Source organism: Streptomyces sp. NPDC087428 (assembly GCF_044744085.1).
Classification (GTDB): domain Bacteria; phylum Actinomycetota; class Actinomycetes; order Streptomycetales; family Streptomycetaceae; genus Streptomyces.
This window is the reverse complement of sequence record NZ_JBIUXR010000003.1, coordinates 342,418-398,703: the sequence shown is the minus strand read 5'-3', so window position 1 is coordinate 398,703 and position 56,286 is coordinate 342,418. Positions and strand designations below refer to the sequence as shown.

Below are 56,286 nucleotides of genomic sequence, written 5' to 3'. Positions count from 1 at the left end.
CACATCCTGCCCAACGCCATGGCCCCGGTGATCGTGGTCGCCACCATCTCCCTCGGTGTCTACATCTCCGCCGAGGCGACCCTGTCCTACCTGGGTCTGGGTCTCGCCGACCCGACGATCTCGTGGGGCATGGACATCTCCGGTGGCTCCGCCCAGATCCGCGTCGCACAGCACATCCTGCTGTACCCGTCGATCATGCTCAGCATCACCGTTCTGGCGTTCATCATGCTCGGCGAAGCCGTCCGTAACGCCCTCGATCCCAAGTCGCGATAAGGAGGGCGAACGTGACCACCATCGACAAGACAGCCGAAGTCCCGTCCCCGCGCCCGGGAGACGACCACGTCGGCCCCCTGCTCGAAGTCCGTGACCTGCACGTGGAGTTCCACACCCGTGACGGTGTGGCCAAGGCGGTCAACGGAGTCAACTACACCGTGAACGCCGGTGAGACCCTCGCCGTCCTCGGTGAGTCCGGCTCCGGCAAGTCCGTGACGGCCCAGGCCGTCATGGGCATCCTCGACATGCCGCCGGGCAGGATCCCGCAGGGCGAGATCCTCTTCCGCGGCCAGGACATGCTGAAGATGTCCTACGAGGAGCGCCGGAAGATCCGCGGCCAGAAGATCGCGATGATCTTCCAGGACGCGCTCTCCTCGCTGAACCCGGTCCTCAGCGTCGGCTACCAGCTCGGCGAGATGTACCGGGTCCACCAGGGCCTGTCCAAGAAGGAAGCCAAGGCCAAGGCCATCGAGCTGATGGACCAGGTCAAGATCCCGGCCGCCGCGGCCCGCGTCTCGGACTACCCGCACCAGTTCTCCGGCGGTATGCGCCAGCGCATCATGATCGCCATGGCGCTGGCCCTGGAACCGGACCTGATCATCGCGGACGAGCCGACCACCGCGCTCGACGTGACGGTCCAGGCCCAGGTCATGGACCTGCTCGCGGAGCTCCAGCGCGAGTACAACATGGGCCTGATCCTGATCACCCACGACCTCGGCGTCGTCGCCGACGTCGCGGACAAGATCGCCGTGATGTACGCGGGCCGGATCGTCGAGACCGCCCCGGTCCACGAGATCTACAAGCGTCCGGCACACCCCTACACCAAGGGGCTGCTGGAATCGATCCCGCGCCTTGACCAGAAGGGCCAGGAGCTCTTCGCGATCAAGGGCCTGCCGCCCAACCTGCTCCACGTGCCCGCGGGCTGCGCCTTCAACCCGCGCTGCACGAAGGCGCAGGACATCTGCCGTACGGACATCCCGGCTCTGAGCCCGGTGACCGAGCAGGACGGCGCCGAGCTGGTCGGACGCGGCAGCGCCTGCCACTTCTGGAAGGAGACGATCCATGGCTGACATCAAGAAGGAGCCCGTGGACGCCACCCCGAACGTCACCGAAGTGGAGACGGTCGACGCGGGCACAGAGGCGGAGGCCGTAGCCGCCATCGACGCCCCCGTGTCCCAGGGGGAGCCGATCCTCCAGGTCCGCAACCTGGTCAAGCACTTCCCGCTGACCCAGGGCATCCTGTTCAAGAAGCAGGTCGGGGCCGTCAAGGCCGTCGACGGCATCTCGTTCGATCTCTACGCGGGCGAGACGCTCGGCATCGTGGGCGAGTCCGGCTGTGGCAAGTCCACCGTCGCCAAGCTCCTGATGACGCTGGAGCAGGCCACCGCGGGCGAGGTCTTCTACAAGGGCCAGGACATCACCAAGCTGTCCGGCCGGGCCCTGAAGGCCGTGCGCCGGAACATCCAGATGGTGTTCCAGGACCCGTACACCTCCCTCAACCCGCGGATGACGGTGGGTGACATCATCGGGGAGCCGTACGAGATCCACCCCGAGGTGGCCCCGAAGGGCGACCGCCGGCGCAAGGTGCAGGAGCTCCTGGACGTCGTCGGTCTCAACCCGGAGTACATCAACCGCTATCCGCACCAGTTCTCCGGCGGACAGCGCCAGCGCATCGGCATCGCCCGCGGCCTCGCGCTCAACCCCGAGATCATCATCTGCGACGAGCCGGTCTCCGCGCTCGACGTGTCGGTGCAGGCTCAGGTCATCAACCTGATGGAGAAGCTCCAGGACGAGTTCAACCTCTCCTACCTCTTCATCGCGCACGACCTGTCGATCGTCCGGCACATCTCCGACCGGGTCGGCGTCATGTACCTCGGCAAGATGGCCGAGATCGGTACGGACACGCAGATCTACGACCACCCGACGCACCCCTACACCCAGGCGCTGCTGTCGGCGGTCCCGGTCCCGGACCCGGAGGCCCGCGAGGGCCGCGAGCGGATCATCCTCTCCGGGGACGTCCCGTCGCCGGCCAACCCGCCGTCGGGCTGCCGCTTCCGCACCCGCTGCTGGAAGGCCGAGGCCAAGTGCTCCGAGGAGATGCCGCTGCTGGCCATCCCCGAGCGCTTCAAGACCTCGACGACGCCGGCCGCGCACGAGTCGGCCTGCCACTTCGCCGAGGAGAAGGACGTCGTTCACGCGGCCTGACGGCCTCGTCGGCGACCGTGGCGGGCACGTCATCCGTCGCGGGCAAGCAGGACACTTCGGACCCCTCGGGAGCCCTTCTGGGAACCCGGGGGGTCTCGTTCGTCCCGGTTCGCACGGTCCTCCGTCGCCCCGGCGGGCGGACCGTCACCCTCCGCTGTTCATGACGGTCCGCCTCCTGCGGGTCTGGCTACGCGTACTGGAGCACGAAAGCGCCCGGAACCGATCGGTTCCGGGCGCTTTTCCCGTGTACCCGGGAACCGGGCACGCAGGTGGCTCGGGTCAATGGGCCGACGTGCTCGGTTCCCGGGGGGCCGCAACGAGGGGAGTCAGCCTCGGGCCTCGGGGTCTTCGAGGGTCTTCTTGTCGAGCCGCGGCGCCTCGGACGCCGTACGAGCGCCGGGGACGGTCGAGGCGGTGCCCGGCTCCTCGGGGTAGTGGCAGGCCGTCAGATGCCCGTCCCGGCTGCCGCTGACCCGCACCAGCGGCGGCGTCTCGCTCGCGCACGTGTCCGTCGCCTTCCAGCAGCGGGTGCGGAAGCGGCAGCCCGACGGCGGATTGACCGGGGACGGCACGTCGCCGGTGAGCAGGATGCGCTCGCGGGCCGGGACGTCGTCGGCGGTGGCCTCGGGGACGGCGGAGAGCAGCGCCCTGGTGTACGGGTGGCGCGGGTTGCCGTACAGGTCGTCGCGGTCGGCGATCTCCACGATCCGGCCCAGGTACATGACGGCGACGCGCTGCGAGAAGTGGCGCACGATCGCCAGGTCGTGGGCGATGAACAGGAACGCGATGCCCAGTTCCTTCTGCAGCTTCTGCAGCAGGTTCACCACCTGGGCCTGGATCGACACGTCCAGCGCCGAGACGGGCTCGTCGGCCACGATCAGCTTCGGTTCCAGGGCCAGCGCGCGGGCCACCCCGATGCGCTGGCGCTGACCGCCGGAGAACTCGTGCGGGAAGCGGTTGTAGTGCTCCGGGTTGAGGCCGACGATCTCCAGGAGCTCCCGGACCCGGTTCTCCCGGCCGCCGGCCGGATTGACGTCGTTGATCTCCATCGGCGCCGTGATGATCTTGCCGACCGTCTGGCGCGGGTTCAGCGACGCGTACGGGTCCTGGAAGATCATCTGGATCTCGGAGCGGATCGGCGCCAGCTCCCTGCGCGAGGCGTGGCTGATGTCCTGCCCGCGGTAGGAGATCCGGCCGGCGGTCGGCTCCAGGAGCCGGGTGATCAGCCGGCCCGTCGTCGACTTGCCGCAGCCGGACTCGCCGACCAGGCCGAGGCTCTCGCCCTCGGCCACCGTGAAGTCCAGCCCGTCCACGGCCTGGACCGCGCCGACCGTCCGCCGGATCGGGAAGCCGCCCTTGATCGGGAAGTGCTTGGTCAGCCCGGAGACGTCAAGGAGGGGATCGGTGCTGCTCATGGTGGGGAAGTCCCGTCTCGTGTGCGTCAGTTGGGCCGGGTACCGGCGAAGTCGGCGAAGTGCTCGGTGCGCTGCTCCGGCGTCAGGTGGCAGGCCGCCCCGCGCCCTGCGGACAGCTCCAGCGGAGGCTGTTCGGTCGCGCAGCGGTTGCCGCCGACCCGCTCGGTGAACGCGCACCGCGGGTGGAAGCAGCAGCCGGTCGGCGGGTTGAGGAGGCTCGGCGGTGACCCGGGGATCGGCGACAGCGGTACGTCGACCGGTCCGTCGAGGGTCGGCATCGATCCCAGCAGGCCCCAGGTGTAGGGGTGCTGGGGCGCGCGCAGTACTTCCTTCTTCGTACCGCGCTCCACACACCGGCCGCCGTACATCACCAGTACGTCATCCGCGATGTCCGCGATGACGCCGAGGTCGTGGGTGATGAAGATGATCGAGGTGCCGGTCTCCTGCTGGAGTTCCTTGAGCAGGTCCATGATCTGCGCCTGCACGGTGACGTCCAGCGCCGTCGTCGGCTCGTCCGCCACCAGCAGGGCGGGGTCGCAGACCAGCGCCATGGCGATCATCGCGCGCTGGCGCATACCGCCGGAGAACTGGTGCGGGTAGTCGTCGACGCGCAGGTTCGGCTGCGGGATGCCCACCTTGGTGAGCATCTCCACGGACCGGGCCCGCGCCTCGCGCTTGGAGGCCCCGGTGTGCTTGCGGTACGTCTCACCGATCTGCTTGCCGATCGTGTGGTACGGCGAGAGCGAGGCCAGCGCGTCCTGGAAGATCATGGACATCTTGTTGCCGCGCAGCCGCTCCAGCTCCCGCTCGGAGGCGGCCAGCAGGTCCTGCCCGTCGAGCAGGATCTCGCCCTCGATCTCGGTGTGGTCGGGGTGGTGCAGACCGAGGATCGAGAGGTTGGTGACGGACTTGCCGGAACCGGACTCACCGACGATGCCGAGCGTCTTGCCGTGCTCGACGTCGAAGGACAGCCCGTCGACGGCCTTGACCATGCCGTCTTCGGTGGAGAAGTGCACGCGCAGATCGCGTACGGAGAGGAAGGGGGTGCTCACTGGATCTCTCCCTAGGCGAGGCGGACGCGTGGGTCGATGAGTGCGTAGACGGCGTCCACGACGATGTTGAGGAGCACGATCGCGACCGCGGCCACCATCATCACGCCGAGGAGCGTGGGGAGGTCGTTGGTGGACACCGCCTTGACCGAGAGTGCCCCGATGCCCTGGAGGCTGAAGGTCTTCTCGGTGATGATCGCGCCGCCGAGGAGCACACCGAGGTCGAGACCGAAGATGGTGACGATGGGCCCCATGGCCCCGCGCCAGGCGAATCTGAAGAACACCGTCCGCCGCGAGAGTCCCTTGGCACGAGCCGTCCGCACGTAGTCCTCGCTCATCGACTCCACCAGCTGGGAGCGGGCCATACGGGTGTAGTTGGCCGTGAAGATGACGGAGAGCACCAGCCAGGGCAGCAGGAGCCCCGAGAACCACGCGCCCGGGTTGTCGGTGAACGGCGTGTAGCTGGGGCGGTCCAGCAGGTGCCACTGGTCGGTGAGGAAGTACATGGCGAGCACACCGACGATGTAGATCTGCATCGAGGAGGCGATCAGCGAGGCGGAGGACGCGACCTTGTCGAGCGGCTTGCCCTGCTTGACGGCCGCGAGCATGCCGGCGCCGACACCGAAGATGACGAACACGAAGGCGCTGCCGACGGAGAGCGAGAGCGTGGTCGGGAAGCGGTCCACGATGGTGCCGAAGACCGGCTCGCGGTTGATGAAGGAGTACCCCAGGCAGGGCGCGGGACAGTTCCCGTACGACGTGTACTCGCGTCCTACGAAGATCCCTTGCAGCCAGTGCCAGTACTGCACCGGTATCGAATCGGCGATCCCCAGGTTGTGCCGCACCAGCGCGAGGGTCTCTGGCGTGCAGACCTTGCCGCAGGCGACCCGGGCGGGGTCACGGGGGGCGGCGTAGAAGAGGACGAAGACTAGGGCGCTGATGATCAGCAGAATGACCGCGGCGCCGACGACACGGCGGAGAAGAAAGCGCAGCATGGCAGTGGGTTTTCCTGACGGATGCCGAGGGGGAGGAGGGGAGGCGGGCGGCTCCCGGACCGAGAGCCGCCCGCCCCCCGGGGGCCGTTCGTCAGGCCTTGACGTACGTCTTGTAGATGATCGTCGCGGAGAACTGCGGGTCCATCATGGCGCCGCCGACCTTGGAGCCGTACAGGTAGAAACGGCGCTGGAAGGTCTCCGGGATGACCGGGACGACCTCGTCCATGATCCGCTTGTCCAGCGCCGTCCAGGCGGCACCGGCCGCCTTCTGGTCGGCGACGACGACGTTCTTCTTGATGGCCGCGTCGATCCAGTCGACCTTGACCTGGGAGACGTTGTTCTGGCCGTTGCCGATGTTGGCGCTGTCGAACAGCGGCTGGATCATCGTGTAGGCCGTCGGCCAGTCCGGGGACCAGCCGAACCACATGACGTCGAAGCTGTTGTCGACCTGCTGGATCTGGTCGTAGTACGAGGTCGAGTCGACGGGCTTGATGACCGGCTTGAAGCCCGCGGCCTTGAGCGCGTTCTCGACGACGACGGCCGTCTTGTCGTAGGTGGGGCTCTGCGGGTAGGTGTAGACGATCTTCTGGCCAAGCTTGCCGGCCTTCTTGAGGATCGCCTTGGCCGCCGCGGCGTCACCCTTGGGCGCCTTCAGCTTGCCGTAGAAGTCGAACTCCTTGCGGCCCAGGATGTCGGGGCTGAGGATCGTGGTCGCGTAGTCGCCCGCGGACGGTCCGCCGTAGATCTTGCGGATCTGCTCCAGCGGCCAGGCGGTGTTGAGCGCCTTGCGCACCTCGACGTCCGTGATGCGCTTGCAGTTGATCGCGTAGTAGTACGTGCCGGTGAGCAAGCCGTTGAAGGTCCGCTTCTTCAGCTCGGGGTCGGAGAGCACCTTCTGCATGCGCTCGGCCGGTACGGACTTGTAGATGGAGATCATCTGCTGGTCCTTGCCCTGGTCCGCGATGAAGCGGTCCGCGGACTCCAGCGAGGTGGGGCCGAACTCGAACTCGAAGGTGTCCGGGTAGGCGTTGCGGATCGGGTCCGTCGCCGGGTCCCAGTGCTTGTTGCGCGTCAGCGTCATCGACTTGTCGATGGTGCGGTGCTTGACGATGTACGGACCGCAGGAGGCGGGCTGCTTGTCGTACTTCTCCTTGGTGTCCAGCTTCACCGGCGTCGCCGAGTAGCAGCTCATGGCCAGGGTGAAGTTGAAGTCCGGACGCGGCTCGGCCAGCTTGAAGGTGATCGTCTTCTTGGCCTTGTCGAGGACGAGCGAGTCCAGGTGCTTGCCCTTGTACGGACCCTCGTAGCCCTTGCGCCAGTCGCCCTTGCCGGTGAGCGCCTGCTGCACGTAGGCGGCGCCCTCGGTGATGAACGGCGCCCAGGCCCGCTCGATGCCGTGGCGGACGTCCTCGACGGTCAGCTCGCTGCCGTCCTGCCACTTGAGCCCGTCCTTCAGCGTGAAGGTCCAGGTCTTGTTGTCGGCGGACGCCGTGCCGACGTCGGTGGCCAGGTCACCGACGAGGGTCATCCCGCCCTTCTCGTCGACCTTGTAGCCGGTGAGGCCGCGCGCGAACATCGCGGCGCCGCTGGAGTTGAACGCGAAGTAGATGCGCTGCGGGTCGAGGTGGGAGAAGTCGTCCTCGGAGATGCCGTAGATCGTCCCGCCCTTCTTGGCGCCGGCGATCTCGGCGGCGGGACCCTTCGAGTCCTCCGCGGTACCGATCTTGACGGTCGCGCCGGTGTACTCGGTCGCGCCGGTGTCCGGCGAGCCCTTGCCACCGCCGCCGCCCGAGTCGCCACTGCTGCACGCGGAGAGGACGAGCGAGCCGCCCGCCGCGACGGATGTGGCGATGACGAAGTTTCTGCGGGAGAGAGACATGGCAACCTGCCCTGGTCGGTGAAGAGGGAAGAGGGACGAACGATCCGGCGGAGCCCCGTCGCTCCGGTCCGGGTGCGGAACTTTCAGCGCTTGGTCTTCGGGTCGAGAGCGTCCCGGACCGAGTCGCCGAGGAGGTTGAACGCGAGGACGAAGACCACCATCGTCACCCCCGGGAAGAGCATGAAGGTGATGTCGTCCTGGTAGACGTCTGCGCCGCGTTGGAGCATCACGCCCCAGTCGGGGGTCTTCGCCGTCAGTCCGACCCCGAGGAACGCGAGTCCGGCCTCGGCGCTCACGAACATGGGAAGAGCGAGGGTCGCCTGAATGAGGATCGGCGTCCACAGGTTGGGCAGCAGTTCCTTGAAGATGATCCGGGCGGGGGAGGCCCCGGTCACCCTGGCCGCCTCGACGAACTCCCGTTCACGCAGGGCGAGTACCTCGCCGCGCAGGAGGCGGGCGATGGACGCCCAGCCGAAGGCCGTCATCACCAGGATGAGGCTCGTGATGGTGAGCCAGACGGGCGTGGCCTCCTCGGGGGAGACCAGGACCGAGATGAGTACCGGCCAGAACGCGATGAAGAACAGCGTCGACGGGAAGGCCAGCAGGATGTCGATGACCCGGCCGATGAAGTAGTCGGTCTTCCCGCCCAGGTAGCCGGCGGTCACGCCGATCACGATGCCGAGGACGGTCACCAGGAGCGTCGTCACGCCCGCGATGAACAGCGAGTTGCGGATGCCGTAGGTGAGGAAGGTGAAGAGGTCGCGGCCGAGCTGCGGCTCGATGCCGAACCAGAAGTCGCCGCTGATACCGCCGTTGGGCTTGATAGGAAAGCCGAAGTCGTTGAGCAGGCCGTCCTGGTTCTGCCCGTAGGTCGTGTACGGGTCCTTGCCGTAGACCTTGGAGATGAGTGGCGCGCAGATGGCCACCAGGAAGAAGAAGATGACCACATAGGCCGAAATGACCCCGGACCGGTCGCGTTTGAAGCGCCGCCAGGCCAACTTGCCCGGAGAGCGCCCGTCACCGCCCTTCAGTGCCGGGGGTTCCGGCGTCTTCTGCGGGTCCGCGTTGGCCAGCTCAAGAGGGGCTGCTGCGTTCGAGGTGGGAATCGTCATGGTGCTCCTGGCCCGGAGGGTCGAAGGACTCCGCAGGGCACACCTACGGGCTACCCGGACTTTTTCAACGCAATTCATGCAGGGTCAATGAATGTCGGACCGGCTTGAGGCGCTCTTTGGAAGCTTGACCTATACATGACCAACAGAAGGTCATGTCTTTACTGTCTGTTTACCTGTTCCGGAGCCGATTCCGTGGCGAATCGAGGAAAGTCCGGCAATGAGTCCGATATCCGGGCGGCCGTGTCTCGGAATTCGTGCATCCGGTCAGAGGGGTGCCGGGTTGATGCTCGTTCGTTGTGCCGCCGTTACCGCTCCGCTGCCTGTCAGGCCGCTCGGTCCTCTCTGTCGGCATGTCATGCGCGTGGCAAAAGCGTCCGGCCGCCGGCTCCTCCGCGTGCATCCGGGTGAAGCTCGATGTGCCCGGATGGCGGGGGTAAATGTGCGTAAGGTGCGGTATCCCGTGATATTTGACATCAAGTAAGACGGAGCACTATGAGGAGGCACTCCATGCGCGGAGCCACACAGGTCAAGTGGGCCGCATGCGCGATCGCCGTCGCTCTGACGGCGACCGCCTGCGGTGGAGGGGGCGACAGTGGCGGTGGCGGTGGCGGCGGCGCCAATGGGGTGGTGAGTTCTTCCTGGGGTGACCCGCAGAACCCGCTGGAGCCGGCCAACACCAACGAGGTGCAGGGCGGCAAGGTTCTCGACATGGTCTTCCGGGGGCTCAAGCGCTACAACCCCAAGACCGGTGCGGCCGAGGACATGCTGGCGGAGAAGATCGACACCTCCGACTCCAGGACCTTCGCGGTCACCGTGAAGGACGGGTGGACGTTCTCCAACGGCGAGAAGGTCACCGCCAAGTCCTTCGTGGACGCGTGGAACTACGGCGCGAGCCTCAAGAACAACCAGAAGAACGCCTACTTCTTCGGTCAGATCGACGGTTATGACAAGGTGCACCCGGATTCCGGAGCCCAGGCCGCCGGCACGATGTCGGGGCTGAAGGTCACCGGCGCGCGGACGTTCACCGTCAAGCTCAACCAGAAGTTCTCCCTGTGGCCCGACACGCTGGGCTACGCGGCGTTCGCCCCGTTGCCGCAGGCCTTCTTCAGTGATCACGCCGCCTGGCTGAAGAAGCCGGTCGGCAACGGCCCCTACACCATTCAGTCGTACACCCGGGGCTCGCAGATGTCCCTGCGCAAGTGGGACAAGTACCCCGGCGACGACAAGGCGCAGAACGGCGGCATCGACCTCAAGGTCTACACCGACAACAACACCGCCTACACCGACCTGGTGGCCGGCAACCTCGACCTGGTGGACGACGTCCCCGCCTCGCAGCTGAAGAACGTCAAGGCGGACCTCGGGGACCGCTACATCAACACCCCGGCCGGCATCATCCAGACCCTGGCCTTCCCCTTCTACGACAAGGCGTGGAACAAGGCGGACAGCGACAAGGTCCGCAAGGGGCTGTCCATGGCCATCAACCGCAAGCAGATCACCGAGACGATCTTCAACAAGACGCGGACCCCCGCCACGGACTGGACCTCGCCGGTGCTGGGCGCGGCGGGCGGCTACCAGGCGGGCTTCTGCGGCAGCCTGTGCGACTACAACCCCGCGGAGGCCAAGAAGCTCGTCGCGCAGGGCGGCGGCATCCCCGGCGGGCAGGTCAAGATCGGCTACAACGCCGACACGGGCAGCCACAAGGACTGGGTGGACGCGGTCTGCAACAGCATCAACAACGCGCTCGGCAACGACAAGGCCTGTGTGGGCAGTCCGACGGGCACGTTCGCCGACTTCCGGAACAAGATCACCCAGAAGAAGATGACGGGCCCGTTCCGTGCCGGATGGCAGATGGACTACCCGCTCATCCAGAACTTCCTCCAGCCGCTCTACTACACCAACGCCTCCTCCAACGACGGGAAGTGGTCGGACAAGAAGTTCGACAGCCTGGTCAACCAGGCCAACGCCGAGTCGGACAAGGCCAAGGCGGTCAAGACCTTCAAGGACGCGGAGGCGGTGGTCCGGGACAACATGGCGGCCATCCCCCTCTGGTACCAGAACGGCAGCGCCGGCTACTCCACGAAGGTCTCGAACGTCGCGCTGAACCCCTTCAGCGTGCCGGTCTACAGCGAGATCAAGGTCAAGTGACCCGGTAGCGACGGCGGCGGCCCGGCACCCCGTGAGGGCGCCGGGCCGCCGCGTGTACGGCCGCTCCCCGTCGCCCGTCACACGTTTGGCCCCTTCCGGCGGAGCGGTGTTCCCCGTGAGGGTGCACAGAAGATGCTATTCCGTACTAAATGGGATGTTATTTGGTTCACGTCGGGACAGTGAACGACCCGGCAATCGAGTCAACGGCCGCTCGGGGAGGCCGGTGGCAACAGGGAGGTGACTGCGCGATGCAGCCGTTCATCAGGTCCCGATCCGCCCCGGAGCGACCGCCGGCCGGAGTCCGCTGCCCGATCGACGTGCGGAGGGTGACATGGGGCGTTATGTGATCCGCCGTCTGCTCCAGATGATCCCGGTCTTCATCGGAGCCACGCTGCTGCTCTTCCTGATGGTGAACGTGATGGGGGACCCGATCGCGGGCCTCTGCGGCGACCGGCAGTGCGACCCGACGACGGCCGCCCAGCTGCAGAAGGAGTTCGGCCTCGACAAGCCCGTCTGGCAGCAGTACCTGACCTACATGGGCAATGTGTTCACCGGTGACTTCGGTACCGCCTTCAACGGGCAGAAGGTCACCGAGCTGATGGCGACCGCCTACCCGGTGACCCTGCGCCTGACCGTCGTCGCGATCCTCTTCGAGATCATCGTGGGCGTGACGCTCGGCGTCATCAGCGGACTCAGGCGGGGCCGGGTCGTCGACAACTCGGTCCTGGTGGCGACGCTCGTCGTCATCGCGATCCCCACCTTCGTCACGGGCTACGTACTCCAGTACCTGCTCGGCGTGAACTGGTCCGTCATCTCCCCGACGGTGTCCTCGGAAGCGCCGTTCGACGAACTCATCCTGCCCGGACTGGTGCTCGCCTCGGTCTCGCTGGCCTACGTCACCCGCCTCACCAGGACGTCGATCGCCGAGAACTCCCGCGCCGACTACGTGCGCACGGCGGTGGCGAAGGGGCTGCCCCGGCGCCGCGTCATCGTGCGCCACCTGCTGCGCAACTCGCTGATCCCCGTCGTCACCTTCATCGGTACGGACATCGGCGCGCTGATGGGCGGGGCGATCGTCACCGAGCGGATCTTCAACATCCATGGGGTCGGATACCAGATCTACCAGGGCATCCTGCGGCAGAACACCCAGACCGTGGTCGGCTTCGCCACCATCCTGGTGCTGGTCTTCCTCATCGCCAACCTGGTCGTCGACCTCCTGTACTCCGTACTCGACCCGAGGATCCGTTATGCCTGAACCTCAGCCCGAGCACCAGGACGCCATCGCCGGGACCGGTGCCGGCGGAGCGACGGACCTCGCCATGAGCGAGGGCACCACACTGGAGGGCGAGCCGGGCGGTCCGGACGGCGGCGGGCCCAGGGAACGGGCCGGCAGCCTGTGGGCCGACGCCTGGCGCGACCTGAGGCGCAACCCCGTCTTCATCATCTCCTCCCTGATCATCGTCTTCCTGGTCGTCATCGCGATCTGGCCCTCGCTCATCGCGTCCGGCAACCCGCTCAAGTGCGATCTGGCCAAGGCCCAGCAGGGCTCCCAGCCCGGCCACCCGATGGGCTTCAACGCGCAGGGCTGCGACGTCTACACCCGGGTCGTCTACGGCGCCAGGGCGTCCGTCACCGTCGGTGTCTGCGCCACCCTGGGCGTCGCGCTGCTCGGCGGCCTGCTCGGCGGGCTCGCGGGCTTCTTCGGCGGGGGCTGGGACGCCGTCCTCTCCCGCGTCACCGACATCTTCTTCGCCATTCCCGTGGTGCTCGGCGGCCTGGTCCTGCTGTCGGTGGTCACCAGCAACACCGTCTGGCCGGTCATCGGATTCATGGTGCTGCTCGGCTGGCCGCAGATCTCCAGGATCGCCCGCGGCGCGGTGATCACCGCCAAGCAGCACGACTACGTCCAGGCGGCGCGCGCCCTCGGCGCGTCCAACTCCCGCATGCTGCTGAGGCATGTCGCACCCAACGCCGTGGCACCCGTCATCGTGGTCGCCACCATCGCGCTGGGCACGTACATCGCGCTGGAGGCGACGCTCTCCTACCTCGGTGTCGGGCTGAAGCCGCCCACGGTCAGCTGGGGCATCGACATCTCGTCGGCCTCGCAGAACATCCGCAACGCCCCGCACATGCTCCTCTGGCCCGCCGGCGCGCTCGCGGTCACCGTGCTCGCGTTCATCATGCTCGGCGACGCGGTGCGCGACGCCCTCGACCCCAAGCTGCGCTGAGGAGTCCGCTGCCATGTTGCTCGAAGTGCGCGATCTGCACGTGGAGTTCCACACCCGGGACGGGGTCGCCAAGGCCGTCAACGGGGTCAACTACTCGGTGTCCGAGGGCGAGACGCTCGCCGTGCTCGGCGAGTCCGGCTCCGGCAAGTCCGTCACCGCACAGGCGATCATGGGCATCCTCGACATGCCGCCGGGAAAGATCAGCGGCGGCGAGATCCTCTTCAAGGACCGCGACCTGCTGAAGCTCAAGAAGGAGGAGCGCCGGAAGATCCGCGGCCAGGAGATGGCCATGATCTTCCAGGACGCGCTCTCCTCCCTCAACCCCGTACTGACGGTCGGCGAGCAGCTCGGCGAGATGTTCGTGGTGCACCGGGGGGCGTCCCGCAAGGAAGCGAAGGCCAAGGCCGTCGAGCTGATGGACCGGGTGCGCATCCCGGCCGCCAAGGAACGGGTCGGTAACTACCCGCACCAGTTCTCCGGCGGTATGCGCCAGCGCATCATGATCGCCATGGCGCTGGCCCTGGAGCCCTCGCTCATCATCGCGGACGAACCCACCACCGCCCTCGACGTCACCGTCCAGGCCCAGGTCATGGACCTGCTCGCGGAGCTCCAGCGCGAACTGAACATGGGCCTGATCCTGATCACCCACGACCTGGGCGTCGTCGCGGACGTCGCGGACAAGATCGCCGTGATGTACGCGGGCCGGATCGTCGAGACCTCGCCCGTCCACGACATCTACCAGGCGCCCGCGCACCCGTACACCCAGGGCCTGCTCCGCTCGATCCCGCGCCTGGACCAGAAGGGCCGGGAGCTGTACGCGATCAAGGGGCTGCCGCCCAACCTGCTCCACATCCCGCCCGGCTGCGCCTTCAACCCGCGCTGCCCGATGGCCCAGGACATCTGCCGCACCGACGTACCGCCGCTGTTCGACGTGGCCGAGAACCGTCAGAGCGCCTGCTACTTCTGGAAGGAGACGCTCGATGCACGCTGACCACTCGGGGCGCAGGGAAGCGCGCCAGGAGGCCGAGGTGGCACGCGCCCTGCTGGCCAAGTCACGGGAGACGAGCGCCCAGGCGGGCAGGGAACCCATCCTGGAGGTGCGCGACCTCGTCAAGCACTACCCGCTGACCCGGGGCATCGTGTTCAAGAAGCAGATCGGGGCCGTCAAGGCCGTCGACGGGGTCTCCTTCGACCTGGCGGCGGGCGAGACCCTCGGCATCGTGGGCGAGTCCGGCTGCGGGAAGTCGACCGTCGCCCGGCTGCTCGTGCACCTGGAGGAGCCGACGGCCGGGGCGATCCGGTACAAGGGCGAGGACATCACCAAGCTGTCGGGCCGCGCCCTGAAGGCCGTGCGCCGGAACATCCAGATGGTGTTCCAGGACCCGTACACCTCCCTCAACCCGCGGATGACGGTGGGTGACATCATCGGGGAGCCGTACGAGATCCACCCCGAGGTGGCCCCGAAGGGCGACCGCCGGCGCAAGGTGCAGGAGCTCCTGGACGTCGTCGGTCTCAACCCGGAGTACATCAACCGCTATCCGCACCAGTTCTCCGGCGGACAGCGCCAGCGCATCGGCATCGCCCGCGGCCTCGCGCTCAACCCCGAGATCATCGTCGCCGACGAACCGGTCTCCGCGCTCGACGTCTCCGTCCAGGCCCAGGTCGTCAACCTGCTGGACCGGCTCCAGTCGGAGTTCAACCTGAGCTACGTCTTCATCGCGCACGACCTGTCGATCGTCCGGCACATCTCCGACCGGGTCGGCGTCATGTACCTGGGCCGGTTCGCGGAGATCGGCACCGACGAGGAGATCTACGAGCACCCCACGCACCCCTACACCCAGGCGCTGCTCTCCGCCGTGCCGGTGCCGGACCCGATGGCCCGCGAGTACCGCGAGCGGATCATCCTCCACGGCGACGTGCCCTCGCCCGCCAACCCGCCCTCCGGCTGCCGTTTCCGCACCCGCTGCTGGAAGGCGCAGGAGCGGTGCGAGCTGGAGGTGCCGCTGCTGGCCGTCCCCGCGGTCTTCCGGCTGACGGACACCCCGGCCCGGCACGATTCGGCCTGCCACTTCGCGGAGGAGAAGAACCTGCTGCCGCCGGAGGGGGAGGGCGGCTCCGGCCCGGACGTGGAGAAGGTGGACAAGGAGGCCCGCAGGCCGCCGTCGTCGCCGCAGCCGGGCCAGGAGCACGGGCGGGCGCCGGAGAGCGGCGACGAGGGGCCACCGCCGCCCGCCGGGAGCAGCCGGGCCGACTGACCCGGCGAGCCGTTAACGCACGGGCAACTCGGCCGTCGCACGTCCGATATACGGACCCGTCAGCATGGACAACGTACGGCCGTGCGGGTGCCGTGGACCGGCCGGGGGCCGTCAAGTCCCCCGGCCGGTCGCCCGACAGGCCCCCGCGGTCGTGGCCCCCTTGTCGGGAGCCCGGGGGCGGTGGAGTATCGCTCGGGTGATACTCACGCGGGGAGCAAGGGTCACCGGCGCCGTCCTCTGCGGCGTGCTCGCGGTGATCGTCGCGAGCTGGCTCGTACGGGACATCAGGGCGGCCGGGTTCGACGAGCTGTGGCGGTACTGGGCCGGGTTCCGCGAAGCCCGCCCGCACGCGCTGCCCGCGACCACGGCCACGGATGTCGTCCTCCTCGTGGTGTACGCGGTCGCCACCGTCGCCGCGCTCCGCTCCTCGGTCGCCGCCGCTGTGCTCGTCGCCACCGGAGTGGTCACCCTGGCCGTACGGCTGCCCGGACTCTGGAACATCGGCGACCGCGCGATGGAGTCGTCGTTCCCGGACGAGCTGCGCACCCGGGCGCTGATCTGCGCCTTCGTGGGCCTCGCGGCGGGCCTCGCGCTGTTCATCACCGCCGGGGCCGGGCGCCGTCCGCCGGCCGACTCCTACGAGCGACTGCCCACCCGGCCGGGACCGGGCGCCTCGGTCACCGCGTTCCTGCTGCTGTGCGCGGCCGCCGCGGTGCTGATCGCCTGGGAGATCCGCCAGGTCGTGAAGTACCCGGAGATCTTCCCCGACTGGTACGTGGGCGGCGACCGGATCATGCACGGGCTGATCGATCCGCCGCCGGGCTGGGGAACGGCGCTGGCGGCCCTGCTCTGCCTCTACGCGGGCGCGAGCGCCCTCTTCCACGCCGTGCACGCGAGGCCGTTCGGTCTGGTGGCCGCCGCGCTGCTGCTGCCCGGCGGGGTGCTGGGCGTGGTCCAGACCGTGCGCTACGACCTGCTCGACGACTTCGGTTCGTTGCAGAGCGAGACCCAGCTCATGGTGGTCAGCTGGTTCTTCGAGGCGTTCGCCGCCGTGGTGGTCCTGCTCGCGCTGGCCCCCAGGGGCTTCGCCGACGTCCCCGGCCCGTACGGACCGGGACCGGGGTACGGGCCCGGCTACGGCGAGCCGGGACACGGGCAGCCGGAATACGGCGGTCCGGGGTACGGAACCCCCGGATACGGAACCCCCGGATACGGAACCCCCGGATACGGCCCCGGGGCGCGTCCCGGGCAGGACGCCGGCCCGTACCCGGGGCAGCAGCCGCCCGCCCCGGGCTACGGATACCCGCAGGGCGGCGGCGGCTTCGGACCGCCCCCGCCGCCCTCCCAGCCACCGCCGGGCTGGTAGGCGACCGGGTCAGGCGGTCGCTTCGGTGAGGTCGGTGCGCAGGGCGGTGACGTCCTGGGCCGCGCGGGCGGCGGGGAGGCCCGCGCCGTTCTCCTCGCAGACGCGGATCAGGTGCAGTTGCGCGCGTTGCAGTCTGTGCAGGGTGCGGGCGGCCTTGCGGCCGTGTGCCTTCTTCATGTGCTTGCGCAGGTGGCGGCGCTCGCGCAGTGAGGTGAGGCTGTCGCGTTCTTCGGGAGTCATGAGGTCGTCGTCGATGTAGTAGTCGGCGACGGTGCGGAGCTGGTTTCCCTCCTCGCGGCCCGCGAACCTCCACAGCAGGTAGCCGACGGCGAAGACCGGGATGCCCTTGATCAGGCAGAGGACGAGGACGCCGCCCACCCCGCCACCGCCGATGTTCTGGAGCCAGGGGGAGTTCCAGAAGAAGTGCAGGAACCAGGCCAGAGCGAAGGCGCCCACGGCTACGGCCGTGCGCTGGACCAGGGGCTTGTGCCGACGGGTGATGAAGTAGCCGATCCCGAACGCGGCGACGGAGGTGTACAGCGCATGGCTCCAGATACCGCTGAACACGCCCCGGACGAGGAACATCACACCGACCGGGACGACCTGGTTCGTGTAGGGGAACTGGATGGCGGAGTTGACCGAGTAGAGGAGGTCCTCGACGATCTGGAAGCCGAGACCGATCATCGCTCCGAGGACCACGACGGACAGGATCGTGCGGAACTGGGTCCGGGCGATCATGACGAGCACGATCACGCCGAGCAGTTTGAGGATCTCCTCGTTGGTCGGCCCTGCCAGCGCGGGTCCCCAGTCCTCCGTGAACTGCGGGCCGAACAGCTTGGCGGACAGTGACTGCACTGCGGAGTTGACGGGGATCGCCAGGTAGCAGGCCGCGAAGCCGCCCCAGGCGAAGGCCATGGCGAAACCCAGCGGAGGGTGTTGCTCGAACAAGTCGAGGGAGCGGAAGAACAACAGGAACGGCAGCGCGTACAGCGACCAGACCAGAGTGGCGAGCACCACCGCGGTAGGCACGACGCGGTAGCCCACGTAGAAGTTCGACACCATCGAGAACACGCCGTTGACGAGGAAGAACACGAACAGCCAGAACGCCGCGCGGCGTGGCTGGAAGAAGCCGTCCACACCGATCGGCGCCTGCGCGTCGACCAGGGAACCTGCCTTCAACCTCCGATGTGCTGTCAGTGGATTGTGCGATGCGCTCATTCCCCGGCCCCTGTTCTGACGCTGTCGACCATTGCCTGGAACTGGCTCGCCGCGGCGGGCAGAGTGCCCTGGGCGCTCTGCCCGCTGAGGGTTACCACGGTCTTCGTCCCGGGGTCGTAGGCGATCCAGAGGATGCCCTCGACTTTGGAGGCGAAATAGGAGAACTTCACACCGGTCAGTCCGTTGCCGGTGCGGAAGGACTGGTCGTTCCCGTAGAGGTGGGCCTTGCTTCCGGCCTGGAGAAGCTTCTTCTCCCTCGCCGTGTGCTCCTCCAGGGTTCCCATCCAGGTCGATGTCGAGACGCTGAACGCGCTCGATCCGCTCGTGACCGTCGAACGCTGCCCCGGGGTGATCTCCCCACGCTCCAGGGACCAGCCGCCGGCCGGGACGAAGGACACACTGTCCGACACCGAGATCGTCGTGCCGGGACGCACCTCCTCCTTGCCGGAGACATGCCCGTCCCAGATCAGCCAGAACCCGACATACAGGAACACGAAGAGCAGCACGAGGGCCGACCCTCCGAGCGTCCCGTACCGCTCACGCCGGGGTATCGCAGGTAGCGCGGGCGCCGCTGCTTGTTGAGATCTCTCCACGACAGTCCTCTCGAATACGTGACCGCATCATACGAAATCGGCCATGTCGCAAAATGATCCCACTCGCACCTGAAGGCCGGTCGTCCCGCAGACACTCGCCTCGCCTCGCCCCGACCGTGCCTCCGGGGCCCGGTGGGTCCTACGCCGGGCCCGCCAGTGACCGCTTCAGGAAGTCCACCTGGAGCAGCAGCAGGTTCTCCGCCACCTTCTCCTGCGGGGTCATGTGGGTCACCCCGCTCAGCGGCAGCACCTCGTGCGGCCGCCCCGCGGCGAGCAGCGCCGACGACAGCCGCAGCGTGTGCGCGACCACCACGTTGTCGTCCGCGAGACCGTGCACGATCAGCATCGGCCGCTCCTGCTCGGCGGCGTGCGACAGACCCTCGTCGGTGACCAGCGAGTTGTACGCGTACACCTCGGGCCGGGTCGCCGGGTCGCCCAGGTAGCGCTCCGTGTAATGGGTGTCGTAGAGCCGCTGGTCGGTCACCGGGGCGCCCACGACAGCCGCGTGGAACACGTCGGGCCGCCGCAGCACGGCCATGCCCGCCAGGAAGCCGCCGTACGACCAGCCGCGGATGGCCACCCTCCCCAGGTCCAGCGGGAACCGCTCGGCGAGCGCGTGCAGCGCCTCGACCTGGTCGTCGAGGGTGAGGGTCAGATCGTGCTTGACCGCCTTCTCCCAGCCGGGTGAACGGCCCGGGGTGCCCCGGCCGTCCGCGACGACCACGGCGAAACCCTGGTCCGCGAACCACTGCGAGGTGAGATGCGTGTTGTGGGTGGCGACCACCCGGCGGCCGTGCGGCCCGCCGTACGGATCCATCAGAACCGGAAGCGGACCATCCGATTCCTTGTAGTCGGTGGGGAGCAGCACGGCGCACGGAATCCGCCGTGCGCCCCCTTCGGTGAACCGGGCCCGCACGGACAGCACCGGCTGCTCCGCGTGGTTCGCGATCGTGGCGATCCGCTTCCCGTCCCGGAGCACCTGAGCGGTCGCTCCCGGCCGGTCCGGAGCGGTGGAGACCATCACCGTCACCCCGCCCGCCCGGACCGCGGAATGCACGCCCACGCCCTCCGAGACCCGCTCCACGCCCAGCTCGTTGACCCGGTAGACATGGCTCTCGCCGATCTCCGGCGCGGCCGCCCGCTCACCCGCCGTCGCCGTCACCAGGATGTCCGAGCCGCCGATGTCGAGCACCGACCGGATCTGCAACTGGGCCCCGGTCAGCAGCCGGTCGCCGGCCGCGAGGACCCGCGCCCCGCCCTCGTCCGCGATCCGTACGAGCCGCCCGTCCGGCGCCCACGCGGGCACCCCCGGGAACAGGTCCAGCCAGACCGGGTCCTCGTCGACGTGCACCGTCCGGGTCGTGCCGGTCTCCGGGTCCACCGCGAGATGGAGCTGACTCTGCTGGTCGCGGGCCTGAACGAGCAGCAGCGGCGCCCCGGCCGACGACCAGTGCACCGACGCCAGATACGGGAACCGGGCCCGGTCCCACACCACTTCGGTGCGCTCCCCGGCCAGGTCCACCACGAAGAGCCGCACCTCGGCGTTGGGTGTCCCGGCCGCCGGGTACGCGATCTCGGCGGGCTTGCGCTCCGGGTGCGCCGGGTCGGCGATCCACCACCGCCGCACCGGGCTGTCGTCGACCCGGGCGACGAGCAGCCGGTCCGATTCCGGCGACCACCAGAAGCCCCGCGAGCGCTGCATCTCCTCGGCCGCGATGAACTCCGCGAGGCCGTAGGACACCTGTGCGCCCTCCGGTTCCGCGAGTGCCCTGTCCTCCTCGCCGCCGGCCCCCACGACACGCAGCGCCCTCTTGGACACGTATGCGATGTGTCGTCCGTCCGGGGAGGGGCGCGGGTCGATCACCGGACCGGGAACGGGCAGCGCGCGGGCCGTGCCCGACCGCAGCTCGGCGACGTACACCTTCCCGGAGAGCGCGAACGCCGCCAACTCGGCAGCCGCGTCCACCGCGTAGCCCACGATGCCCGACGACCCCTCGCGACTCCGTTCGCGCCGGGCCCGCTCCTGCACCGACAGCCGCTCCGCCGAACCGCCCAGCAGCACCGCCGGATCGGCCACCACCCGCTCCCGGGGCGCTCCTTCGCCGTCCAGGTCCAGCACCCAGAGCCGGCCCGACCCGTCGGTGCCCGACCCCGAGCGCAGGAAGATCACCCGCTCACCATCGGGTGACACGGTGAACGCGCGGGGTGCTCCCAGGGTGAACCGCATCGTCCGGGCCGACTGGAGCGGAAAGGTGATCTCTGACGAAGTCATGTGCCGAACCTATCGGCCGTCCTTCCGCCCGTGCGCCCCTCGTGCTGCTGTGCCCCGACCAATGCCTTGCCACGGATAGTTATGATCCGTAGCGCTCGGTGGGTATGAACCTGCTGGCTCCATGCGTGCTGCCCGTCCCGACCCCACTGATGGAGGTGAACCGCCGTGGCACTCTCGATTTCGGCGGTGGTGCTGCTGGCGATCGTCGTCTTCCTGCTGATCCGGAAGTCCGGACTGAAGGGCGGACATGCGGTGGTCTGCATGCTGTTCGGTTTCTATCTCGCCAGCTCGTCCATCGCGCCCACCATCTCCGAGGTGACGACGAACGTGGCGGGCATGATCGGAGGGCTCAAATTCTGACGGCGCCAACCGTCCATGGTTCGCCGGTGCCCGCCGCGCGGGCGCCGTCGGTCATCGGGGCCGCCTGCTCGTAGGGTGGTCCCCATGACGGACCTTCCCGCCCGGCGTCTGCTCCTGGTGCACGCGCACCCCGACGACGAGTCGATCAACAACGGCGCCACCATGGCCAGATATGCGGCCGACGGCGCCCTGGTCACCCTGGTGACCTGCACGCTCGGCGAGGAGGGCGAGATCATCCCGCCCGAGCTCGCGCACCTCGCTGCCGACCGGGACGACTCCCTGGGGCCCTGGCGGCAGGGAGAACTCGCGGCGGCGATGGAGGCGCTCGGGGTCACCGACCACCGCTTCCTCGGCGGCCCCGGCCGGTTCCGCGACTCCGGAATGATGGGCGCCGAGCAGAACGACCGCCCCGGCGCCTTCTGGTCCGCCGACGTGGACGAGGCCGCCGGGTACCTCGTGGAGGTGATCCGCTCGGTCCGCCCCCAGGTGCTGGTCACGTACGACCCCGACGGGGGCTACGGGCACCCCGACCACATCCAGGCGCACCGGGTCGCCACGCGCGCCGCCGAACTGGCCGCGGACCCCGCGTACCGGGCCGGCTCCGGCGCCCCGCACACGATCGCCAAGATCTACTGGAACCGGGTGCCGCGCACCGTCGCGGAGGACACCTTCGCGCACCTGCGGGCCACCGCCCCCGACACCTTCCCCGGCATCGCCGCGATCGACGACGTACCCGGTGTGGTGAACGACACCCTGATCACCACCGAGATCGACGGCACCCGCCACGCGGAGGCCAAGGCCGCGGCGATGCGGGCGCACGCCACCCAGATCGCGCTGAGCGGCCCCTTCTTCGCCCTGTCGAACGATCTGGGCCAGCCCGTCCTCACCACCGAGTACTACGAGTTGGTGAGCGGCACCCCGGGCGCCGCGCCGGGGGCGCGGGAACACGATCTCTTCGCCGGTGTGACGGGAGCGGACCAGTGAGCAGCAGCAGGCAGCGGGCCGCACGGACCAACGCACCGCCGAGGGACATTCCGGCCACCGGGCCGGCCGCTCCCCTCAACCCCCGCCGGATCGCCGCCCTGCTGGGCCTCGCGGTCCTCGGCGCGCTCGTCGGGATCGCCGGGACGCTGGTCCAAGCCGCGTGGTTCCCGGGCGGATTGCTGCTCACACTGCTCGCGTCCGGCGGTCTCTTCTACGGCGGCCGGGTCCTCATGGGTACGCAGCCCGGCGCCCTGGCGCCCGCCGCGGGGTGGCTGGTTTCGGTCATTGTCCTGCTGGGCGGACGCCCGGAAGGGGACTATGTCTTCGGCGATGAACTGGGCCTCGCCCTCTTCATGCTGGGCGGGATGGTCATCGCTGTGATCTGTGCCACCATGTCGCGGTCACCCCAACCGGGTGCCGACAACGGCCGACCTGGCAAGTAATGTGCCACGTCCGATCCCGTAATGCCCCCTGTCCGTCCGGGGGGTGCGCAGTCGTTTCCCCCGGTCGCGGGGTGTCTGTCGGCCGCGGCCAGTAAGGTGGTTCGCGCGCCGAGCCGTCCCCTGCCCTGCGGCATGGGGGAGAGTACGGGCGGCGGAGCCAATCGGGAGAACCTGCTTTGAGTCGTGAAACTGACAGTTCGTCCTCCGGGCCCCAGAGCCGCGGGGGAGCCGCGTACCCCTCGGGTACGCCGCCGTACGGATCCCGCCAGTATCCGTCGCTGCACCCTTCGCAGGATGCCCCGGAGGAGACCCCGGAGCCTGCGGATCCGCCCCGGCCCGAAGAGCCGAGGACGGAGACGACGCTGACGACGCGTATCCGGATCAACATCCCCGGCTCGCGTCCCATCCCACCGGTTGTCATGCGTACGCCCATGAGTGACGCGGACGCCGGCCCCGGCAACGAGCGCACGGGCAGCATCCCGCGTCCGGGCCCCTCCGCGCCCAAGGGGGCGCAGGGGACCCCCGTCGCGCCGGGACCCGAGGGCAGGGACGGGTCCGCCCCCGCGGCGGAGCCCGCTGCCGAGAAGCCGGCCAGGGAGAAGAGCGGCAGCGACTGGTTCGCGCCGCGCAAGCCCCCGGCCGACGCGTCCGCGAACGGTTCGACGGCCCAGCCGTCGTCCGGCGGCACGAACGGCGCCGGTTTCTCCGCCACCGGCCCGGGGGGCGGCACGAACGGCGCCGGTTTCTCGGCCACCGGCCCCGGTGGTGGTACGAACGGCGCGGGCCTTTCCGTCACCGGCCCCGGAGGCCGGGCGGACGGTCCGGGAGCCGACCGGGCCACCCCGCCCGCCGGCCCGCGCGCCGATCTGCCGTACTTCTCGGACGGCCCGCAGCAGCCGGGCGAGCCCGGCGCGCCCGGCTCCGACGAGTTCGGCGCGGACGGCCCCGGCGGGCCGCGTGCCACGCCGAACCTCGGTATCCGTCCGCCGGGCCCTTCCGGACCCACCACGGGACCGGCCGGCGGCACCTCCCCGCTCACCCCGAACCTCGACGGGCCGGGCCCCTTCGGCTCGGGACCGGGAGGATCGCAGGCCCCCGGTGGCCCCGGTGGCGTACCGCCGCGGATGTCCGACGACACCGCGATCCTCACGCCGCAGTTCCCGGCCCCCGGCTCGGGTCCCGGGGGTCCCGGTTCCGGCCCCGGTTCCGGCCCCGGCTCGGGCTCGGGTGACAACGTCTCGGGTGACACGCTGACCAGCGGCATCCCCGTGGTGCCGTCCGAGCGCCGCACCCCCGGGTCCTCGTCGCCGTTCCAGGGTCCCGATCTCACCCCGCGGATCCCGGACAACCCGATGGGCACCGGACCGGCCGGCCAGGGAGGGTTCGCCGCCCGGACGCCCGAGCCCGCCGCGCGCACCGCTCCGGAGTCCGCCTCGGCGAAGGCCCCGGCGAAGAAGGGCCGTTCGAAGCTGGTCCTGCTCTGCGTGGCCGCCGTCTGCGTGCTCGGGGTCGCGTACGGCGCCGGGCTGCTGATGAACCACTCCGACGTCCCCAAGGGCACCACCGTCCTCGGCGTCGACATCGGCGGCGGCACGAAGGAGGACGGTGTCGAGAAGCTGGACGCCGCTCTCGGCGAACGGGCCAAGGCCCCGCTCCAGCTGAGCGTGGACGGCAAGGAGACGCAGCTCGCACCGGACAAGGCCGGACTCGCCCTGGACAGCCAGGCGACCGTGCGCTCCGCGGCCGGCAGCGACTACAACCCGGTCTCCGTCATCGGCTCCCTCTTCGGCGGCAAGCGTGACATCGACCCGGTGATCCCGGTCGACACGGAGAAGCTCGGAGTCGCGCTGACCGACCTGGCGGGTGCCTCCGGCTCGGCCGGCGACGGCACGATCAAGTTCGAGCCGGGCAAGGCCGTCGCCGTACCGGGCAAGGCGGGCAAGGCGCTGGACGTCAACCAGTCGATGGGCTCGGTCCGGGACGCCTACCGCGCCCAGGTGGAGACGGGCAAGGCGGCCACCGTCGAACTGCCGGTCGCCACCCGCGAGCCCACCATCGACCAGGCCGAGCTGGACCGGGCGATGAAGGCCTTCGCGGAGCCCGCGATGTCCGGCCTGATCACCATCAAGGCCGGGCCCAAGGTGATCCAGTTCGGTCCGGACAGGTCCCTGCCGAAGATCCTCTCGATGGTGGCGGTCGACGGCAAGCTCGTCGACCGCTACGACAAGAAGGCCATCGACACCCTCGGTGAAGGCGTCTTCGACGGCATCATGGTCACCAAGAGCGACGGTACGAAGCGCCAGCTCAGCGCGGACGACGTGGCCGTCGCCATGAAGAGCGCACTGGTGGGCAGGACCCCCGCGGAGCGGACCGTCACGATCGACCTCGGCGGCAACGGCTGACACAGGCCAGCACAGCACAGCACGACAAAGGCGCCGCCCCCGACCGGACCCCCGGCCGGGGGCGGCGCCGTATCCGGCCGTCCCCGAGGTCCCCGGCACAAGGCGTCGCCGCCGCGGCCGTCACCCGTACGGCATGACATCTGTCATCCCGGATTCACGACCCGTGACCCTGCCGGGCGCGTACCCCGCTCGGCCAGGCTGGACCCATGACAACGACAGCCCCCGAAGCCACCGCGGCGAAGACCGCCGTGGTCAGCTTCGACCAGGTCAGCAAGGCATACGGCGAGGTACGTGCCGTGGACGGGCTCACGCTCCATCTGCACCCCGGCGAGACCGTGGCGCTCCTCGGGCCCAACGGCGCCGGCAAGTCCTCCGCCCTCGACCTCCTTCTCGGCCTGCGCACGGCCGACTCCGGGACCGTCCGCCTCTTCGGCACGACCCCGCAGGCGGCCATCGCGGCCGGCCGCGTCGGCGCGATGCTCCAGACCGGCGGCCTGATGGAGGAGGTCACGGTCGAGGAGCTGGTCGGGCTCGTCTGCGATCTGCACCCCAGGCCCTACCCGGTGACCGAGGTGCTGGCGCGGTCCGGCATCGCGTCGATCGCCGGCCGCATGGTCAACAAGCTCTCCGGCGGCCAGGAGCAGCGCGTACGGTTCGCGCTCGCCACCGCCGGGGCCAACGACCTGATCGTCCTCGACGAGCCGACCACCGGCATGGACGTCACCGCCCGGAAGGCCTTCTGGGCCACCATGCGCGAGCAGGCCGACCAGGGCCGGACCGTCCTGTTCGCCACCCACTACCTCGAAGAGGCCGACGCCATCGCCGACCGAGTGCTGGTCCTGCACAAGGGCCGGATCCTCGCCGACGGCACGGCGGCCGAGATCAAGGCCAGGGCGGGGGCCCGCCGGATCTCCTTCGAGCTGGAGGGCCCGGTCGACGAAGAGGCCCTGCGCGCCCTGCCGTTCCTCTCCACGCTCGACATCAACGGCCGCCGGGTCCGTATCCAGTCGCACAACGCCGACGCGACCGTGCACGCCGTGTACGGCCTCGGCCTCTACCCGCGCGAGCTCGAAGTCGCGGGACTCGGACTGGAACAGGCCTTCGTCGCCATCACCGAGGCCGAGGAGGCCAGGACCACATGCTGAATTTCTTCTCGTGGGCGCTCATCAGGCTCGAAGTGACCCGCACCCTGCGGAACAAGAAGTTCATGTTCTTCTCGATCATCTACCCGTCGGTGCTCTACGTGCTGATCTCCAGCACCCAGAACACCACCGACAAGGTGCCGCACACCGATCTGACCCTCCAGTCCTTCTTCATGGTCTCGATGGCCTCCTTCGGTGCGCTGACCGCCGTCCTGATGGGCAACAGCGAACGCATCGCCAAGGAGCGCGAGAAGGGCTGGGTCCGCCAGCTCCGGCTGACCGCACTGCCCAGCCGCGGCTACGTCCTGGCCAAGATCGCCAGCGCCGCGATCGTCACCCTGCCCTGCATCGTGGTCGTCTTCCTCGTCGCCGCGTCCGCCAAGCACGTACGGTTCGACCTCTGGCAGTGGCTGGCCCTGACCGGCCTCATCTGGGCCGGTTCACTGGTCTTCGCCGCCCTCGGCGTCGCCATCGGCTACGTCGCCAGCGGTGACGCGGTCCGGCCGATCACCATGATCATCTACTTTGCGCTCTCGATCCTCGGCGGCCTGTGGATGCCCACCTCGACCTTCCCGCGGTGGATCCAGAACATCTCCGAATGGCTGCCCACCCATGCGTACGCTGCACTCGGCCAGGCCGTCGAGATGGGCGGAGCGCCGCACGGCAAGGACATCGCCATCCTCTGCGTCTACTTCCTGCTCTTCGCGGGCGGTGCGGCCTGGCTCTACCGGAAGGACACCCTGAAGGCGTGAAGGAAGAAGACGAGATGTCCGTGGGCATCGGGCGCCCGCCGGGGGATCGCAAGCAGGCCGGCATCAAGAGCCTCTGGATCGGCGTCTGGCTCGCCTTCATGAGCGCGCCGATCAAGGATCTCGTCGACGGTGGCCACACCCCGTGGGCGACCGCGCTCGGCACTCTCGGCCTGGTGGTCTTCGTCGGCTGCTATCTGGTTCTCGTCTTCCGGCCCTCGCCGAAGATGCTCAGTCCGGTGCAGGTCCGGTTCGCGTTCGCCTTCCTCAGCGGCCTCGCCGTCACGCTGTCCCTGACGCTCGGCAGCCCGTGGCTGGTCCTGTTCGTGTACGTCTCGGTCTGCGCGGGGGCCGCGCTGCCCCTGCGGACCGCCCGTTGGCTGATCCCCGTCACCGCTGCCGTGCTCGTCGCCATCGGCCTGGCCGGCGACCACTCGCGCGAGATCATCACGGCGCTGGTCTTCCCGGCGCTGCTCGGCGGGTTCGCGATGACCGGCGTCCGGCAGATGATCCTCACCACCATCCAGCTCCGCGAGGCCCGCGCCACCGTCGCCCAGCTCGCCGCCAACGAGGAACGGCTGCGGCTGGCCCGGGATCTGCACGACCTGCTCGGCCACTCCCTCTCACTGATCACCCTCAAGAGCGAACTGGCCGGGCGGATGCTCCCCGACCACCCGGACCAGGCGGCCGTGCAGGTCGCCGACATCGAACGGGTCAGCCGGCAGGCCCTGGTGGACGTGCGCAGCGCCGTCACCGGCTACCGCCGGCCGACCCTCCCCGGCGAACTGGCCGGTGCCCGCACCGCGCTGGCCGCCGCCGGAATCACCGCCGACATCCCGGCCGAGCCGCCCGAGGACCTCCCCGAGAAGCAGGAGGAGGTGCTCGCCTGGGCGCTGCGGGAAGCCGTCACCAACGTCGTACGCCACAGCGACGCCCGGAGCTGCACGGTCACCCTCGCCCCGCGCCAGACCCTGGACGGGCGGGTCCTCGAACTCACCGTCGCCGACGACGGCCGAGGCGTCTCCGGTCCGACGCCCGGCAACGGCCTCACCGGTATCGCCGAGCGCCTCGCCACGGTCGACGGGACGCTGATCACCCGGGCCACCAACTCCCGTTCCGGGAAGGGCTTCACCATCGCCCTCGGCGTGCCGCTCGAAACCGGCCTAGGATCCGGGGAATGAGCATGATCAGACTCCTCCTCGCCGAGGACCAGTCCATGGTGCGCGAAGCCCTGGCGGCGCTCCTCGGCCTGGAACCCGACATCGAGGTCGTCGCGCAGGTCGCCCGCGGTGACGAGGTACTGGCCGCGGCCCGGGAGCACGCGGTCGACGTGGCGCTCCTGGACATCGAGATGCCCGGCATGACGGGCATCGAAGCGGCGGCCGCGCTGCACCGCGAACTCCCGGACGTCAAGGTCGTCGTCGTCACCACCTTCGGCCGGCCCGGCTACCTCCGCCGCGCGATGGAGGCTGGCGCCGACGCTTTCCTGGTGAAGGACGCCCCGGCGTCCCAGCTCGCCGAAGCGGTACGCAAGGTGCTGAGCGGCGAGCGTGTCATCGACCCGACACTCGCGGCGGCCGCCCTGGCCGACGGGGCCAGCCCCCTGACCGACCGGGAGCGCGAGGTGCTGCGCACGGCGGCGGACGGTTCGACCAATGCGGAGATCGCCGGGGTGCTGCACCTGTCCCAGGGCACGGTCCGCAACTACCTCTCGATGGCGATCCAGAAGATGGCGGCGCGCAATCGGGCGGAGGCGGTCCGGATGGCGCGGGAGAAGGGCTGGCTCTGACCGGGAGCCGTGCCGTGCGCCCGTGCGAGGCGGGTCCGGGGACGTCATCGGCACGGTGACACCAGTCCCGCCTCGTACGCGATGATGACCAGCTGCACGCGGTCCCGCGCGTCGAGCTTCGCGAGCAGCCGGGTCAGATACGTCTTCGCGGTGGCGACGCTGATGAACAGCCGCTCCGCGATCTCCGCGTTGGACAGCCCGCTGCCGACCAGCACCAGCACCTCGCGCTCCCGTTCGGTGATCGCGGTGAGCGGCCGCCGCGGCGACGTGGAGGCGGGGCGGCCCGCGAACTCCTTGATCAGCCGCCGGGTGACGCTCGGCGCGATCAGGGCGTCCCCGGCCGCCACCACCCGGACCGCCGCCAGAATGTCGTCCAGCGCCATGTCCTTGACCAGGAAGCCGGCCGCGCCGGCGCGCAGCGCCCCGTAGACGTAGTCGTCGTCGAACGTCGTCAGGACCAGCACATGCGCGGCACCGATCCCCGCGGAAATCCGCTCGGTGGCCTCGATGCCGTTCAGCCCCGGCATCCGGATGTCCATCACGACGACATCGGGGACCAGTTGCTCCGTCAGCCGCACCGCCTCGTCGCCCGTTCCGGCCTCGCCCACCACCTCCAGGTCGGGGAGGTCCGCGATGACCATGCGCAGCGCGGCCCGCACCAGCGGCTGGTCATCGGCGAGTAGCACCCGGATCGGGGCCGGGGCCGGGAGCGATGCCGTGGGCGATGCCGGGGTCGGGGTCGGGGGCGATGCCGTGGCCGGGGAGGCCCCGTCCTGGTCGCTCACGCCGCGTCCTGCGCGGGCACCGGCAGCCGGGCCGTCACCCGGAAGCCGCCCTCCGGGCGCGGGGCGGCGGTGAACTCGCCGTGCAGCAGGGCGACCCGCTCCCGCATCCCGATCAGGCCGAACCCGGTGATCGCGGCATGACCCGGGCCCCGGCCGCGGTCCGCGACCTCGATGCCGAGCTCCTCGGGACCGTACTCGACGGACACCCGGCAGGAGCCGGTGGCGGCGTGCCGGACCACATTGGTCACCGACTCCTGGATGATGCGGAATGCCGACAGGTCGATGTCCGGTGGCAGCGGACGCCGTTCGCCCCGCCACCGCACCTCGACCCGGACCCCGGCCGCGGTCGTGGCCCGCGCCAGCCGGTCCAGATCGGCGAGCCCCTCCGCCGGGTGCAGCGGTGCCGCCTCGCGCTCCGGCCCCTGGAGCCCCGGTCCGTCCTGCCGCAGCGCGCCGAGCATCCGGCGCAGCCCCGACAGCGTCTCGCGGCCCGCTGTCTCCACCGCGCTCATCGCCTCGCGGGCGGCCTCCGGCTGGGTGTGCACGACCCGGGCCGCCGCGCCCGCCTGGAGGGCGATGATGCCGACGCTGTGCGCGACCATGTCGTGCATCTCGCGGGCGATGCGCAGCCGTTCCGCGACGACCGCCTGTTCGGCGGCCCGCGCGGTCAGACTCTCGCCGTGCCGGCGGGCCTCGTACGCCGAGCCGCCCACCAGCCAGGCGACGACCGCGGTCAGGGCGACGACCAGCTCCGCCGACGTACCGACGCCCCACCCGGCCAGCAGCCGGACGGCCAGGAAACAGGTGAGGACGCCGAGTGCCATCAGGAGGGCGACGGCACCGGTCCGGCGCGACCGGGTGGCGGTGATGAAGTACAGCGCCACATCGGCGGCCAGGAACTGGGCGAGCGGTATCTCCCCCACACTCAGCGAGAACGTGGCGAGCGCGGCGGCGCCCAGCAGCAGCGCCAGGCCGTTCAGCGGACGCCGCTCCATCACCACACAGCCGCCCGCCGCCAGGGCCGTGGCGAGCAGTTGTGTCAGCAGACCGTCCCACCGGTAGAGCAGCATCCCGGGCCGGACGGAAGGCTCGAACTCCCCGGGCAGCCGCACCCGGACGAGGAAGGTGAGCAGCACGCCCGCATACCAGGCGACCCCCACCCACCAACCCGGCGGTACGCGCTTGAGCAGGGGAACGGAGAATGAATGGGACATGCGCCGATCGTAACCACCGCTCCCCGGCCCGGCATCGGACCACGGTTGTACACCCACGGTCGACATCCGACCCCGGCAGGTGTCAGCGGCGGTCCGATGACGAACGGGGGCGGCGGGCGGCACCGTTGGGACCGTGATCGAAGTCAACGGACTGACCAAGCGGTACGGCGCCGCCACCGCCGTCAAGGACCTCACCTTCACCGTACGGCCGGGCGAGGTGACCGGCTTCCTCGGACCCAACGGGGCCGGCAAGACCACCACCCTGCGGATGCTCCTCGGCCTCGTCGAGCCCACCGCGGGATCGGCCACCCTCCAGGGCCGGCGGTTCCGCGAGCATCCGCGCGGACTGCGGCACGTCGGCGCCCTCCTCGACGCGGGCGACGTCCACGGCGGCCGGACCGCCCGCGCCCACCTCGCCGTGCTGGCCCGCAGCAACAGCATCCCGCGCGCCCGGGTGGACGAACTGCTCCACGAAGTGGGCCTCGCCGGGGCCGCCCGCCGACGCGTCGGCGGCTTCTCGCTCGGGATGCGCCAACGGCTCGGCATAGCCACCGCACTGCTCGGCGACCCGCCGGTGCTGCTCTTCGACGAGCCGCTCAACGGCCTCGACCCGGAAGGCGTGCTCTGGGTCCGCGGGCTCTTCCGGCGGCTCGCCGCGGAGGGCCGCACGGTGTTCGTCTCCAGCCACCTGATGACCGAGATGGAGCACACCGCCGACCGGCTCGTCGTCATCGGCCGCGGCGAACTCATCGCCGCCGAGAGCCTGTCCGCGTTCGCCGCCCGCGGCACCCGGCTGAGCGTGACCGTGGGCACGCCCGACGCCGCCGCTCTCACTCCGCTGCTCACCGCCGAGGGCGCCTCGGTGGCCGCGGACGGCGACCGGCTCACGGTGACCGGCCTGACCGCCGCCCGGATCGGCGAACTCGCCTTCAGACACCGCGTTCTGCTCCACGAACTCACCACCTCCAGCGCCTCGTTGGAGGAGGCGTTCATGGAACTCACCGCGGGCAGCGTCGAATACCTCGCAGGAGACCCCCGATGACCACGACCACGACCACGACGACGACCGCGCCCGCAGGCCGCGTGACACACGAGGAGACCCGCGCGCGCTTCAGCGACCTGCTGGCGGCCGAGTGGCTCAAGACGTGGTCACTGCGCTCGACCCCCTGGCTGTACGTGATCACCGCACTCGCCGTCATCGCGTTCAACGCCGGTACGGCCTACGACCACTACAAGTACTGGTACCAGCACGACGGACAGAGCCGCACCTCGTTCATCGCCAACGGCATCCCCCTCGTCGACGCCTTCACCGCGAACTCCGCCATGGTGCTGGTCCTGGCCCTGGCCGCGATCGGCGCCGTGTCGGTCACCGGCGAGTACGGCACCGGCCTGATCCGCACCACGTTCACCGCCGTCCCGGCCCGCCGCTCGGTGATGGCCGCCAAGGCGCTCGTCCTCGCCTCGGTCACCACCGTCTTCGGGGCACTCGTCGCCGCCGCCTCGTTCGCCTCGGCCCAGGCGATCCTCTCCGGCCGGAACGCCTCGGTCTCCCTCGACCACCCGGACGCCCTGCGCGTCATAGCGGCGTCGGCCCTGCTCGCCCCGGTGGCCGCGCTCGCCGGCCTCGCGATCGGCACGGTGATCCGCCACACCGGGGGCTCCGTCGTCGCCTGCGTGGTGGTGCTGCTCCTGCTCCCCGTGGTCCTGAGCGCACGCCGTCATCTGACGGCGGTGCTCCTGCACACCCTGCCCTTCAGCGCGTGGGAGCGTCTGACGAGCACGGACACGCAGCGCTCCAACGACCTCTTCCCGTGGACGACCGCCGGGGCCTGGACGGTCTACGTCGTCTGGGCACTGGCGGCAGGCACGGTGACGGTGTTCGCGGCGCACCGCCGGGACCAGTGACGGCGGGCGGCCGCGTGGCGGACCCACTCCGCCCGACTCCCCAACCCGCCTTCCCTGCAAACGATTTCAGAAACATGCTGGAAATTCTTGCGTCACCTCTTGACGTGTTCATCGCCGAAACGGCAGGCTCCGAACTCCCCCCACGGTGGCCAGGCGCGTGGCTGCCCACGTCGGGTACGGGCTCCGTCCGTACCCGCGACCGAAGGAGCCGCAGATGAGTTCCCGCGCCGCTCGCGCGACACTGGCCAGACTGCTCGCAGCCGCCGGTATCACCGCCCTCGCCCCCTGGACCTCCCAGGCGACCCCACCGGGCGACAAGACCGTCACCGCCACCCTGTTCGAGTGGAAGTACGACGCGGTGGCCCAGGCCTGTACGGACTCGCTCGGTCCGGCCGGCTACGGCTACGTAGAGGTCTCACCCGCCTCCGAGCACATCCAGGGCGATCAGTGGTGGACCTCGTACCAACCGGTCAGCTACAAGATCGCCGGACGCCTCGGTGACCGCGACGCCTTCGCGTCGATGGTGGAGAGCTGCCACTCGGCCGGTGTGAAGGTCGTCGCGGACGCCGTCATCAACCACATGTCGTCCGGCTCCGGCACCGGGACCGGCGGCACGGAGTACTCGAAGTACAACTACCCCGGCTACTTCCAGGACCAGGACTTCCACGCCTGCCGCAAGGACATCAGCAACTACGGCGACCGCAACGACGTCCAGACCTGCGAACTGGTCGGCCTGGCCGACCTCGACACCGGCAGCGACGCCGTCCGTTCGACGATCGCCGGCTACCTCTCCGACCTGCGCACCCTGGGTGTCGACGGCTTCCGCATAGACGCCGCCAAGCACATGGCGGCCGATGACATCGCCGCCATCAAGGGCAAGATGTCCGACCCGGGCTTCTGGGTCACCGAGGTCATCTACGGCGGCGGCGAGGCCGTGCAGCCCGACGAGTACACGGGCGTCGGCGATGTCGACGAGTTCCGCTACGGAGGCCACCTCAAGAGCGCGTTCCAGGGCGGCGGCGTCACCGGACTGAAGAACATAGCCGATGGCAAGCTGGCGAGCGCGAACGCCCGTACGTTCGTGGACAACTGGGACACCGAGCGCAACGGCTCCACGCTGACGTACAAGGACGGCGCGGCCTACACCCTGGCCAACGTCTTCATGCTGGCCTCGCCCTACGGCTCCCCGAACGTCTTCTCCGGCTACGAGTGGTCGGACAAGGACGCCGGCCCGCCCAACGGCGGCGCGGCCGCCTGCGGCAGCGACGGCTGGACCTGCACCCACGCACAGACGGCGATCACCGGCATGGTCGGCTTCCACAACGCCACCGAGGGCACCGAGCTGACCGACTGGTGGGACAACGGTTCCTCCGCCCTCGCCTTCGGCCGTGGTGACAAGGGCTTCGTGGCCATCAACAACGGCGACGACACCCTCCAGGAGACGTTCACCACCTCGCTCCCGACCGGCACGTACTGCAACGTGGCCCAGGCCTCCCCGGACGCCTGCGACGGCAATACGGTGCGGGTCGGTGACGACGGCACCGTGACGGCCGCCGTCCCGGCGAAGGGTGCGCTGGCCCTGCACGCCTGAGCCACGCGGGCAACGGGCGGCGGACAGCGAACCGCCCGGCCGGCAGGGTCAGGACCCGGCCGGCCGGGCGGAGTGCTCAGCGGACAGCCCTCAGAGGGCGGCCGTGGTCTGCTCGCCGCTCGCGCTCCCGGCCAGCCACTGCGACCAGGACAGGTTGAACGAGGCGTAGCCGTTGTCGGCGGGTGCCTTGGCGCGCGGGGAGCCGGTGACCGTGATGGGGTCGCCCTGCTTGACCTGGCCGTAGAACCACTTCGCGTCGGAGAGCGAGAGGTGCACACAGCCGTGCGAGCCGAGGGCGCTGCCGCTGCCCGGGTTGGTGTCACCGGTGGAGAAGTGGACGTAGGTGCCCGACTGGGTGAGGTGGATGTCCCAGGGCAGGGTCAGGTCGTAGTAGTTCGCATCGCCCTTGGTGCAGCTGATGCCGACGCTGCAGGACGTCATGTGGACCTTCTCCTGCTTGTCGATCACCGCCATCGTGCCGTTCCAGGTCGGGTACTGGGCACTGCCCGCGTTGATGGAGAGCGTGCGCACCGGGGCGCCGTTACGGGTGACCTTCATGGTGTGGCCGGTGACCGAGGCGTCCGCCCGGACATCGTCCCCGATGGTGAAGGAGTGGGTGTAGGGGTGGGTGCCGTAACGGCCGCTGCCGTTGGAGACGTACTTCAGATCGGCGTCGAGCCGCACCTTGGTGCCGGACTTCCAGTACTCCTGCGGCCGCCAGTCGACCCGCTTGTCGCCCATCCAGTGCCAGGCGCCCGAGGTGGGGACCGAGGCGGAGACCTTGAGGTGCTTCTCGATGTTCTTGTGGGCCGAGGCGGCGACCGGGTTGGTGAAGACCACGGAGATCGGCATGGCGACGCCGACGGTCGCCTTGTCCAGCGGCGCGATCGAGTCCAGCAGCATCGGCGGCCCCGTGGGGTGCGTGGGCGACGGGCGCGCACTCGCGGACGCGCCCGTGGACGCGCCGCCCTTCCCGCCGTCGCGGGCACTGTCCGACGTCGACGACTTGCCACCACACGCGCTGGTGCCCGCCAGTACCGCACTCACCAGCAACGCGATCCCTATAACGCCCTTGCCCCGCCGCATGTCCTGCTCCACTCGCGTCACTACTTCAAGGATTCAACATTTATAGAGACATGGAGCTGACCGGAGCGGTTGCGGGCGGCACGTAAAGCACGTGCCAAGTTCGCGGCCCGACGCACGCGAAGGGCCGGGCCGCCTGTCGGCGACCCGGCCCGCACTGCTTGCCTTCCCTAAGGGAAGGACACCACCTGTGACGGGACGGTGTCCGTCCCCGACGTGGGCGAGCCCGTGTCGTTGATGACGTGTTCGTACTGGCCCTGGCCGCCGAGGGAGACGACGAGCAGGTCGTGGAACTTCACTCCGGGCTTCACCGGTGCTTCGAAGCCGTGGTCCTGGCGGATCGTCGGGTCCACGTTGAAGTAGCAGTAGCTGCCGAGACCCCACCCTTCGTGCGTGGTCACCGAGTCGTCGACCTTGTAGGCCGCGAACCCCTTGGTGTCACCGTTCTGGACGGCGGCCTGATTGGGGGCGTCGTACGCCTTCTCGTTCTGGAAGAAGATCGTCTTGCCGTTCTCGCCCGACCAGCGCACGTCGTACTTGTTGAAGTGCTCGACGAAGAGCCCGGTCGCCAGGACGTTGTCTCCGTTGACCTGGAGGCCGTAGTCGGAGCGGTTGGTCTCCCAGCCGACGCCCTCGCCGTGGTCGGCGCGCCACAGCCAGGTGTGGTCGATGATGGTGTCGTTGCTGTTGATCACCATGCCGGTGGTGGCCTTGCCGGCTCCCGCGCCGCCGACCCGCACGAACACGTCCTGCAGTGACGTCGGGTTGTCCGCGTGGCTCGCGGACGCGCCCTCCGGGCCGACCTCGATCAGTGAGTCGGAGTCGGTGGTGCCGGCGTCGACGAGCAGGCCGGCGAGCTTCACGCCGTCCACGTCACCGACCTTGATCGCCGTGACCCCGTTGTCCGGGATGATCGTGGCAAGACCCAGACCGAGCGCTACGGTGTTGGCGCGGTCGATGTTGATCGTCTGGTCGACGTGGTAGACGCCGGGCGTGAACAGCAGGTGCAGACCCTGGTCCACCGCCGCGTTGATCGTCTCGGCGGTGGCGCCGGGCTTCACCACGTAGAACTGGTCCAGCGGTATCGACTCGCCCTTCGGCGTGCCGTTGGCCCACGAGACACCACGCGCGTTGGTGCGCTTCTCGGGCACGAACACCTTGTAGTCGTCGCCGTCCAGGTACAGGAACGGCTTCTCACGGGAGACCGGGGTGTTCTCCAGTGTGGTGTACGGCGGCTCGGGGAAGCTCTGGGCGGGGGCGCCCTCGACACCGGAGAACGTCATGTTCCAGACGCCGTTGCCCCAGCTGCCGATCGAGCTGTCGCGGGTGTACCACTGCTGCTGCGAGTACGGGCCGACCTGACCGTCGATCTTGCTGTCGGCGATGTACCCGCCGCTCGCCCAGCCGTAGCCGTCGGGGGCCAGGTTCAGCCCGCCCTTGACGTGCATGCGGCGGAACGGGGCGGCCTGGGAGACGGCCCAGCGGTCGGTGCCGCTGACCGGGTTGAGCGCCAGGTTCTCCGCCGAGCGCCAGAAGTTCTGCGTGGCGTTCCCGTTGAACCAGCCCGCGTCGACGGTCACGTCACCGTTGAACGTGGTGTCGTCCGGGTTCAGCCCGAGACCGGCGATCGAGGTGTAGAACCCGATCTGCGCGTTGAGGTTGTTGTACGTGCCCGGCTTGAACATCAGCGCGTAGCGGCCGTCGCCGAACTGCGCCGACTCCTGCTTCTTGAACACCTCGTCGACCTTGGCCTGGATGTCGGGCATCGACGGATCGAACACCATGACGTTCGGGCCGAGGTCGCCGCCGCCTTCGATGGCCTGCGCGTCCGCGCCGAAGGCGCTCTGTGCGGTGGGGGCGGCCATGAGGAGCGAGACGGCGAACGCGGCGAACCCGAACGTCCGGGTGCGGCGCCTGCGACGGGGTGCGGTGGGGGGTGTCGTGGGGGTGTCCGTGGGGGGAGCATGCATAGACGTACGTCTCCTGAGTCGTGGTACGGGTGACACGACGAGCTTCATGGAGAGCGCTCTGAGAGCGCTCTCCGACGGGAGTTGATGGTTCCGGGGTCACCCGGGAAACGTCAAGAGGTGTGCAACAGGAGCCTCAACCGATCCGGCTGTCCGCAACAATTAACTTCAGTGGAAAGGCAATTGACCCATTCTGCGCTCAGTTCCGGGTGCCGTTGACTTTAGGAGTTGATGTTCGTCGGAGCCGCTGGCGTCCTGCGCGTCGGTCGGAAGTCCCCGGGGCCGGGATCGGTGCCCTAAGATCGTGCGCCGTGACGAATCTTGCGCTGACTGCGACCCGGGCCTACTACGACACCGTGGCCGAGGAGTACACCGGACGGGTGACGGGTGCCTTCGCGCAGGATGTGTGGGGGCGCGCGATGCTCGGCGGGTTCGCGGAGGAGGTGCGGGCCGACGGTGGGCTGCCGGTTGCCGATCTCGGCTGCGGACCGGGGCATGTGACGGCACATCTGGACGGCCTCGGCCTCTCCGTGTTCGGCGTGGACCTGTCGCCCCGGATGGTGGACATCGCCCGCCGGACCCGTCCCGGGCTGCGCTTCGAGGTGGGCTCGATGGGCGCGCTCGACCTCCCGGACGGTGAGCTGGGGGGAGTTGTCGCCTGGTGGTCGATCCTCCACACGCCTCCCGGCCTGCTGCCGGAGCTGTTCGCGGAGTTCCACCGGGTGCTGGCCCCGGGCGGCCGGCTGCTGCTGGGATTCCACGCGGGCGAGGACCAGCCGTACCAGGGGCCGGAGCGCGATGGCGGGGTGTCCTACGACATCCATCTGCTGTCGCCCGACCGGGTCGGCGAGCTGCTGGGACGGGCCGGATTCGAGCCCACGGCGCGGATGCTGGGCGAGGGGAAGCGGTGGCCGTGGGCGTGCCTGGCAGGACGGCGGCCCACCGCCGTCGGCCCTGCTCCCACGGATTGAGCCGGATCCTGATCCGGTCCGCTGACCTGGCCGGTACGGGCCATGTTCCGGGCCGCGTGCCTGGCCGGCACCTTGGTCAGGTGGGGTGCCGGCCAGGGGTCTCGTGGTGCGGGTCAGGGGCTCCCGCTCGCGCCCTTCGTGATGCGGGCGATCGCCTCGACGGTCAGGGCGCGGTCATGCGGTTCGGTCTCCAGGGCGCGGTGGATGGACAGGCCCTCGATCAGCGCGTCGAGCTGCCTGGCCGTCGCCGGGTCGAAGTGCCATTCGAGGGCGCGGCGGCTCCGGCGCATCCACTCCCGGGTCAGCTCGCGGTAGGCGGGCTTCCGGGCCGCGAGGGTGTACAGCTCGTGGGTGAGGACCAGCTCGCGCTGGTTGCCGCTGGACAGGTGATGGACGAGACCGGCCACCGCCTCCCGGGCCTCGTCGGGCGTGTTCGCGGCGCCGAGACGCTCCTCGAAGACGGTGACTATGCTGCTGGAGAAGCGGATGAACGCCTCCCGCAGCAGCTCGTCCATACCGCCGAAGTGATACGTCATCGAGCCGAGCGGCACCCCGGCGCGGGCGGCGACCTTGCGGTGCGACGTCCCGGCGACCCCCTCCTCCGCGATCAGGTCGAGCGCGGCGGTGATGATGCGCTCCCGCCGCTCGGGGTCGTTCCTTCCGGTCGCCACGGTGCTTCTTTCTCTGAGGTCTAGATCGAGCGGATCACCCGCGCCGGATTGCCCACGGCAACCACGTTGGCGGGGACGTCCTTCGTCACGACGGCTCCGGCGCCGATGACGCTGTTCTCCCCGATGGTCACCCCGGCGAGCACGATCGCTCCGCCGCCGAGCCAGACATTGTCGCCGATCGTGATCGGCTTGGCCGCTTCCAGCTTGTCCCGGCGCGGTTCCGGCTCCACCGGGTGGGTCGGGGTGAGCAACTGTACGTTCGGCCCGATCTGGCAGTCGCGGCCGATGCTGATCGGAGCCACGTCCAGGGCGGTGAGGTTGTAGTTGATGAACGTGTCCTCGCCGACCGTGATGTACGTGCAGTAGTCGACGTACAGCGGCGGCCGGATGTGCGCGCCCGCGCCGATCCCGCCGAGGAGTTCGGCGACGACGGGCTGCGCGGTGTCGGCGTCCTCCGTGTAGGCCGCGAGGTACCGGGCGGCGAGGCGCACGGCGCGCTGCTGGGCCTTCGCGATGTCCGGGTCGTCGGAGACGTAGAGGTCTCCGGCGAGCATCCGCTCATGGTTGGTACGGGAATCCCCCGCGAAGTGATCCGTCATGCGTACGATCGTACACTCCAGGCGTACGATCGTACGCTCTCGACCTTCCTCATTCTTCGACCCGTCTGCTGAGGCCCCGCTGCCATGGATGCCGCTACACGCCGCTGGCGCACCGCACTGTTTCTCTTCATGCTCGCCGCCGGTACCGGAATGGCGTCCTGGGTGGCCCGCACCCCGGCCGTCCGGGACGGGCTCGACGTGTCCACCGGCTCGATGGGCCTCGTGCTGTTCGGGCTGTCCACCGGATCGATGGCCGGTGTCACGGCCTCCGGCCCGCTGGTGCGCCGTTACGGGGGCCGGGCCGCGATCGGCGTCGGCGCCTCGCTGATCGTCGCCGGGCTCCTGGTCGTCGCGGCGGGCACGAGTCTGTCCCTGGCGGGCGGGGTGTTCTGCGGACTGGCCCTGTTCGGGGGCGGGATGGGGCTGGCCGAGGTCGCGTTCAACATCGAGGGCGCGGCCATCGAGAGCGTCATCGGCCGGCCCGTCCTGCCGGTGCTGCACGGCTGCTTCAGCCTCGGCACCGTGGTCGGGGCGCTGCTGGGGATGGGGCTGACCGCGGCCGCCTTCCCCGTCGGATGGCACCTGACGGTCGTCGCTGCGCTGATAACCGCCGCCGCGGTCCGGGCCGTCCGCGCGATCCCGCACGGCACGGGCAAGGAGACGGCCGGCACCGCCGGACCGGGCGGGTGGCGGGGCCAGTTCGCGGTGTGGCGGGACCGCCGGCTCGTCCTCATCGGGGTCATCGTGCTGGCCATGGCCTTCGCGGAGGGAGCCGCCAACGACTGGCTGCCGCTGCTCATGGTGGACGGCTACGAGGTGAGCGCCACCGCCGGCTCGCTGACCTTCCTGGTCTTCGCCTCCTCGATGACGTTGGGCCGCTTCGCCGGCGGCCCCCTCCTGAAGCGCTTCGGCCCCGCCCAGGTCGTCCGGATCAGCGCGGTCGTCGCCGCGCTGGGCCTGGCGGTGGTGATCGTCGCGCCGAGCCCGGTGATGGCGGGCGCCGCCACGGTGCTGTGGGGGCTGGGTGCCTCGCTCGGTTTCCCGGTCACCGTGTCCGCGGCGGGCGACCACCCGCGCGACGCGGCGGCGCGGGTCGGCGCGGTCTCCACCGCGGGCTATGTCGCCTTCCTCGTCGGCCCGCCCGCGCTCGGCTTCCTCGCCGACCACATCGGACTCCGGCTCACGATGACCGTCGTCCTCGCCCTGCTGATCGTCGCCTCGACCCTGGCCGGGGCACTCGGTTCCGGCCGCCGTGCCGGTACGGAGGCCGTGCCGGTCACCCCTTAGGGCCTGTATGGGGTTGTCCCGCGGCGTCACGGGGCTGGGCACGCACGCTCGCAGCGTTGCCGAAACGCCCTGGTAGCTCCGCTACAAGAGCGTTTCGGCGCCGTGCGATCGCACGCACCCAGCCCCGCTCCCTCTTCCGCGTGACAACCCAGTACAGGCCCTAGACCGGGACGGCGCTCTCGTCCCACAGCGCGGTGCTGTGCGCCGCGACCAGCGCGCCGATCCGGGCGAGCGCCTCGCCGGCCGGCTGCGGGTCGAGGCGCCGCCCGTCGCGCAGGCGCAGCGCGACGCGGTCGTCAGCGGCCTCCGCCGCGCCGATGACCGCCTGGTACGGCACCAGCCGGGCCTCCCGGACACGGGCGCCGAGGCTGCCGCGCTCCCAGCCGCTGACCTCGGCGCGCAGCCCGAGCGCGGTGCAACGGCGGGCGAGCTCCTCTGCGTTCGGCAGTTCGGCGTCCGAGACCGGCAGGATCACGACCTGGGTGGGGGAGAGCCAGCCGGGGAACGCGCCGCCGTGCTGCTCGATGAGGTGGGCGACGGCCCGCTCCACACTGCCGATGATGCTGCGGTGCACCATGACCGGACGGTGTTTCGCCCCGTCCGCCCCGATGTAGTGCAGATCGAACTGTTCGGGCTGGTGGAAGTCGACCTGGACGGTGGACAGGGTCGACTCCCGGCCCGCCGGATCGGCGACCTGGACGTCGATCTTCGGACCGTAGAACGCGGCCTCGCCCTCGGCGCGCTCGTACGGCAGCCCGGACGCGTCCAGGACCCCGGTCAGCAGCGCGGTGGAGCGCTGCCACATCTGCGGCGCGGCGACGTACTTCCCGCCGGACCCCGGCAGGGAGAGCCGGAAGCGGGCCGCGCGGATGCCGAGTGCTCCGTAGGCCCGGCGGATCAGGTCGAGCGCGGCCCGCGCCTCGTCGGCGACCTGGTCCAGGGTGCAGAAGATGTGCGCGTCGTTCAGCTGGATGGCCCGCACCCGGGTCAGCCCGCCGAGCACCCCGGAGAGCTCGGAGCGGTACATGCCGCCCAGCTCGGCCATCCGCAGCGGGAGTTCGCGGTAACTGTGCGAGCGGGAGCGGTAGATCACCGCGTGGTGCGGGCACAGGCTCGGCCGCAGCACGACCTGCTCGCCGCCCAGGTCCATCGGCGGGAACATGTCGTCGCTGTAGTGCGACCAGTGCCCCGAGATCTCGTACAGCTCCCGCTTGCCGAGCACCGGCGAGTACACGTGCCGGTAGCCCGCCAGCCGCTCGGCGGTACGGATGTACTCCTCCAGGGTGTGCCGCAGCGCCGCGCCGTCGGGCAGCCAGTACGGCAGCCCCGCGCCGATCAGCGGGTCGGTGTCGAACAGCTCCAGCTCGCGGCCGAGCTTGCGGTGGTCGTGCATGGCGGTCTCCTCGTGGACGAGGGGCGAGTCACCGCAAGCAGAAGCCCCGGGGCACTCGCCCCGGGGCTTCGGACTGGTCAGCAGTCAGCGCGCCGGGACACTCTCCGGCGTCGTCGTCATAGCGGCACGCTTCATGCGGGGGACGCTAGCAGGGAGCCCCGGTGCCCCGCGCGGGGTTTTTCGCGCGGGGCACCCGAGTACGGCGGTCAGCCCTGCGTGGACGAGTCGAGGTGGGCGAACACGACCACGTTGTCCTCGTAGTCCTTGACGGTCCTGTCGTAGTTGCCGCCGCAGGTGATCAGGCGCAACTGGGCGTCCGGGGTGTCGGCGTACACCCGCTTGTCGGGGAACTTCGCCTTGCTGAACGTCTCGACGGTGTCGACCTTGAACGTGGCCACCGTGCCGTCCGTGCGCGTGATGTCGACCGTGGAGCCGGGCCGCAGGAACCGCAGTTGCAGGAAGATCGCGGGACCGGTCGTCGTGTCCACGTGGCCCGCCACGATCGCGGCCCCGCGCTCGCCGGGCGTCACACCGTCCTTGAACCAGCCGGCCAGGTTCTTGTCGTTCGGGGGAGGGGCGTCGAGCCGCCCCGAGCCGCCGATGGACAAGGGGGTGAACGGCGCGTCCACCGCGATCGCCGGGATCCGCAGCCGCTTCGGTACGGAGCGCGGCAGGGACGGTCCCGGGGCCGCTGTCTCCGGGGCGGCGGAGGACGCGGCGGGAGCGGGGGCCGGGGCGGCGACCGAGGGCGGTGCGGGTGCTTTGTCGTCGGCCGGGGAGCCGATGGAGCTGTAGATGAGGAGCATGCCGAGCCCGGCCGCTGCGGCGGGCCAGAGCAGGGAGCGGCCGAGCGTGGTGGTGTCGGAGGCAGTCCGGGAGGAGGGTGAACCGGGCGACTGCGGGGCGGCCATGGGAACGAGCCTTTCGTCTGCGCGGGACAGCGGTGGCGTGGATGCGGTGCGGGTGCGGGTGCGGGGACGCGGGGAAAACGAAGGCGCCGCGGCCGCCGTCCGGAGGGACGGCGGCCGCGACAGTGGAGCGACCGGCCGGCAGTGCGGTCGGATCAGGCCATCGCGCCGCCCGTCGCCTGACGGCGACGCAGCTTGTACGCGCCGACGCCGACGCCACCGAGCAGCAGCAGCGAACCGGCCGCCAGACCACTGCCGGTCACGGCCATCGCGCCACCACCGGTGTGCATGCCGCCGCTGGGCTTGTCCTTCTTCCAGCCCTCGTCGTCCGACTTGCCGCCCTCGTCGTTGCCGGGCTGCCATTCCTTGGCGACCGTCATCGACAGGGCGCCGCCGCCGGTGTGGACGCCGCCGCGGGGCTTCTCGTTGTCCTCGTCCTTGTACTTGCCGCCCTCGTCGTTGCCGGGCTGCCACTCCTTGGCGACCGTCATCGACAGCGCGCCGCCACCGGTGTGGACACCACCGTGGGGCTTGTCCTTCTTCCAGCCCTCGTCGTCCTTCCGGCCCTCGTCATCCGACTTGCCGTGCTCGTCGCGGTCGCCCGCCACTGCCTTGGCCAGGGCGCCGCCACCGGCGTGCATGCCGCCGCGGGGCTTCTCGTTGTCGTGGTCCTTGTACTTGCCGCCCTCGTCGGACTTCCCGTGGTCCTCGCTCCTGGAGGACGAGCCGCTGTCGTGCCCCCCGTCGTCGGAGACGGCGATGGCGTAGGCGGAGGGAGCGGTGACCGTGAGGACCGCCGTGACGGCGGCCGAAGCGAACAGTGTGCGGGCAGAGCGCATCTGAACACATTTCCTTTCGTCGCGACTGCGAGGAGTGACGGAATGCCGACTCGAAGTGGCGCAGTGGCTACGTGATCCACCGTCAGTCGGAACGCCGGGGCGCGCCATCGGAGAGCGCCGCATTGGAGCTACACCATGGGCTCATCGAGTGGCGGAGATCGGATAATCACCCGTTGGACGGCATGGCGCGCCGGGGCGAGGTTTGGACTTTTCCCGACCAGCCGTTCACTGACGGAATCTCACCGCGCCGGAATCGGGACCGGGCCCCGGTAAATGGGTTGCACCGCCGGCCGGCCCGCTGTTGTACTCGCCGCATCAGCCGACAGGACCAGGAGACCTCCATGCGCCGATCTCACATGTTCGTTCAGACGGGAATTCACACCGCCACTGAGAACATGGAGTTCCGTGCACACGCTGAATCTTGGCATTCTGGCGCATGTCGACGCCGGTAAGACGAGCCTGACGGAGCGGCTGCTCCACACGGCCGGAATCATCGACGAGCTCGGCCGCGTGGACGACGGGAACACGCAGACCGATTCCCTCGCGCTCGAACGGCGACGCGGCATCACGATCAAGTCCGCGGTCGTCTCGTTCGACATCGACGACGTCACCGTCAACCTGATCGACACCCCCGGTCACCCCGACTTCATCGCCGAGGTGGAACGGGTGCTGAGCGTGCTCGACGGCGCCGTGCTGGTCATCTCCGCCGTGGAGGGCGTACAGGCGCAGACCCGGGTCCTGATGCGGACGCTCCGGCGGCTGCGCATTCCGACGCTCGTCTTCGTGAACAAGGCCGACCGCGCCGGAGCCCGGTACGGGCAGGTGCTGCGGGAGATCGCGGAGAAGCTCACCCCGTACGCCGTCGCGATGGGACCGGCCGGCACCGGCCTCGGCACCCGCGACGCGCTCTGCCCGTCCTACGCGCCCGCCGACCACCGGCTCACCGGCCGGCTGACGGAGCTGCTCACCGAGCACGACGACGCCCTGCTGGCCGCGTACGTCGAGGGCGGGGAGTCGATCGCGCCCGCCCGCCTCCACCAGGAGCTGGCGGCGCAGACCGGCCGGGCGGTCGTCCACCCGGTGTACTTCGGCTCGGCCGCGACGGGCGCCGGAACCGCCGCGCTGACCAGCGGCATCAAGGAGCTGCTGCCCGCGGCGCAGGGCGATCCGGACGGCCCGGTGTCCGCCGCCGTGTTCAAGGTCGAACGCGGTCCGGCGGGCGAGAGCCTCGCGTACGTCCGGATGTTCTCGGGGACCGTACGGACCCGCGACCGGCTGCCGTTCGGACAGGGGCCGGCCGCGGCGGGCGAGGGCAAGGTGACCGGGATCGACGTCTTCGCGTACGGCTCGGCCATCCGCAGCGCATCGGCAGGGCCGGGGCGGATCGCGAAGCTCCGGGGACTCCCGGGCATCCGGATCGGCGATGCGGTGGGTGTCGTACGCAAAGCGGCGGAGCACCATTTCGCCCCGCCGACACTGGAATCCGTGGTGGTGCCCGCCCCGCCCGCCTCCAGGGGCGAACTGCACATGGCACTCGCGCGGCTCGCCGAACAGGATCCGCTGATCAATCTGCGTCAGGACGACGTCCGTAAGGAGGTGTCCGTCTCGCTCTACGGAGAAGTGCAGAAGGAGGTCATCGAGGCGACGCTCGCGGAGGAATTCGGTATCGACGTCGCCTTCCGCGAAACCACGACCATCTGTCTGGAAAGGCCGTCAGGCACCGGTGCCGCATTCGAGATCATCGGCAAGGACGGAAATCCCTTTCTCGCTACGGTCGGCCTGCGCGTCGATCCCGCGCCGGCCGGCAGCGGGGTGCGCTACCGGCTGGGGGTGGAGCTCGGCTCCATGCCGTACTCCCTGATGAGGGCGGTCGAGGAGACCGTGCACGAAACGCTCGGACAGGGCCTGTACGGATGGCAGGTGACCGACTGCACGGTCACCATGACGCACTCCGGCTACTGGCCGCGCCAGAGCCACGCGCACGGCACCTTCGACAAGTCCATGTCGAGCACGGCCGGGGACTTCCGCAATCTGACCCCGCTGGTCCTGATGGCCGCGCTCCAGCGGGCCGGCACCACGGTGTACGAGCCGATGCACCGGTTCCGGCTGGAACTCCCCGCGGACGCGCTCGGCCCGCTCCTGCCGGTTCTCGCCCACCTGACGGCCACCCCGGGTCCCCCGTCCGTGGACGGCGCCCGCTGCGTGCTGGAGGGGGAGATCCCGGCGGCCAGGGTGCACGAACTGCAGCAGCGGCTCCCGTCGCTGACCGGGGGCGAAGGCGTACTGGAATCCGCGTTCGCCTCCCACCGCGCGGTCATCGGCAGCCTCCCGCGGCGGTCCCGCACCGACCGCGACCCGCTCAACCGGAAGGAGTACCTGCTGCATACGGCGCTGAGGGGGCCGGGCCCGTCCGGCGACTGAGCACGCGGCCGGCCCGGCCCCCGCTCAGTTCAGGCGGGACCGGGCCGCCCGTGCGCTGCGCCGGACCGCCTCCGCGGCCGCAGGCTCGATGTCCGCGACCACGTCCGCGTACTCCTCCATCTCCGCCGCCCCGCGCAGGAACTCCCCGCTCCGGACCAGCAGCTGGGCCCGCTCGAACCGGAGCCGGGCCGGGTGCGACGGCAGCAGGAGGGAGAGCTCCACCGCCCACAGCGCCACGTCCGTCCGCTCCGGGCGGGCCGCCGCCCAGCCCCGGATGTTGTTCAGGATCCGCAGCAGGGTCTCCAGCGGCTGCGCGGGCACCAGCATCGACGCGTCGAGGGGCTCCCCGGTCGCGCCCGCCACCAGCAGTTCCGCGTCCTGGCCCGACAGCGGACGGCCACCGGCGAACGGATCGGCGAGCACCCGTTCCTCCGGCTCACCGAAACCGACCACGAAATGGCCCGGCAGCGCCACGCCGTACACCGGGGCGCCCGCCCGCCGGGCCACCTCGATCCACACCACCGACAGCAGGATCGGCAGCCCGCGCCGGCGCCGCAGCACCTCGTGCAGCAGCGAGGACTCAAGGCGCTGGTAGTCCGCCGACGAGCCCTCGAACCCGTACCGCTCACCGAGCAGTTCGGCCAGCGCGGAGGCCCAGGCCCGGCCGCCGCGCAGCCCGTACGGGAGCAGACCCGCGAGCCGGTCCAGCTCGATCTGCGCCGCGTCCGTACCGTTCGCGTCCAGTGCGGGATCAGCCTCCGCGCCCAGCAGCAGGCAGAGCAGCGCCAGGTCCGGCCGCTCGGCCCGCGCCTCCTCGGCGAACCGGCGGCGGATCTCTTCCCTGTCGTGCCTCTCGGGAGCCATCGCGCTACGCCGGCCGGAAGTGGTGGTAGCGGTGGTGGGTGGAGAACCCCATCCCGTCGTACAGCGCACGGGCGCCCTCGTTCTCCGCCTCGACCTGGAGCCAGGCCGCCGACGCGCCCTCGTCCATCGCCTGCCGGGCCAGCGCGGTCATCACAGTGGTGGCAAGGCCCCGGCGCCGGTGCTCCGGAGCCACCTCGACGGCCATGAAACCGGCCCACCGTCCGTCCACCACGCACCGCCCGATCGCGGCGGGCGCGGCGTCCCCGGCCTCGCCCGGGACGGTCGCGAACCACACCGAGGGACCGCTGCCCAGCACCGCCGTCACCTCGGGGCCCGGGGTCTCGAAGCGCTGGTAGCGGGAGAGCCACGCCGGGTCCGCCGTACGGCTCAGCCGCACCCGCGACACCTCGGCCGCCAGATCACCGATCGGGGCCAGCGCCGCGATCCGCACCTCCGCCGTCACCTCGCGCCGCCACCCGCGCTCCTCCAGCGCCGCGCACAGCTCCTCCTGGGCGCCCGCGGCGCCGGTCGCGGTCTGGACGTACGGCGTCAGCCCCCGGTCCGCGTACCACTGCCGGACCCGCGCGAGCGCGGCGTCGAGCGGAACGCCCGGATCGCCGAGCGGCAGTACGGAGTTGGCGCGCCGGGTGAACCCTCCGGCGGCGCGCAGCAGCCAGTCGCCGAGCGGCTCGCTCTCCACCGGCTGCCAGGCACGCGCGCACACCGCGGCGAGTTCACCGAAAGAGGCCGCCGGACCGCGCCGGCGGGGCGGCGCGGACGGTACGACCTTGCCCGCCACCAGGGACGATTCCACGATGCGGACGCAATCACCGCTCTTCGGTGTGACGGACAGCACACCGGTGTCCCACGATGTGAGAACACCAACCGTGTCAGTGAATTTCGGTCCCTGCGGACCCTCCTGGAGCAGGCGCCGGACCGAGACCCGTTTGCCCACGTCAGCAGGTGTGATCCGGATCTCCAGTCGTCCGCCGATGGTGAATTCCACAGCTCTGTCCGCCCCTCCTGTTCGGATCGTGCCCGGGAACGGAGATACTAGGTGCGGGCATCGACGACGCCGCGCTCCCGCGCGAGAGCCAACGCCCTACCGAGGAGGAACGACAGCGTGACCTACGTCATCGCGCAGCCTTGTGTCGACGTAAAGGACAAGGCCTGCATCGAAGAGTGCCCCGTCGACTGTATCTATGAGGGCCAGCGGTCCTTGTACATCCACCCGGACGAGTGCGTCGACTGTGGAGCCTGCGAGCCGGTGTGCCCGGTCGAGGCGATCTTCTACGAGGACGACACCCCGGAGGAGTGGAAGGACTACTACAAGGCGAACGTCGAGTTCTTCGACGACCTCGGCTCGCCGGGTGGTGCTTCCAAGCTGGGTCTGATCGAGCGCGACCACGCGTTCATCGCAGCGCTGCCGCCGCAGAACCAGTAGCAGCGTCCCGGCACGTGCGTCACCCCGGTCCCGTACGGCTCGTCACCGTGCGGGACCGAGGCGTTTGTGCACTCCCGCCGCCGTGTCCCGCGTCCGAACCGCGTACAGGAAAGCCCGAACCCCGTACAAGAAAGCAGAGATCCGTGTCCGCAGCAGTCTCCTCCCGCCTCCCGGTCTTCCCCTGGGACAGGCTCGCGCCCTACAAGTCGACGGCCGTGAGCCACCCGGACGGCATCGTGGACCTGTCCGTCGGCACGCCCGTCGACCCGGTGCCCGAGCTGATCCAGCAGGCGCTCGTCGCCGCCGCGGACAGCCCCGGCTATCCGACGGTGTGGGGGACGGCCGCGCTGCGCGACGCGCTGACCGGCTGGGTGGAGCGGCGGCTCGGCGCGGTCTCGGTGGCGCACGAGAACGTGCTGCCGGTCGTCGGCTCCAAGGAGCTGGTGGCCTGGCTGCCGACCCAGCTCGGCCTCGGCGCGGGCGACAGGGTCGCCTACCCGCGGCTCGCCTACCCGACGTACGAGGTCGGCGCCCGGCTCTGCGGCGCCGAGCCGGTCGCGTACGACGACCCGACCGAGCTGGACCCGGCCGGGCTCGGACTGCTCTGGCTCAACTCGCCGTCCAACCCGACCGGTCAGGTACTGGCCAAGGACGAGCTGACCCGGATCGTCGCCTGGGCGCGCGAGCACGACGTGCTGGTCCTCAGCGACGAGTGCTACCTGGAGCTGGGCTGGGAGGCCGAACCGGTCTCGGTGCTCCACCCCGACGTCTGCGGCGGTACGTACGAGGGCGTCGTCGCCGTCCACTCGCTCTCCAAGCGCTCCAACCTCGCCGGGTACCGGGCCGCGTTCGTCGCGGGCGACGCGGCCGTCCTGGCCGAGCTGCTGCTGATCCGCAAGCACGGCGGGATGATGACACCCGCACCGGTCCAGGCGGCGGCCGTCGCGGCGCTCGGCGACGACGCGCACGTGGCCGAGCAGCGCGCCAGGTACGCGGCCCGGCGGGCCGCCCTGCGGACGGCGCTGGAGGCCCACGGCTTCCGGATCGAGCACAGCGAGGCGAGCCTCTACCTGTGGGCGACCCGCGACGAGCCGTGCTGGGACACGGTGGCGTACCTGGCGGAGCTCGGCATCCTGGTGGCGCCGGGGGACTTCTACGGGCCGGCGGGCGACCGCTTCGTGCGTGTGGCGTTCACGGCCACGGACGAGCGGGTGGCGGCGGCGGTCAAGCGGCTGGGCTGAGCGGCTGCCGGGCGACCGCGGCCTGTTGTCCGGCGGCCTGTTGTCCGCGGCCGGGCGGGCCGCGTCCCGGCCCGTACGGGAACGGCCGAGGGCCTCGGGAGTGCGCACTCCCGAGGCCCTCGCGCGTTTCTGCCGCCGTGGTGCGGATCAGCCGATCGGCAGGCCCAGGCCGTCGGTGGGCAGGCCGCCCTTGGTGGCGTCGCCGAGGGCGCCGGTCGCCCCGCCGGTCGTCGCCTTGCCGACAGTCTTGGTGGCGGCGGGGGCGGCCTTGCCGGCCGTCTCGCCGAGGGTCTTGCTCGCCACCGGCAGCGTGGTCCCGACGACCTTGCCGCCGGTCTCGGCGCCCTGCTTGGACACGCCGTCGACCGTCTTGCCGAGACCGGCGCCGTCGAGGCTGGTGAGACCGCCGAGCTCCGGGGCCTGTGCGAGCTCCGCGGCACCCGCGGCGCCGGCCGCACCGACCAGGGGGGCCGCACTCGCCGCGATCAGCAGCGCGGTACGGACGATCCGACGGGTCAGGGGGAGGGACATGATGCTCCTTCGACGGGCTGGGAAATCTGTCTGTCCGTGGGCCGGACGCCATGACAACCGTCGTGGGGGCGGGGGAGGTTGCGGTGAAGCGACGTAAAGAGTCGGTAATGCGTCAGATAATCCGCAACGGAGGAACCCGGACGGACATCGCATTTCCCAATGACTCGATGAACCGTCACTTCCCTTTGTCCGCAAGGGAATTGCGTCATTCCGAAGGTGCCGCGCGAACCCCTGTGCGGGGGCCGCCCGGAGAATGCCCGGACCCCCTGTACGGGGGACCGGCCGCACTAACGCACGAAGCGCATACGGACCTCTGTTGTGCCCGATTTCTCGCTTTCCGTCCGCCAGCCCGATGCGGCGCCCCACACCCGGCCCGCGTACGCGACCTCGTCGATGCCCAGCACCTCGGACTGCGCGACCGCCCAGTGCGCGAGCTCCCAGCCGTGCTGCGGAGCGCCGCCCTCCCCGGACGCGCCCCCCGAAGGCACCGGCACGGAGAGCGAGCCCTGAGCCGTCGCGCCCGCCGTCGGGGTCCGGTTCTCCGCCGCGTCCACCGCCGGCAGCGCGTCCTTGCCGAAGGAACGGGTCAGCGCGGCCCGGACCTTCGAGACATCGCCGGTCCCGGCCGTGGACCGCGGCGGCGAACAGTTCAGCGCGGCCGGCGTCCGGCCGGTCAGCACGGCCGCCAGGAGTGCGGCGTCCGGCTCGTGCTTCGCGTACGCCTGCGGGAAACCGCTGCGCTGCACGCGCTGCGCGGCCACGGTCAGCGGCAGCCGCGAGTAGCCGGGCACCTCGGCCAGGTGCTGGTAGAACTTCCCGGCCGAGTACACCGGGTCCAGGATCTGCTTCCCGGTGCCCCAGCCCTGCGAAGGACGCTGCTGGAACAGGCCCAGGGAGTCCCGGTCGCCGTGGTCGAGGTTGCGCAGTCCGGACTCCTGGAGAGCGGTCGCCAGCGCGATGGTCACCGCGCGCTCCGGCATCCCGCGCGTCGTGCCGACGGCCGAGATCGTCGCGGCGTTCGCCGCCTGCTCCGGACTCAGCAGGTAGGTGCGCCCCTCACCGGACGAACCGTCCGCGGAGCGCACGGTGCACTGGTCGGAGCTCCTGTCGCCCGACAGGTACTGAGCGGTCAGATATCCGCCCAGGGCCACGAGCACGCCGAAGGCGGCCGCGACGCGCAGGCGGCGGCTGCGGCCGGTGTGTCGGCGGGCGGAGGATTCGGTCCGGGGCACGGGGCCACCGTACGCGAGGCACTAGGGTCGTAGCCATGGCCGAAAGCACCCTTGACCTCACACTGGACGGACCCGCGCTCACCGCCCGGCTCGTCGACTTCCCTTCGGTCAGCGGGGAGGAGAAGGACCTCGCGGACGCCGTCGAAACGGCGCTGCGCACCCTCCCGCACCTGACCGTCGACCGGCACGGCAACAACGTCGTCGCCAGGACGAACCTCGGCCGCGCCGAGCGCGTCGTGCTCGCCGGGCACATCGACACCGTGCCGATCGCCGACAACGTCCCGTCCCGGCTCGACGCCGACGGACTGCTGTGGGGCTGCGGGACCTCCGACATGAAGTCGGGCGTCGCCGTCCAGCTGAGGATCGCCGCGACGGTCCCCGAGCCCAACCGCGACCTCACGTTCGTCTTCTACGACAACGAAGAGGTCGCCGCGCACCTCAACGGCCTCGGACACATCGCAGAGGCCCACCCCGACTGGCTGGCGGCCGACTTCGCCGTCCTCCTGGAGGGCTCCAACGGTGAGGTCGAGGGCGGCTGCCAGGGCACGCTGCGCGTCCTCCTCCGTACGGAGGGCGAGCGGGCCCACTCCGCGCGCAGCTGGATGGGGGCCAACGCCGTCCACGGCGCCGCCCCGATCCTCGCCCGGCTCGCCACGTACGAGCCGCGCAAGCCGGTGATCGACGGACTCGAGTTCCACGAGGGCCTCAACGCCGTACGGATCGAGGGCGGCGTCGCCAACAACGTCATCCCCGACGCCTGCACCGTCGTCGTCAACTACCGCTACGCCCCCGACCTCGGCCCCGACGAGGCCCTGGCCCACGTCCACGAGGTCTTCGCCGGCTGCGGCGTCGCCGAATTCACCGTCGACGACCACTCCGGCGCGGCCATGCCCGGCCTCTCCCACCCGGCGGCCAAGGCGTTCATGGACGCGGTCGGCGGCACCGCCCGGCCCAAGTTCGGCTGGACGGACGTGTCGCGCTTCGGCTCGCTCGGCGTCCCCGCGGTGAACTACGGCCCCGGCGATCCGATCCTCGCCCACAAGCGCAACGAGCACGTGGCGGTCGAGCGGATCACCCACTGCGAGGAGCGGCTCCGCTCCTGGCTCACGACCTGACCTCCGGCATTCCCCTGCCCGTAACCTCCGGCGATCTACGCTGGCCTGAGACAGGGCGCCGCAGGGCGGCTCTGACGTCGTCGGAGGGAGCAGGTCATGGGCAACCCCGAGGGAGAACGGATTCCCGAGGAACAGCGACTCGGCCCGGTGCTGCGCCGCAGGGAGCAGGTGCAGCCCGGCACCACCGATCAGCGGCTGCTGGACTCCGAGGGTGACTCGGAGTGGGTGCACACCGACCCGTGGCGGGTGATGCGCATCCAGTCGGAGTTCGTCGAGGGGTTCGGCGCACTGGCCGAGCTGCCGAGCGCCATCAGCGTCTTCGGCTCGGCCCGCACACCGGCCGACGCACCGGAGTACGAGGCGGGCGTGCAGCTGGGCAGGGCGCTGGTCGAGGCGGGCTTCGCGGTGATCACCGGGGGCGGACCCGGAGCGATGGAGGCGGCGAACAAGGGGGCGCGGGAGGCCAAGGGGGTCTCGGTCGGCCTGGGCATCGAGCTGCCCTTCGAGTCCGGCCTCAACCCGCACGTCGACATCGGCGTCAACTTCCGCTACTTCTTCGTGCGCAAGACGATGTTCGTGAAGTACGCGCAGGGCTTCGTCGTACTGCCCGGCGGACTCGGAACGCTGGACGAGCTCTTCGAGGCGCTCACCCTCGTCCAGACGGGGAAGGTCACCCGCTTCCCGATCGTGCTGTTCGGCACGGCGTACTGGGGCGGCCTGGTCGACTGGCTGCGGGACACGGTGATCGCGCAGGGCAAGGCGTCCGCGAAGGACCTGCTGCTGTTCCACGTCACGGACGACGTGGACGAGGCCGTGGCCCTGGTGACCAAGGAGGTCGGCCGCTGAACAGCGGCCTCGCCGGAGACTGAGACGAGGGGCCGGGGCGGGGAACCCGCGCGCCGGGGGAGTCCCGCGCCCCGTCCCCGGTTACGCCAGCCCGCGCCGCGCCACGGCCGGTGCCCGGTGCCCGGCGATGGTCGCCACCATGTCCAGGACGTCCCGCGTCTCCGCCACCTCGTGCACCCGGTACACCCGCGCCCCCAGCCACGCGGACACGGCGGTCGTCGCCAACGTGCCGATCAGCCGTTCCTTCACCGGGCGGTCGAGCGTCTCGCCCACGAAGTCCTTGTTGGACAGCGAGACCAGCACCGGCCAGCCCGTCTCCGCCATCTCACCGAGCCGGCGCGTCGCCTCCAGCGAGTGGCGGGTGTTCTTCCCGAAGTCGTGACCCGGGTCGATCATGATGCCGTCCGGCCGGACCCCGAGTCCGACGGCCCGCTCGGCCAGCCCCACGGTCACCCGCAGGATGTCGGCCATCACGTCCTCGTACCCGATCCGGTGCGGCCGGGTCCGCGGCTCCGCGCCGCCCGCGTGCGTGCACACCAGTCCCGCCCCGTACCGCGCCGCTACCTCCGCGAGCTTCGGGTCGACGCCGCCCCACGCGTCGTTCAGCAGGTCGGCGCCGGCCTCGCAGACCGCCTCGCCGACGTCGTGGCGCCAGGTGTCGACGCTGATCACCACGTCCGGGTGGCGCCGGCGCACCTCGGCGACGAAGCCGACGGTCCGGCGGGCCTCCTCCTCGGCGGTGACCTCTTCACCGGGCCCCGCCTTCACCCCGCCGATGTCGATGATCGCGGCACCGTCCGCCACCGCCTGTTCGACGCGGGACAGCGCCGGCTCGTCACGGAAGGTCGCGCCCTGGTCGTAGAAGGAGTCCGGGGTGCGGTTCACGATCGCCATGATCACCGGCTCGTGCGCACCGAACTCGCGCCGCCCCAGCCTGAGCGCACCGCTTCGCATCCCGTGTCTCTCCCTGTGCGTCCCCGCGGCAGATCACCTGCCGAGTCCGACTGCGACCCTAGTGCCTCACCCGGCACGGTCTGCCCTCGTGCCGTCCGGCACGCACCACGGGGCGAACCTCGCCGGGTGAGGCACTCGCTGTCAGTGCCGCATGGCACGATCGGACCCGGACGAAATTCCGCTCCCGGGGAGATGCGCGTGTTCTGGTTCTTGCTGCTCGCGATGGTGGTGGTGGTTGCCGCGGTCACCCTCGTGGTGGTCGGCGGAGGGAGGAGCGCCATCCTTCAGGACGTGGCGCCCGAGCAGCTGACGGATCCGCTGCCCGCGACGCGCCCGGTCGGCCGCGCGGATGTCGAGGCGCTCCGGCTGCCCGTCACCGCCCGCGGCTACCGGATGACGGATGTCGACGAGGCGCTGGGCCGGCTCGGGGCCGAACTCGCCGAGCGGGACGCGCGGATCGCCGAGCTGGAGTCGGCGCTCGCCGGCGCACAGGCCACCAGGGCGGGCCGCCCCGACCTCCTCAAGGAGCCCCAGGACCGGCCTCAGGCGCCCTGGGAGGGCCCCTGGCAGGCAGCGCCGTGGCAGGGGGCGCAGGAGCAGCAGTCGCCGGGGAGCACGCCCCGGCCGGACGAGGAGGACGGGCGATGAGCGGCGGCGCCGAAGCCGCGGCGGACGGCGGCCTGCGCTGCCCGTGGGGCCTGTCCACCGAGGACTACCTCGCCTATCACGACACGGAATGGGGCCGCCCGGTCCACGGCGACGACGCCCTCTTCGAGCGGCTGTGCCTGGAGGCGTTCCAGTCCGGGCTGTCCTGGCTGACGATCCTGCGCCGCCGGGAAGGATTCCGCGGGGCGTTCGCCGGGTTCAGCATCCCCGCTGTGGCGAAGTTCACCGACGCGGACCGGGAGCGGCTGCTCGCCGACGCGGGCATCATCCGCAACCGCGCGAAGATCGACGCCACCCTGGCCAACGCCAAGGTGCTGGCCGGCTGGCGGAGCGGTGAGCTGGACGAGCTGATCTGGTCGTACGCCCCGGACCCGGCCACCCGGCCCGCCCCCCGCACCCTCGGGGACGTGCCGGCGGTGACCGCGGAGTCCACGGCGCTGTCCAAGGACCTCAAGAAGCGCGGACTGCGCTTCATCGGCCCCACCACCGCCTACGCCCTGATGCAGGCGTGCGGGCTGGTCGACGACCATCTCGCCGACTGCGTGGCACGCGGCACCGAGGCGTAGGGCCGCGGCGTCCGGGACAGGCCCTAACGCCCCAGGTACTTGGGCCGCTCCTTGTCGAGGAAGGCCTGCACCGCGATCGCGTGATCCTGCGACGCGCCCGCCCGCGTCTGGAGTTCGTCCTCCTTCTCCAGCGCCTCTTCGAGGGTGCGACCGGCCCCGTACGCGAGGGACTCCTTGAGCGCCGCGTAGGCCACCGTCGGGCCGTCCGCCAGGGCGCGGGCCACCGCGGCGGCCTCGGCGGCGAGATCGGCGCCGGGTACCAGTTTGTTCACGATCCCCAGGTCGTGGGCGTCCGCCGCGGAGATCGAGCGCGGGAAGA

At 70.4% G+C, this 56,286-nt stretch carries 52 protein-coding genes (2 of these 52 cut by a window edge); 29 read left to right on the top strand and 23 right to left on the bottom strand.

The window, feature by feature from the left end; genetic code table 11:
• The 3 genes in view from ACIO3R_RS09130 to ACIO3R_RS09120 are tightly spaced (at most 11 nt apart) and all read left to right on the top strand, a layout consistent with a single transcriptional unit that may run on beyond the window.
• Positions 1–273, top strand: the final stretch of a protein-coding gene (locus ACIO3R_RS09130) for an ABC transporter permease (protein WP_385041391.1). Its footprint begins 678 nt before the window's first position; the window shows 273 of its 951 coding nt (coding positions 679–951); its start codon lies beyond the left edge, outside the window; the stop codon is at positions 271–273.
• A gap of 11 nt (positions 274–284) precedes the next feature.
• Positions 285–1,343 (top strand): ABC transporter ATP-binding protein, encoded by a 1,059-nt coding sequence (locus tag ACIO3R_RS09125; protein ID WP_402104676.1) that lies wholly within the window; start codon positions 285–287, stop codon positions 1,341–1,343.
• Positions 1,336–2,478, top strand: a complete 1,143-nt coding sequence (locus ACIO3R_RS09120; protein ID WP_385041397.1) for an ABC transporter ATP-binding protein — start codon at positions 1,336–1,338, stop codon at positions 2,476–2,478. Before ACIO3R_RS09125 ends, ACIO3R_RS09120 begins: the two co-directional genes overlap by 8 nt.
• 326 nt (positions 2,479–2,804) lie before the next feature.
• Here the strand turns inward: ACIO3R_RS09120 and ACIO3R_RS09115 are convergent, their stop codons facing one another.
• The 5 genes from ACIO3R_RS09115 to ACIO3R_RS09095 form a co-directional block, all read right to left on the bottom strand.
• Positions 2,805–3,893 carry an ABC transporter ATP-binding protein gene (locus tag ACIO3R_RS09115; protein WP_385040950.1) on the bottom strand — a complete coding sequence of 363 codons (1,089 nt, stop codon included), beginning with the start codon at positions 3,891–3,893 and terminating at the stop codon, positions 2,805–2,807.
• Between the two features lie 26 nt (positions 3,894–3,919).
• Complete coding sequence (locus tag ACIO3R_RS09110; protein WP_385040953.1) at positions 3,920–4,885, bottom strand: ABC transporter ATP-binding protein; 966 nt, start codon at positions 4,883–4,885, stop codon at positions 3,920–3,922.
• Between the two features lie 71 nt (positions 4,886–4,956).
• The gene (locus ACIO3R_RS09105; protein WP_385040947.1) at positions 4,957–5,937 is read right to left on the bottom strand and encodes an ABC transporter permease; all 981 of its coding nucleotides are present in this window, start codon (positions 5,935–5,937) and stop codon (positions 4,957–4,959) included.
• A gap of 91 nt (positions 5,938–6,028) precedes the next feature.
• A complete protein-coding gene (locus ACIO3R_RS09100; protein ID WP_385040944.1) occupies positions 6,029–7,816 on the bottom strand; it encodes an ABC transporter substrate-binding protein in 1,788 nt (595 codons plus the stop codon).
• A gap of 83 nt (positions 7,817–7,899) precedes the next feature.
• Positions 7,900–8,928 (bottom strand): ABC transporter permease, encoded by a 1,029-nt coding sequence (locus ACIO3R_RS09095; RefSeq protein ID WP_402104670.1) that lies wholly within the window; start codon positions 8,926–8,928, stop codon positions 7,900–7,902.
• A gap of 507 nt (positions 8,929–9,435) precedes the next feature.
• Between ACIO3R_RS09095 and ACIO3R_RS09090 the strand changes: the two genes are divergently transcribed.
• The 6 genes from ACIO3R_RS09090 to ACIO3R_RS09065 all read left to right on the top strand — a co-directional run bounded on the left by ACIO3R_RS09090 (position 9,436) and on the right by ACIO3R_RS09065 (position 16,922).
• Positions 9,436–11,073, top strand: a complete 1,638-nt coding sequence (locus ACIO3R_RS09090; RefSeq protein ID WP_385040938.1) for an ABC transporter substrate-binding protein — start codon at positions 9,436–9,438, stop codon at positions 11,071–11,073.
• Between the two features lie 331 nt (positions 11,074–11,404).
• The gene (locus ACIO3R_RS09085; protein ID WP_385040222.1) at positions 11,405–12,328 is read left to right on the top strand and encodes an ABC transporter permease; all 924 of its coding nucleotides are present in this window, start codon (positions 11,405–11,407) and stop codon (positions 12,326–12,328) included.
• Positions 12,321–13,301 carry an ABC transporter permease gene (locus ACIO3R_RS09080; RefSeq protein ID WP_385040219.1) on the top strand — a complete coding sequence of 327 codons (981 nt, stop codon included), beginning with the start codon at positions 12,321–12,323 and terminating at the stop codon, positions 13,299–13,301. The genes ACIO3R_RS09085 and ACIO3R_RS09080 overlap by 8 nt, the downstream gene beginning before the upstream one ends.
• Positions 13,302–13,314: 13 nt before the next feature.
• On the top strand, positions 13,315–14,292 hold the full coding sequence (locus ACIO3R_RS09075; RefSeq protein ID WP_385040215.1) for an ABC transporter ATP-binding protein: 978 nt from the start codon (positions 13,315–13,317) through the stop codon (positions 14,290–14,292).
• Positions 14,282–15,556 carry an ABC transporter ATP-binding protein gene (locus tag ACIO3R_RS09070; protein WP_402104666.1) on the top strand — a complete coding sequence of 425 codons (1,275 nt, stop codon included), beginning with the start codon at positions 14,282–14,284 and terminating at the stop codon, positions 15,554–15,556. The genes ACIO3R_RS09075 and ACIO3R_RS09070 overlap by 11 nt, the downstream gene beginning before the upstream one ends.
• Before the next feature lie 196 nt (positions 15,557–15,752).
• Positions 15,753–16,922, top strand: a complete 1,170-nt coding sequence (locus ACIO3R_RS09065; protein ID WP_402104663.1) for a hypothetical protein — start codon at positions 15,753–15,755, stop codon at positions 16,920–16,922.
• 9 nt (positions 16,923–16,931) lie between these two features.
• Here ACIO3R_RS09065 and ACIO3R_RS09060 read toward each other — a convergent pair whose 3' ends face one another.
• From ACIO3R_RS09060 to ACIO3R_RS09050, 3 genes are all read right to left on the bottom strand, one after another.
• Positions 16,932–18,101 (bottom strand): PrsW family intramembrane metalloprotease, encoded by a 1,170-nt coding sequence (locus tag ACIO3R_RS09060; RefSeq protein ID WP_402104660.1) that lies wholly within the window; start codon positions 18,099–18,101, stop codon positions 16,932–16,934.
• Positions 18,102–18,136: 35 nt separating this feature from the next.
• On the bottom strand, positions 18,137–18,646 hold the full coding sequence (locus ACIO3R_RS09055; RefSeq protein ID WP_402104658.1) for a hypothetical protein: 510 nt from the start codon (positions 18,644–18,646) through the stop codon (positions 18,137–18,139).
• A gap of 226 nt (positions 18,647–18,872) precedes the next feature.
• Complete coding sequence (locus ACIO3R_RS09050) at positions 18,873–20,960, bottom strand: prolyl oligopeptidase family serine peptidase (protein ID WP_385036463.1); 2,088 nt, start codon at positions 20,958–20,960, stop codon at positions 18,873–18,875.
• Between the two features lie 210 nt (positions 20,961–21,170).
• Between ACIO3R_RS09050 and ACIO3R_RS09045 the strand changes: the two genes are divergently transcribed.
• The 8 genes from ACIO3R_RS09045 to ACIO3R_RS09010 all read left to right on the top strand — a co-directional run bounded on the left by ACIO3R_RS09045 (position 21,171) and on the right by ACIO3R_RS09010 (position 28,874).
• Positions 21,171–21,365: a hypothetical protein gene (locus ACIO3R_RS09045; protein ID WP_385036447.1), complete on the top strand. Its 195-nt coding sequence runs from the start codon at positions 21,171–21,173 to the stop codon at positions 21,363–21,365.
• Between the two features lie 84 nt (positions 21,366–21,449).
• Positions 21,450–22,349: an N-acetyl-1-D-myo-inositol-2-amino-2-deoxy-alpha-D-glucopyranoside deacetylase gene (gene mshB, locus ACIO3R_RS09040; RefSeq protein WP_402104655.1), complete on the top strand. Its 900-nt coding sequence runs from the start codon at positions 21,450–21,452 to the stop codon at positions 22,347–22,349.
• Entirely contained in the window at positions 22,346–22,792 is a 447-nt protein-coding gene (locus tag ACIO3R_RS09035; RefSeq protein WP_385036449.1) for a DUF6113 family protein, read from the top strand. The genes mshB and ACIO3R_RS09035 overlap by 4 nt, the downstream gene beginning before the upstream one ends.
• Positions 22,793–23,223: 431 nt before the next feature.
• Positions 23,224–25,194, top strand: a complete 1,971-nt coding sequence (locus ACIO3R_RS09030) for a hypothetical protein (protein WP_402104652.1) — start codon at positions 23,224–23,226, stop codon at positions 25,192–25,194.
• Positions 25,195–25,400: 206 nt separating this feature from the next.
• Positions 25,401–26,339, top strand: coding sequence for an ABC transporter ATP-binding protein (locus ACIO3R_RS09025; RefSeq protein ID WP_385036452.1), 939 nt, complete (start codon positions 25,401–25,403; stop codon positions 26,337–26,339).
• Complete coding sequence (locus tag ACIO3R_RS09020) at positions 26,333–27,088, top strand: ABC transporter permease (protein ID WP_385036453.1); 756 nt, start codon at positions 26,333–26,335, stop codon at positions 27,086–27,088. Before ACIO3R_RS09025 ends, ACIO3R_RS09020 begins: the two co-directional genes overlap by 7 nt.
• A 14-nt stretch (positions 27,089–27,102) precedes the next feature.
• A complete protein-coding gene (locus ACIO3R_RS09015; RefSeq protein ID WP_402104883.1) occupies positions 27,103–28,266 on the top strand; it encodes a sensor histidine kinase in 1,164 nt (387 codons plus the stop codon).
• The gene (locus ACIO3R_RS09010) at positions 28,263–28,874 is read left to right on the top strand and encodes a response regulator (RefSeq protein WP_402104649.1); all 612 of its coding nucleotides are present in this window, start codon (positions 28,263–28,265) and stop codon (positions 28,872–28,874) included. Before ACIO3R_RS09015 ends, ACIO3R_RS09010 begins: the two co-directional genes overlap by 4 nt.
• Before the next feature lie 44 nt (positions 28,875–28,918).
• Here the strand turns inward: ACIO3R_RS09010 and ACIO3R_RS09005 are convergent, their stop codons facing one another.
• Entirely contained in the window at positions 28,919–29,566 is a 648-nt protein-coding gene (locus tag ACIO3R_RS09005; protein WP_402104881.1) for a response regulator, read from the bottom strand.
• A gap of 89 nt (positions 29,567–29,655) precedes the next feature.
• Positions 29,656–30,873, bottom strand: a complete 1,218-nt coding sequence (locus tag ACIO3R_RS09000) for a sensor histidine kinase (protein WP_402104646.1) — start codon at positions 30,871–30,873, stop codon at positions 29,656–29,658.
• Between the two features lie 133 nt (positions 30,874–31,006).
• Here ACIO3R_RS09000 and ACIO3R_RS08995 point away from each other — a divergent pair, with 133 nt between their 5' ends.
• The 3 genes from ACIO3R_RS08995 (at position 31,007) to ACIO3R_RS08985 (ending at position 34,369) form a co-directional block, all read left to right on the top strand.
• On the top strand, positions 31,007–31,915 hold the full coding sequence (locus tag ACIO3R_RS08995; RefSeq protein ID WP_402104643.1) for an ABC transporter ATP-binding protein: 909 nt from the start codon (positions 31,007–31,009) through the stop codon (positions 31,913–31,915).
• The gene (locus ACIO3R_RS08990; RefSeq protein ID WP_402104640.1) at positions 31,912–32,778 is read left to right on the top strand and encodes an ABC transporter permease; all 867 of its coding nucleotides are present in this window, start codon (positions 31,912–31,914) and stop codon (positions 32,776–32,778) included. The genes ACIO3R_RS08995 and ACIO3R_RS08990 overlap by 4 nt, the downstream gene beginning before the upstream one ends.
• 214 nt (positions 32,779–32,992) lie before the next feature.
• The gene (locus ACIO3R_RS08985; RefSeq protein WP_402104638.1) at positions 32,993–34,369 is read left to right on the top strand and encodes an alpha-amylase family protein; all 1,377 of its coding nucleotides are present in this window, start codon (positions 32,993–32,995) and stop codon (positions 34,367–34,369) included.
• Between the two features lie 90 nt (positions 34,370–34,459).
• Here ACIO3R_RS08985 and ACIO3R_RS08980 read toward each other — a convergent pair whose 3' ends face one another.
• On the bottom strand, positions 34,460–35,455 hold the full coding sequence (locus ACIO3R_RS08980) for an Ig-like domain-containing protein (RefSeq protein WP_402104880.1): 996 nt from the start codon (positions 35,453–35,455) through the stop codon (positions 34,460–34,462).
• 167 nt (positions 35,456–35,622) lie between these two features.
• Positions 35,623–37,422, bottom strand: coding sequence for a coagulation factor 5/8 type domain-containing protein (locus ACIO3R_RS08975; RefSeq protein ID WP_402104635.1), 1,800 nt, complete (start codon positions 37,420–37,422; stop codon positions 35,623–35,625).
• 308 nt (positions 37,423–37,730) lie between these two features.
• Here ACIO3R_RS08975 and ACIO3R_RS08970 point away from each other — a divergent pair, with 308 nt between their 5' ends.
• Positions 37,731–38,390 (top strand): class I SAM-dependent DNA methyltransferase, encoded by a 660-nt coding sequence (locus ACIO3R_RS08970; RefSeq protein ID WP_402104632.1) that lies wholly within the window; start codon positions 37,731–37,733, stop codon positions 38,388–38,390.
• Positions 38,391–38,503: 113 nt separating this feature from the next.
• Here ACIO3R_RS08970 and ACIO3R_RS08965 read toward each other — a convergent pair whose 3' ends face one another.
• A complete protein-coding gene (locus ACIO3R_RS08965; RefSeq protein WP_363031477.1) occupies positions 38,504–39,061 on the bottom strand; it encodes a TetR family transcriptional regulator in 558 nt (185 codons plus the stop codon).
• Positions 39,062–39,081: 20 nt separating this feature from the next.
• The gene (locus tag ACIO3R_RS08960; protein ID WP_402104630.1) at positions 39,082–39,660 is read right to left on the bottom strand and encodes a sugar O-acetyltransferase; all 579 of its coding nucleotides are present in this window, start codon (positions 39,658–39,660) and stop codon (positions 39,082–39,084) included.
• Between the two features lie 84 nt (positions 39,661–39,744).
• Between ACIO3R_RS08960 and ACIO3R_RS08955 the strand changes: the two genes are divergently transcribed.
• Complete coding sequence (locus tag ACIO3R_RS08955; RefSeq protein ID WP_385036462.1) at positions 39,745–40,947, top strand: MFS transporter; 1,203 nt, start codon at positions 39,745–39,747, stop codon at positions 40,945–40,947.
• A gap of 160 nt (positions 40,948–41,107) precedes the next feature.
• On the opposite strand, the gene thrS is transcribed toward ACIO3R_RS08955, so the two are convergent.
• From thrS to ACIO3R_RS08940, 3 genes are all read right to left on the bottom strand, one after another.
• Positions 41,108–42,424 carry a threonine--tRNA ligase gene (thrS, locus tag ACIO3R_RS08950; protein WP_402104878.1) on the bottom strand — a complete coding sequence of 439 codons (1,317 nt, stop codon included), beginning with the start codon at positions 42,422–42,424 and terminating at the stop codon, positions 41,108–41,110.
• A 122-nt stretch (positions 42,425–42,546) separates the two neighbouring features.
• Positions 42,547–43,251 (bottom strand): class F sortase, encoded by a 705-nt coding sequence (locus ACIO3R_RS08945; RefSeq protein ID WP_402104626.1) that lies wholly within the window; start codon positions 43,249–43,251, stop codon positions 42,547–42,549.
• Between the two features lie 152 nt (positions 43,252–43,403).
• Positions 43,404–44,087: a hypothetical protein gene (locus ACIO3R_RS08940; RefSeq protein WP_402104623.1), complete on the bottom strand. Its 684-nt coding sequence runs from the start codon at positions 44,085–44,087 to the stop codon at positions 43,404–43,406.
• A 405-nt stretch (positions 44,088–44,492) separates the two neighbouring features.
• Between ACIO3R_RS08940 and ACIO3R_RS08935 the strand changes: the two genes are divergently transcribed.
• The gene (locus ACIO3R_RS08935) at positions 44,493–46,508 is read left to right on the top strand and encodes a GTP-binding protein (RefSeq protein WP_402104620.1); all 2,016 of its coding nucleotides are present in this window, start codon (positions 44,493–44,495) and stop codon (positions 46,506–46,508) included.
• A gap of 24 nt (positions 46,509–46,532) precedes the next feature.
• Here the strand turns inward: ACIO3R_RS08935 and ACIO3R_RS08930 are convergent, their stop codons facing one another.
• Both ACIO3R_RS08930 and ACIO3R_RS08925 read right to left on the bottom strand, forming a co-directional pair.
• Entirely contained in the window at positions 46,533–47,372 is an 840-nt protein-coding gene (locus ACIO3R_RS08930) for a transglutaminase-like domain-containing protein (protein WP_385041406.1), read from the bottom strand.
• 4 nt (positions 47,373–47,376) lie between these two features.
• Positions 47,377–48,378, bottom strand: coding sequence for a GNAT family N-acetyltransferase (locus ACIO3R_RS08925; RefSeq protein WP_385041409.1), 1,002 nt, complete (start codon positions 48,376–48,378; stop codon positions 47,377–47,379).
• A gap of 117 nt (positions 48,379–48,495) precedes the next feature.
• On the opposite strand from ACIO3R_RS08925, the gene fdxA reads away from it, so the two are divergent.
• Both fdxA and dapC read left to right on the top strand, forming a co-directional pair.
• The gene (gene fdxA, locus ACIO3R_RS08920) at positions 48,496–48,816 is read left to right on the top strand and encodes a ferredoxin (RefSeq protein ID WP_018956287.1); all 321 of its coding nucleotides are present in this window, start codon (positions 48,496–48,498) and stop codon (positions 48,814–48,816) included.
• 143 nt (positions 48,817–48,959) lie between these two features.
• Entirely contained in the window at positions 48,960–50,057 is a 1,098-nt protein-coding gene (gene dapC / locus ACIO3R_RS08915) for a succinyldiaminopimelate transaminase (protein ID WP_385041412.1), read from the top strand.
• 147 nt (positions 50,058–50,204) lie between these two features.
• On the opposite strand, the gene ACIO3R_RS08910 is transcribed toward dapC, so the two are convergent.
• Positions 50,205–50,588, bottom strand: coding sequence for an ATP-binding protein (locus ACIO3R_RS08910; RefSeq protein ID WP_385039899.1), 384 nt, complete (start codon positions 50,586–50,588; stop codon positions 50,205–50,207).
• Between the two features lie 287 nt (positions 50,589–50,875).
• Positions 50,876–51,820 carry a hypothetical protein gene (locus tag ACIO3R_RS08905; protein ID WP_385039896.1) on the bottom strand — a complete coding sequence of 315 codons (945 nt, stop codon included), beginning with the start codon at positions 51,818–51,820 and terminating at the stop codon, positions 50,876–50,878.
• Between the two features lie 35 nt (positions 51,821–51,855).
• On the opposite strand from ACIO3R_RS08905, the gene dapE reads away from it, so the two are divergent.
• Both dapE and ACIO3R_RS08895 read left to right on the top strand, forming a co-directional pair.
• Positions 51,856–52,935 (top strand): succinyl-diaminopimelate desuccinylase, encoded by a 1,080-nt coding sequence (dapE, locus tag ACIO3R_RS08900; protein ID WP_385039892.1) that lies wholly within the window; start codon positions 51,856–51,858, stop codon positions 52,933–52,935.
• A 96-nt stretch (positions 52,936–53,031) separates the two neighbouring features.
• Positions 53,032–53,781, top strand: coding sequence for a TIGR00730 family Rossman fold protein (locus ACIO3R_RS08895; protein WP_363031472.1), 750 nt, complete (start codon positions 53,032–53,034; stop codon positions 53,779–53,781).
• Positions 53,782–53,862: 81 nt separating this feature from the next.
• On the opposite strand, the gene folP is transcribed toward ACIO3R_RS08895, so the two are convergent.
• Positions 53,863–54,735, bottom strand: a complete 873-nt coding sequence (folP, locus tag ACIO3R_RS08890; protein ID WP_363031471.1) for a dihydropteroate synthase — start codon at positions 54,733–54,735, stop codon at positions 53,863–53,865.
• 198 nt (positions 54,736–54,933) lie between these two features.
• Here folP and ACIO3R_RS08885 point away from each other — a divergent pair, with 198 nt between their 5' ends.
• Both ACIO3R_RS08885 and ACIO3R_RS08880 read left to right on the top strand, forming a co-directional pair.
• The gene (locus ACIO3R_RS08885) at positions 54,934–55,383 is read left to right on the top strand and encodes a hypothetical protein (protein ID WP_385039888.1); all 450 of its coding nucleotides are present in this window, start codon (positions 54,934–54,936) and stop codon (positions 55,381–55,383) included.
• Positions 55,380–55,967, top strand: a complete 588-nt coding sequence (locus tag ACIO3R_RS08880; RefSeq protein WP_385350888.1) for a DNA-3-methyladenine glycosylase I — start codon at positions 55,380–55,382, stop codon at positions 55,965–55,967. The genes ACIO3R_RS08885 and ACIO3R_RS08880 overlap by 4 nt, the downstream gene beginning before the upstream one ends.
• Before the next feature lie 23 nt (positions 55,968–55,990).
• On the opposite strand, the gene ACIO3R_RS08875 is transcribed toward ACIO3R_RS08880, so the two are convergent.
• Positions 55,991–56,286, bottom strand: partial view of an enoyl-CoA hydratase/isomerase family protein gene (locus ACIO3R_RS08875; RefSeq protein ID WP_385039882.1) — the 3' end only. The gene runs 508 nt beyond the window's last position; 296 of the gene's 804 nt are visible here — the last part of the coding sequence; its start codon lies off the right edge, out of view; it ends in the stop codon at positions 55,991–55,993.

What these genes read in the sequence shown, in the direction of transcription:
- ACIO3R_RS09020 (WP_385036453.1), top strand. Translation starts at nt 26,333, where the DNA reads ATGCTGAATTTCTTCTCGTGGGCGCTCATCAGGCTCGAAGTGACCCGC.
- mshB (WP_402104655.1), top strand. Translation starts at nt 21,450, where the DNA reads ATGACGGACCTTCCCGCCCGGCGTCTGCTCCTGGTGCACGCGCACCCC.
- ACIO3R_RS09010 (WP_402104649.1), top strand. Translation starts at nt 28,263, where the DNA reads ATGAGCATGATCAGACTCCTCCTCGCCGAGGACCAGTCCATGGTGCGC.
- ACIO3R_RS08880 (WP_385350888.1), top strand. Translation starts at nt 55,380, where the DNA reads ATGAGCGGCGGCGCCGAAGCCGCGGCGGACGGCGGCCTGCGCTGCCCG.
- ACIO3R_RS08960 (WP_402104630.1), bottom strand. Translation starts at nt 39,660, where the DNA reads ATGACGGATCACTTCGCGGGGGATTCCCGTACCAACCATGAGCGGATG.
- ACIO3R_RS08955 (WP_385036462.1), top strand. Translation starts at nt 39,745, where the DNA reads ATGGATGCCGCTACACGCCGCTGGCGCACCGCACTGTTTCTCTTCATG.
- ACIO3R_RS09050 (WP_385036463.1), bottom strand. Translation starts at nt 20,960, where the DNA reads ATGCGGTTCACCCTGGGAGCACCCCGCGCGTTCACCGTGTCACCCGAT.
- ACIO3R_RS08930 (WP_385041406.1), bottom strand. Translation starts at nt 47,372, where the DNA reads ATGGCTCCCGAGAGGCACGACAGGGAAGAGATCCGCCGCCGGTTCGCC.
- ACIO3R_RS08895 (WP_363031472.1), top strand. Translation starts at nt 53,032, where the DNA reads ATGGGCAACCCCGAGGGAGAACGGATTCCCGAGGAACAGCGACTCGGC.
- ACIO3R_RS09015 (WP_402104883.1), top strand. Translation starts at nt 27,103, where the DNA reads ATGTCCGTGGGCATCGGGCGCCCGCCGGGGGATCGCAAGCAGGCCGGC.
- ACIO3R_RS09120 (WP_385041397.1), top strand. Translation starts at nt 1,336, where the DNA reads ATGGCTGACATCAAGAAGGAGCCCGTGGACGCCACCCCGAACGTCACC.
- ACIO3R_RS08940 (WP_402104623.1), bottom strand. Translation starts at nt 44,087, where the DNA reads ATGCGCTCTGCCCGCACACTGTTCGCTTCGGCCGCCGTCACGGCGGTC.
- ACIO3R_RS08985 (WP_402104638.1), top strand. Translation starts at nt 32,993, where the DNA reads ATGAGTTCCCGCGCCGCTCGCGCGACACTGGCCAGACTGCTCGCAGCC.
- ACIO3R_RS08990 (WP_402104640.1), top strand. Translation starts at nt 31,912, where the DNA reads ATGACCACGACCACGACCACGACGACGACCGCGCCCGCAGGCCGCGTG.
- dapE (WP_385039892.1), top strand. Translation starts at nt 51,856, where the DNA reads ATGGCCGAAAGCACCCTTGACCTCACACTGGACGGACCCGCGCTCACC.
- ACIO3R_RS09080 (WP_385040219.1), top strand. Translation starts at nt 12,321, where the DNA reads ATGCCTGAACCTCAGCCCGAGCACCAGGACGCCATCGCCGGGACCGGT.
- ACIO3R_RS08975 (WP_402104635.1), bottom strand. Translation starts at nt 37,422, where the DNA reads ATGCATGCTCCCCCCACGGACACCCCCACGACACCCCCCACCGCACCC.
- ACIO3R_RS09030 (WP_402104652.1), top strand. Translation starts at nt 23,224, where the DNA reads ATGAGTGACGCGGACGCCGGCCCCGGCAACGAGCGCACGGGCAGCATC.
- ACIO3R_RS09085 (WP_385040222.1), top strand. Translation starts at nt 11,405, where the DNA reads ATGGGGCGTTATGTGATCCGCCGTCTGCTCCAGATGATCCCGGTCTTC.
- ACIO3R_RS09000 (WP_402104646.1), bottom strand. Translation starts at nt 30,873, where the DNA reads ATGTCCCATTCATTCTCCGTTCCCCTGCTCAAGCGCGTACCGCCGGGT.
- ACIO3R_RS09095 (WP_402104670.1), bottom strand. Translation starts at nt 8,928, where the DNA reads ATGACGATTCCCACCTCGAACGCAGCAGCCCCTCTTGAGCTGGCCAAC.
- ACIO3R_RS09115 (WP_385040950.1), bottom strand. Translation starts at nt 3,893, where the DNA reads ATGAGCAGCACCGATCCCCTCCTTGACGTCTCCGGGCTGACCAAGCAC.
- folP (WP_363031471.1), bottom strand. Translation starts at nt 54,735, where the DNA reads ATGCGAAGCGGTGCGCTCAGGCTGGGGCGGCGCGAGTTCGGTGCGCAC.
- ACIO3R_RS09100 (WP_385040944.1), bottom strand. Translation starts at nt 7,816, where the DNA reads ATGTCTCTCTCCCGCAGAAACTTCGTCATCGCCACATCCGTCGCGGCG.
- ACIO3R_RS09025 (WP_385036452.1), top strand. Translation starts at nt 25,401, where the DNA reads ATGACAACGACAGCCCCCGAAGCCACCGCGGCGAAGACCGCCGTGGTC.
- ACIO3R_RS08910 (WP_385039899.1), bottom strand. Translation starts at nt 50,588, where the DNA reads ATGTCCCTCCCCCTGACCCGTCGGATCGTCCGTACCGCGCTGCTGATC.
- ACIO3R_RS08945 (WP_402104626.1), bottom strand. Translation starts at nt 43,251, where the DNA reads ATGGCCGCCCCGCAGTCGCCCGGTTCACCCTCCTCCCGGACTGCCTCC.
- ACIO3R_RS09105 (WP_385040947.1), bottom strand. Translation starts at nt 5,937, where the DNA reads ATGCTGCGCTTTCTTCTCCGCCGTGTCGTCGGCGCCGCGGTCATTCTG.
- ACIO3R_RS09070 (WP_402104666.1), top strand. Translation starts at nt 14,282, where the DNA reads ATGCACGCTGACCACTCGGGGCGCAGGGAAGCGCGCCAGGAGGCCGAG.
- ACIO3R_RS09075 (WP_385040215.1), top strand. Translation starts at nt 13,315, where the DNA reads ATGTTGCTCGAAGTGCGCGATCTGCACGTGGAGTTCCACACCCGGGAC.
- ACIO3R_RS09090 (WP_385040938.1), top strand. Translation starts at nt 9,436, where the DNA reads ATGCGCGGAGCCACACAGGTCAAGTGGGCCGCATGCGCGATCGCCGTC.
- ACIO3R_RS09110 (WP_385040953.1), bottom strand. Translation starts at nt 4,885, where the DNA reads ATGGTCAAGGCCGTCGACGGGCTGTCCTTCGACGTCGAGCACGGCAAG.
- ACIO3R_RS08980 (WP_402104880.1), bottom strand. Translation starts at nt 35,455, where the DNA reads ATGCGGCGGGGCAAGGGCGTTATAGGGATCGCGTTGCTGGTGAGTGCG.